The sequence below is a fragment of the Ruegeria sp. BHSA191 genome (genome assembly GCF_059613325.1).
In genome coordinates this window covers 165143-221448 of the sequence record NZ_JBXWSH010000002.1, presented here as the reverse complement: position 1 = coordinate 221448, position 56306 = coordinate 165143, and the positions used below count along the sequence as shown (strand labels likewise).

The following is a 56306-nucleotide window of genomic DNA, read 5'->3' as shown; positions in this document are numbered from 1 at the left end:
GGTTTCATGTCCAACACCCCGACAGAGGCGCGGCGCAGCGTCATCTATCTGCTGGATCAGATCCTGGGCGAGGGGCGCTTGCTGTCCGAATGCCTGGCGGCCGGGGCGCTGGATCGCCTTGCTCCCGAAGACCGCGCGCGGGCGCAGCGGCTGACGCTGGAGACCTTGCGCGGACTTGAACGCGCCGACCGCCTGCTGGAGGGGCATCTGCGGCGCACACCGGCTTTGACCGTCCAAAACGCGCTGCGTCTGGGAACGGTCGAACTGTGCCAAGGCGAGGCCGCGCATGGCGTTGTGAACGCGATGGTCGAGATCATCGGCCGCTCGCGCAAGCACGGGCGGCTCAAGGGGCTGGTCAACGCGGTTCTGCGCAAGATCGCGGCCGAAGGCCCCGAGGCCTGGCCGAAGATGCGGGTGCCGCGCCTGCCGGACTGGCTGCGCGAACCGCTGATCGCGGCGTGGGGTGCGGATGCGGTCAAGGGCATGGAGCAGGCCCATTTCGCCGGCGCGCCGCTGGATCTTTCGCCAAAACCCGGTGCAACGATCCCCATGGGCATCGAACTTCCGACCGGCTCGGTTCGGGTTGCTGACGCGGGTCAGGTCTCGGCCCTGCCGGGTTATGCGAGCGGAGACTGGTGGGTGCAGGATGCCGCCGCTGCCCTGCCGGCGCGGATTCTGGCCCCCCGGCCCGGCGAGCGGGTTCTGGACATGTGCGCCGCGCCCGGCGGCAAGACGCTGCAACTGGCGGCGGCGGGGGCAGAGATCACCGCGCTGGACATTTCCGAGGCCCGGCTGTCGCGGGTGCGGGAAAATCTCGAACGGACCGGGCTGTCGGCCCGGGTGGTCGCCGGCGACGCGCTGGACCATCAGGGCCAGTACGATGCGATCCTGCTGGACGCGCCCTGTTCGGCGACCGGCACCATCCGGCGTCACCCGGATCTGCCCTTTGCCAAGGACGGCTCCGAATTCGGCGGCCTGATCGCATTGCAGGCCCGGATGCTGGCCCATGCCTGGACCCTGCTGAAACCCGGCGGGCGGCTGGTTTATTGCACCTGCTCGCTGCTGCCCGACGAAGGCGAAGTGCAGATCGAAGAGGCTCTGCCGCAATATCCCGACATGCAGGTGGACCGCGCCGCGCTGCAGGTGCCCGGCGTTCAGCCCGACTGGCTGACCGATGAAGGCGGGTTGCGCCTGCGTCCCGATTATTGGCCCGATCTGGGCGGCATGGATGGGTTCTACATCGCCTGCCTGAACAAATCGGCCTGACCGGTCGCTTTTCGATGACTTGACGAACCGGCCCGGCTATCGTTGGTTCAAACGCCAGCAGAGCGGCAGGGGCAGAGCAACACACGTCATGTCGAATTCGGACACCATGGCCAACCGATGGGTGCGGTTTCAGAACCGTCTGTATGCGCGTCTCAGCCAGCGCCGCAAGCCCGTCAGCGGCTTTGCCGGTCAGCCCGAGCCGCGCACCGTCGGTTCATTTGCGCGCGGGCGGCAGCTGGTGGCCGGAAATCTCTTGTTTGCCGGTTTTCTGGTCGAGGCCCGCGATACCGGCCTGTGGGAGGTTCAAGCCCCCAACGCTGCGTTCGAGGATGAACGGCATGGATTTGCCTGGCTGGACGATCTGGCAGCAGTGGGTGATGCCGCGGCGCGGGAAAAGGCGCAACGCTGGGTCTGGGGTTGGATCGAGACCCACGGCAAGGGGCAGGGTCCGGGTTGGGCCCCGGACCTGACCGGACGCCGCCTGATCCGCTGGATCAATCACGCGCTGTTTCTGCTGCGCGGTATGGACGAGGCCCACAGCCGCCTGTTTTTCCGGTCTCTGTCACAGCAGACATGGCTCCTGTCCAAACGCTGGCACGCGGCGACACCGGGATTGCCGCGCTTCGAGGCTTTGGCAGGCTTGGTTCAGGCAGGATTGGCGCTGGAGGGGATGGAAGACATCTCGGACCCGGCCGTTCGGGCCCTGGCGCGGGAATGCGAGGCCCAGATCGACGCCCAAGGCGGCATTCCCACGCGGAATCCGGAGGAATTGCTTGAGGTTTTTACCCTGCTGGCCTGGACATCCGCTGCGCTCAGCGAAGTCGGGCGCGGCACGCCCGCCGCTCAGACGGCAGCAATCAAACGGATTGCTCCGACCCTGCGCAGCCTGCGTCATGCCGACGGCGGGCTGGCCCGGTTTCACGGCGGTGGCCGCGGCGTAGAAGGCCGGTTGGAACAGGCCCTTGCCCAAAGCGGGGTCAAACCCAAACCCGTCAAAGGTCTGACCATGGGCTATGCCCGTCTGGCCGCCGCCCGCACCACGGTGATCATCGACGCAGCACCCCCGGCCAAAGGGGCGGCCTCGTACATGGCGCACGCCTCGACACTGGCTTTCGAACTGACCTCGGGGAGGCGGCCATTGATCGTCAATTGCGGTTCGGGCGAAAGCTTCGGGTTGGAGTGGCGTCGGGCAGGGCGCGCCACGCCTTCGCATTCGACCCTTTGCCTGGATGGATACTCCAGCGCCCGGTTGGCTGCTCCGGCCAAGGGAACCGCGAACGAAGCAATGGTGGACGCCCCGAGCGAGGTGCCGGTGGAGTTCGAAGATTCGTTCGAAGGCGCGCGCGTGATGGCGGGCCATGATGGGTACGCCAAGGTGTTCGGGCTTACCCATGCCCGTACGATCGAGCTGCGCTTTGACGGGCGGGAGGTAACCGGTGAAGACATCCTTCTGACGGCCACCGACAAGGCAAAACGCCAATTTGATCGGGCGGTTGACGCATCCAAGCTGTCAGGGATCGGTTTTGATATCCGGTTTCACCTGCATCCGGACGTGGACGCCGCGTTGGATCTGGGGGGGTCTGCGGTTTCGATGGCGCTCAAAAGCGGCGAGATCTGGGTTTTTCGCCATGGCGGCGCCGGAAAATTGTCTCTTGAGCCAAGCGTTTATCTGGAAAAAGGCCGTCTGAAGCCCCGCGCGACAAAACAGATCGTTCTATCCGGCCGCGCAATCGAGTATGCGACGCGCATCCGGTGGACGCTGAGCAAGGCGCAGGATACAGCCTATGCCGTGCGCGACGTGCACCGGGACGAGCCCGATTTCGACTGAGCCAAAAGGACCTTTGGACCCATGACCGACCTTCACCCCGTGCGCCGCGCGTTGCTTTCCGTTTCCGACAAGACCGGATTGATCGAACTGGGCAAGGCCCTGGCCGACCGCGGGGTCGAGCTGCTGTCGACCGGCGGCACCGCCAAGGCGCTGCGCGATGCGGGGCTTGCGGTCAAGGATGTCAGCGACGTTACAGGTTTCCCCGAGATGATGGATGGCCGGGTCAAGACGCTGCACCCTATGGTGCATGGTGGCCTGATGGCGCTGCGCGACAATGACGCCCATGTGGCGGCGATGCAGGAGCATGGCATCGGCCCGATCGACCTACTGGTGGTCAACCTCTACCCGTTCGAGGAAACGGTGGCCAAGGGCGCGGGCTATGACGAATGCATCGAAAACATCGACATCGGCGGCCCGGCGATGATCCGCGCCGCGGCCAAGAACCACGCGTTCGTCAACGTGGTGGTCGATGTCGAAGACTACTCGGCCCTGCTGGATCAGCTTGAGGAAAACTACGGCAAGACGTCGCTGGGCTTCCGCCAGTGGCTGGCGCAGAAGGCCTATGCCCGCACCGGAGCCTATGACGCGGCCGTGTCCAGCTGGCTGGCCGACGCACTGCAGATCGACACCCCCAAGCGCCGCGTGTTCGCCGGTGAGCTGAAACAGCCCCTGCGCTATGGCGAGAACAGCCACCAGCAGGCGGCGTTCTATGTCGATGGCTCGGGGCGTTCCGGCGTCGCCACCGCCGTGCAGCATCAGGGCAAAGAGCTGAGCTACAACAACATCAACGATACCGACGCCGCCTTTGAATTGGTGGCCGAGTTCGACCCGCGCGACAGTGCCGCATGCGCCATCATCAAGCACGCGAACCCCTGCGGCGTGGCCAAGGGCGCGACGTTGCTCGAGGCATACAAGGCCGCTTTCGACTGCGACCGGACCTCGGCCTTTGGCGGGATCGTGGCGCTGAACCGGCCGCTGGACGCGGAAACCGCGCGCGAAATCACCGGCATCTTCACCGAGGTCGTGATCGCCCCCGGCGCCACCGACGAGGCCAAAGCGATCTTTGCCGCCAAGAAGAACCTGCGCCTGCTGACCACCGAGGCGCTGCCCGACCCACGCGCGGGCGGGCTGGCCTTCCGCCAGGTGGCCGGCGGGCTGCTGGTGCAGGACAAGGACAACGGCCATGTCGAGATGGATGACCTGAAGGTCGTAACCAAGCTGGCCCCCACGCCCGAGCAGATGCGCGATCTGCTGTTTGCCTGGAAAGTGGCTAAGCACGTCAAGTCGAACGCCATCGTCTACGTCAAGAACGAGGCCACGGTGGGCGTCGGCGCCGGTCAGATGAGCCGGGTGGATTCGGCGCTGATCGCTGCCAAGAAGGCCGAGCGCATGGCCGAAACCCTGGGCCTGCCCGAACCGCTGACCATCGGCTCGGCCGTAGCCTCGGACGCGTTCTTCCCCTTCCCCGACGGGCTGATGGAGGCTGCTGCCGCAGGCGCAACCTGCGTGATCCAGCCGGGCGGGTCGATGCGCGATGACGAGGTGATCGCCGCCGCCGACGAGGCGGGTCTAGCCATGGTGTTCACCGGCATGCGGCACTTCCGTCACTGATGCGGGTCCGGGTTCTGCTCTGGGCGGGGCTGGCCGCATTTGCGATCGACCAGCTCAGCAAATATCTGGTCGTCCACGTGTTGCGCGTGGCCGACCGGCCCGGCGGTATCGACGTGCTGCCGCCGCTGCTGACCTTTCGGTACGGCGAGAATCGCGGCATCAATTTCGGCCTGTTTCAAGGCAATTCCGAAGCCGCGCGCTGGGCGTTGGTGGCCGTGTCGCTGGCCGTCTGCGCGGGCGTGGCGATCTGGCTGTGGCGTAGCGCGCAGCCCGTCCGCATGGTGATCTGCGGCGGTTTGCTGATCGGCGGAGCGCTGGGCAACGTGGTCGACCGGGTGCTGTATGGGTATGTTCTGGATTTCCTGAACATGTCCTGCTGCGGCATCAACAACCCCTATGTGTTCAACCTGGCCGACGTGTTCATCTTTGCCGGCGCGCTGGGGCTGATACTGCTGGATGGCAAAAAGCCCTCGTGACGCGCCGGATGTTATGCGATAAAAGCGCGTGAAACAGGCTGGAGACCAAGATGCGGATGCCGCGCGCAACCATTGCCCTGACACTCGCCGCCCTTGCCGCGGGATGTTCCGATATCGGCCTGCGCCATCTCGAAGCGCCCGGCTCGGGGCCTGACGAGTTTTCGGTGATGCCGGTCAAGCCGCTGACCCAGCCCAAGGATTATGCCTTTCTGCCCGCCCCCACACCGGGCGGCGAGAACCTGACCGATCCCAACCCCAAAGGTGACGCGGTGGCCGCGCTGGGCGGCAATGCGGCGGCGCTGAAGCCCGCGGGCGGCATCCCGTCGTCGGATGCGGCGCTGGTCGCGGCTTCCAGCCGCTATGGCGTGGCGCCCGACACCCGGCAGGCGCTGGCTGCCGAGGACGAGGCCTTCCGTACGCGCCAGGCGCGCTGGACCCGTCTGCGCCTGTTCAAGGTTGACCGCTACTCGCAGGTCTACAAGCGCGAGTCGATCGACGCCGGGCAGCAGGCCGAAGCTTTCCGTCGACAGGGATATGAAACCCCGTCCTTCCCGCCGGATGAATAATCCTTAACTTTCCGTCATCGCTCTTGATCCCGCCCGGCACCACCGTAGTTTGAAAACCAACGACACAGACGGAGGATGCCCCATGGTTCGGGTCCTGGCGTTTTGCGCCGCACTGACAGCCGCAGCCCCGGTTCTGGCCGGAACCGGGCACGAGGCCGTGACCACCTTTACCCTGGACAACGGTATGGACGTGGTGGTGATCGAGGATCACCGCGCTCCGGTCGTGCAGCACATGGTCTGGTACCGGGCCGGATCGGCGGACGAGCCGGTGGGATCATCCGGTGTGGCGCATTTCCTGGAACATCTTCTGTTCAAGGGCACCGACAGCATGGCCCCCGGCGAGCTGTCGGCCACCGTCGCGGCCAATGGCGGCAATGACAATGCATTCACCTCGTATGACTATACGGCCTATTTCCAGCGCGTGGCCGCCGATCGGCTGGGCCTGATGATGAAGATGGAGGCCGACCGGATGCGCAACCTGAGGCTCTCGCAGGAGGACATCGCAACCGAACGCGACGTGATCCTGGAAGAGCGCAACCAGCGCACCGAGAACAACCCCCGTGCCCTGTTCGGTGAACAGATGAGCGCGGCGCAGTACCTCAACCACCGCTACGGCGTTCCGGTGATCGGCTGGAAGCACGAGATGGAAGAACTGGACATGGAGGACGCGCTGTCCTTCTACCAGACTTATTACGCGCCCAACAACGCGATCCTGGTGGTGACCGGCGATGTGGACCCGGCCGAGGTCAGGACCCTTGCCGAGACTTATTACGGCGTGATCCCGGCCAACCCCGACCTGCCCGAGCGGGTCCGCTCGCAGGAGCCGCCTCAGACCGCCGCCCGGCGCCTCACCTTCAAGGATGCGCGGGTGTCGCAGCCTTATGTCCAACGCAGCTACCTTGCACCCGAACGCGACGCTGGCGCGCAGGAGAAGGCCGCGGCGCTGTACTTGCTGGCCGAGCTGCTGGGCGGTAGCACCACATCCTACCTGAACGAAAAGCTGCAGCTCGAGCAGCAATTGGCGGTCTATGCCGGGGCGTTCTATCGCGGGGTGTCGCTGGATGACACGACCTTTGACCTGATCGTCGTGCCTGCGCAGGGTGTGACGCTGCAACAGGCCGAAGAGGCGATGGATCAGGCGGTGGCCGATTTCATCGCCGAGGGCGTCAAGCAAGAGGATCTGGACCGGATCAAGCTGCAACTGCGTGCCGCGCAGATCTATGCCCGCGACAATGTCGACGGAATCGGCAACCGCTATGGCCGGGCGCTGACCAGCGGTCTGACAGTCGAGGACGTGCAGGCCTGGCCCGACATCCTGCAAGCCGTCACCGGCGACGACATCATCGCTGCCGCGCGCGAGGTTCTGCGCCCCGAGGCTTCGGTCACCGGATGGCTGATGCGTGATGACGAGGTAACCCAATGATCCGTTTCCTTGCCCCCCTGATTGCCCTGCTGTTCGCGCTGCCCGCCTGGGCCGAAATCAAGATTCAAGAGGTCACCTCGCCTGGTGGCATCCGGGCCTGGCTGGTCGAGGATCACTCGATCCCGTTCACCGCGCTGGAACTGCGGTTCCGCGGGGGCACCTCGCTGGACGATCCCGAAAAGCGCGGCGCGGTCTACCTGATGAGCGGCCTGCTGGAGGAAGGCGCGGGAGACATGGATGCGCGCAGCTACGCGCGGGCGCTGGAGTCGCTGGCGGCGTCCTTCGGCTATGACGCGTCGGATGACAGCGTGGCGATCTCGGCCCAGTTCCTGACCGAAAATCGCGATCAGGCGGTGGACTTGCTGCGCACCACGATCCAGCAGCCGCGGTTCGATCAGGATGCGATCGACCGGGTGCGGGCGCAGGTGCTGTCGGGGTTGCGGTCCGACCAGACTGACCCGAACACCATCGCGGGGCAGACCTTTGCCCGGATGGCCTATGGCGATCACCCTTACGGCTCGGACGGGAAGGGCACGATCGAAAGCGTTTCGGCCCTGACCCGCGATGACATCGTGGCGGCCCACAAGGGCGTCTTTGCCAAGGACCGGCTGTATGTGGGCGCCGTGGGCGACATCACCCCCGACGAACTGGGCGCGCTGCTGGACCATCTGCTGGCCGATCTGCCCGAGACGGGCAAGCCGATCCCCGGAAAGGCGCAGGTGAACATCCCCGGCGGCGTCACGGTGGTCGAATTCGACACGCCGCAATCGGTGGCGCTGTTCGGCCAGAAGGGCATCGACCGCGACGACCCGGATTTCTTCGCGGCCTACATCCTGAACCACATCCTCGGCGGCGGCGGTTTCGAAAGCCGTCTGATGCAGGAAGTGCGCGAGAAGCGCGGCCTGACCTATGGCGTTGGGACCTATCTGGTGCCCAAGGATCTGGCCTCGGTCTATCTGGGGTCGGTGTCCTCGGCCAATGATCGGATCGCGCAGGCGATCACGGTGATCCGTGACGAATGGCGCCGCGCCGCGACCGAAGGCGTGACGCAGAAAGAGCTGGATGACGCCAAGACCTATCTGACCGGTGCCTATCCCCTGCGCTTCGACGGCAATGCCCGGATCGCGGGGATCATGGTGGGGATGCAGATGGAAGGCCTGCCGATCGACTACATCGCCACCCGCAACGACAAGGTGAACGCGGTGACGCTGGACGAGGTGAACCGCGTCGCGGCCGAGCTGCTGGACCCCGACGGGCTGCATTTCGTGGTGGTGGGCAAACCCGAGGGGCTCGAGACAACGAACTGAGGCGCGGGGCTGAGCGGTGCTCAGCCCTTGTTGCCGGCCATGTCGCGCAGCATCTGCCCCATCATCTGGCCGAACCGGCCCGAGCCGCGCTGATACAGCGCCCCGTCCACGGCCAGAACCGTCCCGCTGATATAGCTGGCCATGTCCGAGGCCAGAAACAGGCAGGCATTGGCCACGTCCTGCGGCGTGCCCCAGCGGCCCAGCGGCACGTCCTGAAGCAACTGCTTGCCCGCGTCGGGTGTGGGGGCGAGACGCTTGGCGCCCTCGGTGCCCTCGATGAAACCCGGCACCACCGAGTTCACCCGGATGCCTTCCACGCCCCATTCCATCGACAGGGTGCGGGTGATCTGATCGACCCCCGCCTTGGCCGCGCAGACATGGGCCTGGCCCTCGTAGGGCAGGTAGGATTGCGGGGCCGAGATGTTGATGATGTTGCCGCCGGGCCGTTTCAGATAGGGATAGGCCCCCTTCATCACATGCACGGTGCCCATCAGGTCGATCTCGACCACGGTGCGGAAGGCGTTGACCGACATTTCCGCCATCAGCGCGGGAAAGTTGCCCGCCGCCCCCGAAACCAGCACGTCGAAATCACCGAGCGCCGCGTGGAACTGTTTCAGCCCCTCGGCGACCGCTTCGGCATCACGCACGTCGAAGGCCGCGCCGATGGCCTCGGCCGCGCCCGCCGTCTTCAGCGCGGCGATGGTGTCGTCCACCTTCTCCTGCGAGCGGCTGGCCACGGCCAGTTTCGCGCCCGAGGCCGCGAAGGCCTCGGCGATGCCCCGGTTGATACCGCTGGTGCCACCGATGACGATGACCGTCTTTCCTGCGAAGTCCATGCAGAGCCTCCCCCTGATGCGGGAGCCCTACTCGCCGTAGGGCACCCAGATGTTCTTGATCTCGGTCGCAGCCTGCAGGAAGCGGCGGGTGTGGTCCACGCTCCAGTCAAATGCCGTCGCGTTATTCACCCAAGTCCGCTTGAGGTTCCCGGCCGAGGCTTTCTCGATCTGTGCCGACAGGTTCGACGACGAGAAGGACCAGACCGCATCCACGTTCAGATGCGAGGCCAGCGGTTTGGCCAGTTCCTCGTGGCTGCCGGTCAGGATGTTCACCACGCCGGCGGGCACGTCCGAGGTGTCCAGCACCTGATAGAAATCGGTGGCCGCCAGCGGATAGGGCTCGGACGCCACCAGAACCACCCGGTTGCCCATCGCGATCGCCGGGGCCATGGCCGAGACCAGACCCAGCAGCGGCGCCTCGTCAGCGCAAAGCGCGCCGATCACGCCAACCGGTTCCTTCATCGCAATCGCCACGCCGCGGATCGGAACGCCATGCACCTGGCCGTCATATTTGTCGGCCCAGGCGGCGGCGGTGAACAGGCGCTGGATTGCGGCGTCGACCTCTTTCGCACCGTCCTTGCGGCCGGTCATCGCGTCGATGCGATGCGCGAACTCCTCGGCGCGGGCCGAGAGGTTCTCGCCGATGTAATACAGGATCTGTGCCCGTAGATGGCCGGTGGTTTTCGACCAGCCCGCCGCCCCCGCCGCGGCCTCGACCGCGTTGCGCACGTCTTTGCGGTTGGCCAGACCCACATGGCCCAGTAGGCCCGCCTTGCCCCAGATCGCGCGGGAATAGCCGCCATCGGGCCGCGCCTGCTTGCCGCCGACATACAGTTTGGCGGTGCGGTCGATCGGATCGACCGGGCCACCTTCGCCCACGATAGGTTCGATCTTGGCCAGCGGCTTGGTTTTGCCCTTGGGCTTGGTATAGGCGGCCAGCCCTTCCCAACCACCTTCACGGCCAAAGCCACTTTCGCGCACGCCGCCAAAGCCCGCGGCCGCGTCGAACAGGTTGGTGGCATTGACCCAGACCACGCCCGCGACCAGCTTGGGCGCGATGTCCAGCGCAAGGTTGACGTTCTCGGTCCAGACCGTCGCGGCCAGCCCGTAACGGGTGTTGTTGGCCAGTTCGACCGCCTCGGCCGGGGTGCGGAAGGTTGACGAGACCAGAACCGGGCCGAATATCTCCTCTTGCATCAGCGGGTCCGAGGTCTCGAGTCCGGTGATCAGCGTCGGCGGGTAGTAGCAGCCATTCGACGGCAACTCGCAGGCGGGTTGGTAAACCTGGCCCACCGCGTTGCCCTCGACCATCGACTTGATAGTCTGCAGCTGCACCGGGTCCACCACCGCGCCCACGTCGATGCATTTGTCCAGCGGGTTGCCGATGCGCAGCTTGTCCATGCGGGCGCGCAGCTTGGTGTAGAAGCGGTCGGCAATGCCCTCCTGCACCAGCAGGCGCGAGCCCGCGCAACAGACCTGGCCCTGGTTGAACCAGATCGCATCGACCAGACCTTCGATGGCTGAATCGATGTCGGCATCGTCAAAGACGATATAGGGCGACTTGCCGCCCAGCTCGAGCGTCAGGGACTTGCCCGACCCGGCGGTGGCTTCGCGGATGCGGCGGCCCACTTCGGTCGAGCCGGTAAAGGCGATCTTGTCCACGTCCGAGGCCACGATCATCTCGCCCACCGTGCCGTCGCCGGTGACGATGTTGACCACGCCCTTGGGCAGACCGGCCTGCATGCAGATATCAGCAAACAGCAGCGCCGTCAGCGAGGTGTATTCGGCCGGCTTCAGAACAACCGTGTTGCCCATGGCCAGCGCCGGGGCCACCTTCCACGCCAGCATCAGCAGCGGGAAGTTCCACGGAATGATCTGGCCGCAGACCCCCAGCGCCTGCGCGTCGGGCAGCTCGGCTTCCATCAACTGGGCCATGCCTGCGTGATAGTAGAAATGCCGCTGTACCAGCGGAATGTCGATGTCGCGCGATTCCCGGATCGGCTTGCCATTGTCCAGCGTCTCGAGCACTGCGAACAGGCGGGCGTGTTTCTGGATCAGCCGCGCGATGGCATAGAGGTAGCGGGCGCGGGCCGGGCCGCCCAGCTTTTCCCATTTGGGTTGCGCCTTTCGCGCGGCGGCCACGGCGGCGTCCACATCGGCCTGGGTGGCTTGGGTTAGGGTCGCCAGAACCTCGCCCGCGGCCGGGTTGCGGCTTTCAAACCCTTGGCCCGGCTTAGTGAAGGCGCCGTCGATGAAATGGCCGAACTTGTCGCCCTGATCGACCAGCCATGCCAGGGCCTCGGCGGCACTTTCCGGGGCGGGTCCGTATTCCATGGTCTCGAAAATCTCTTTGACTGTCATTGTTCCTGTCCTCAGCCCATCGGGTGCCGGTAGCCGGCCGAGTATGCCCCGGTGACGAAATGTTCCAACTGCCGCTCGATATCGCCCAGCAGGGACGAGGCGCCAAAGCGGAACAGGTCGGGTTGCAGCCAGCGGTCGCCCAGCTCGTCCTTGATCAGCGACAGGTAGACCAGCGCGTCCTTGGCCTTGGAAATCCCGCCCGCGGGCTTGTAGCCCACGCGATGGCCGGTGCGGTCATAGTAATCACGGATGGCGCGGATCATGACCAGCGACACGGGCAGGGTGGCGTTGACGCTCTCCTTGCCGGTCGAGGTCTTGATGAAATCGGCCCCCGCCATCATGCAGACCAGCGAGGCGCGCGCCACGTTGCGCAGGCTGCCCAGCTCGCCGGTGGCGAGGATCGCTTTGACATGCGCCTCGCCGCAGGCGTCGCGAAACGCCTTCATCTCGTCATATAGCGCCTGCCAGTCGCCCTGCAGCACATGGCGGCGCGAGATCACGATGTCGATCTCCTCGGCCCCGGCCTTCACGCTTTCCTCGATCTCGGCCACGCGCAGGTGAAAGGGCGACAGACCCGCCGGAAAGCCGGTGGACACGGCCGCGACCGGAATGCCGGTGCCTGTCAGCGCATCCACCGCCGTTTCAATCATGTCGTGATAGACACAGACCGCGCCAGTGGTGATCGGCGGCATGTCCAGCGCCCTTAGCAGGGCGGGTGACACGGGCTGGCGGGCCTTGGCGCACAGGCGGCGCACGCGGCCCTCGGTGTCATCGCCCGAAAGGGTGGTCAGGTCGATCATGGTGATCGCCTTCAGCAGCCAGGCGGCTTGGTATTCTTTCTTGACCGACCGCCGCCCAGGCAGGGTCGCGGCGCGGCGCTCGATGGCCGAGGTGTTGGCCTGCACGGCGCGGACCCAGTCCAGGTCCAGTTCCATGCCGGGGTTTCGGGGCTCGGTCACTTGCGGCAGATGCGCGGTGCGCACGGGGCTTTCTGAGCTCTGCGTATCCATTGTCACGTCCTTTGGGAGGTTTGCGCCAAAATCGCACGGCAGGCCGGCGAAGGAAAGGTGTCGCGTGCTGCGGGGATCAGGTTTTTGACCAAATGGACAAAATAGGCGTTTTCTTGCGAGTAATTCGCAATTGCATTGACTTAGTTGCGAATGGTTCTCATATTTGGGGTCAACATGAACCCAACCCGAGGTCAAAAATGATTCGCCGTCAGTTTCTTGCCGCGCTTGCCGTTGCTGCCACGCTTCCGGTTGCCGGATGGGCCGGGGCCCCGCTGAAGGTGGTGGCCACGACCGGCATGATCGCCGATGCGGTGCGTCAGATCGGGGGCGACCAGGTCGAGGTGAAATCGTTGATGGGCCCCGGCGTGGACCCCCATGCCTATCGTCAGACCCGCAGCGACATCGTCGCCATGACCCGCGCCGACCTGGTTCTGTGGCACGGCCTGTATCTCGAGGCGCAGATGGAAGATTTCTTTCACGATCTCGGCCGCAAGCGCCCGGTGGTGGCCGTGGCCGAGGGGGTCGACAAGTCGAAACTGCGCGCTCATGACGATTATGCCGACAAGTACGACCCGCATCTGTGGATGAGCCCGGTCCTGTGGCGCGACGTCGTGATCGAGGTGCAGCAGGCCCTGACCGAGGCGCGCCCCGAGGCTGCCGACCTGTTCGCCGCGAACACCCAGGCGTTTCTGGACCGGATCAACCGCCTGCATGCCTATGGCCAACAGGTTCTGGCGCAGATCCCCGCGGACAAGCGGGTGCTGGTCACCGCCCATGACGCCTTTGGCTATTTCGGCGCGGAATACGGGTTCGAGGTGACCGGCATTCAGGGCATTTCCACCCAGTCCGAGGCCGGGCTCAACCGGATCGGAGAACTGGTCGACATGCTGGTCGAACGGCAGGTGTCGGCGGTGTTCGTCGAAAGCTCGGTGTCCGACCGGTCGGTTCGGGCGCTGATCGAGGGGGCGGCGGCCAAGGGGCACACCGTTGCCGTGGGCGGCGAGCTGTTCTCGGACGCGGTGGGCGCGCCGGGCACCTACGAGGGCACCTATGTCGGCATGCTCGATCACAACTTCACCGTCATCGCCCGCGGGCTGGGCGCCGATGTGCCCGCGCGCGGCATGGACGGCAAGCTGGCGGCGGGGTCCTGACTTGGTTGAGCTTGCCGCGAAACAGGGCACCCGCCCGACCGATCCGTCGGTTCAGGCCAGCCCGCTGGCCATTCGCGGGCTGACCGTGTCCTACAACCAGAAACCGGCCGTGTTTTCCGTGGACATCACCGTTCAACCGGGGTCGATGACCGCGATCATCGGCCCGAACGGCGCGGGCAAGTCCACCCTGCTGAAGGCCGCGCTGGGCATCGTCCGGCCGGTATCCGGGCAGGTCACCGTCTTTGGCAGGCCGCTTGAGAAACAGCGCGCCCGCATCGCCTATGTGCCGCAGCGCGCCAGCGTCGATTGGGATTTCCCCACCCGCGTGATCGACGTGGTCCTGATGGGCATGTCGCGCGAGCTGGGCCTGCTGGGCCGGGTGCGCATGCGGCACATGGCCCGCGCGATGGACTGTCTGCATCGGGTCGGGATGCATGAATTCGCCGACCGGCAAATCGGCCAGTTGTCGGGCGGTCAGCAGCAGCGTGTCTTTCTGGCGCGCGCGCTGGCGCAGAAGGCCGACCTGTACCTGCTGGACGAACCCTTTGCCGGCGTCGATGCTGCCACCGAAAAGGCCATCATCAGCGTTCTGAAGGGGTTGAAACAGGCCGGCAAGACGGTTGTCGCCGTGCATCATGATCTGGCCACCGTCACCGATTATTTCGACCATGTGTTCTTGATCAACACGCGCAAGATCGCCGAAGGCCCCGTGGCCGAGGCCTTTACCGCCGAGACCCTGCAGGCGACCTATGGCGGGCGTTTGGCCACGGCGCAGATCGACCAGATCGCCGGGGCGCTGGGCTAGGCCATGCTGTGGGACGCGCTGACCCTGCAACTGGGGTACAACGCCACTTTGGTCGCCATCGGGGCGACGCTTCTGGGGTTTGCCGCCGGGGTGACCGGTACCTTCCTGTTTCTGCGCAAACGGGCGCTGGTCAGCGATGCGATCAGCCATGCGACCTTGCCGGGCGTCTGCATCGCCTTCATGGTCATGGTGGCGCTGGGCGGCGAGGGGCGCAACCTGCCCGGCCTGCTGGCGGGCTCGGCGCTGTCGGCCTGGGTGGGGCTGTTGTGCATCAACGGCCTGACCCGGCGCACCCGGTTGGCCGAGGATGCGGCGATCGGGGCCGTTCTGTCGGTGTTCTTCGGGTTCGGCGTAGTGCTGCTGACGGTGATCCAGACGATGGGCGTTGGCCGTCAGGCGGGGCTTGAGGGGTTCCTGCTGGGCTCGACCGCGGGGATGCTGTTTGCCGACGCGCTGATCATCGCGGTGGGCGGGGCGGCGACCGTGCTGCTGGTCATGATCCTGCGTCGCCCGATGCTGATGGTGGCCTTCGACGCCGAATACGCAGCAGCCGCGGGGGTGCCGGTGCATCGCGTTGACCTGGCGATGATGGGCCTGGTGATGGCGGTCACGGTGATCGGCTTGAAGATCGTCGGCCTGATCCTGGTCGTGGCCCTTCTGATCATCCCGCCGGTTACGGCGCGGTTCTGGTCGGACCGGGCGGATCGGGTGGTGCTGCTGTCGGGGCTCGCCGGGGGGCTGGCGGGGTATCTGGGCGCGGCCGTATCCGCCTCGGCCCCGAACCTTCCGACCGGCCCGATCATCGTGCTGATCAGCTTTGCGCTTTTTGCGCTATCGCTGTTGCTGGCGCCGGTGCGCGGCGTCTTGGCCGCGGTGGTGCGTCACCGGCGGTTTCAGCGCCGCGTTCATATCCGGCAGGGCCTTTTGGCTTTGGCGCAGGGGCAGGAAGTCTATGAACCCTATACCCGGCGTCTGTTGCGCCGGTCCGGGCTGATGCGGGCCGACGGCGTGGCCACCGATGCGGGTCGGGCGCGGGCGGCCAAGGCGTTGCGCGACGAAAGGCGCTGGGGCCTCGTGCGCGCGGATCAGACGCACGAAGCCGCAGCGGCGCAATATGACGGCCTGCGCGAAATCGAAACCGTCCTGACCCGCGATCAGATCGACGAGATCGACCGCCGAATCGGCCCCCCGCATGAGGTGCGCACATGAGCGGTGAAGAATTCGTTTCACTGTCCTTGACGCCACTGCTGATCGGCATCTGCGCGGCGGTGGCCTGTGCGCTGCCGGGCAATTTCCTGCTGCTGCGCCGGCAGGCCCTGATCGGCGATGCGATCAGCCATGTGGTGCTGCCGGGCATCGTGGTGGCGTTTCTGCTGACCGGGGTGATCTCGACCTGGCCGATGATGCTGGGCGCGGCAGGCGCGGCCGCAGTGGCGGTGATCCTGATCGAGGCCATCCGGCGGCTGGGCCGAATCGAGCCGGGCGCGGCGATGGGCGTGGTGTTCACCACCATGTTCGCCGCCGGGGTGTTGCTGCTGGAACAGACCGACACCTCGAGCGTGCATCTGGACGTGGAACACGCGCTGTATGGCAACCTCGAAAGCCTGATCTGGCTGGACGCGACGGGCTGGGCCTCGGTTCTGGATCCGGTGGCGCTGGCCGGATTGCCGCCGGAACTGCCGCGGATCGCGGTCACGCTGCTGGCCGTCAGCCTGTTCATCCGACTGTTCTGGCGGCCGCTCAAGATTTCGACCTTCGACGAAGGGTTCGCCCGCACGATCGGCATCCGCACCGGCGCGCTCGGCCTTGCGTTGGTGCTGGTCGCGGCGATCTCAGCGGTGGCTGCGTTCGACGCGGTGGGCTCGATCATCGTGATCGCGATGTTCATCTGCCCGCCTGCCGCTGCCCGGATGATGACCAACCGGCTCGAGGCCCAGATCGGCTGGAGTGTCCTGTTCGCGGTGCTGTCGGCCGTGATCGGCTATGTTCTGGCGGGCTATGGGCCGCTGTGGCTGGGCTGGGCCGATGCGGTCAGTGCCGCCGGCATGATCGCCACGGTCTCGGGCGTCATCCTGGCCCTGGCCGCTGCTTTCGGGCCATGCCGCGGGCGGGCGGGGGTGCCGGGCACCAGTTGATTCCGCAGGTTTTCGCCGCCGGGACCCGCACTGCTTCGGCCAAACTTCGCCGAGACCGGGCGGGGCGGAAATCAGGACGCGCTTTGAGCGGCACATCGTGCTACATCCCCAGCCATTGCAAAATGCACGACCACCACTCACCTCGGGTCGTTCGGGCAGTCGCGATGATACAGGCAACCTGTCGAGCTTGCCGGTTTCGATGGCCCGGACGATCCGACCCCCTCTCCTGAACCTGTCCAAACCTGTGGCAGAATCGCGTGCGATTGTGCTAGGTCTAGCGGTATGGCGCAGGCAAACCCCAATATCAGCGAAAATCGCCCCGTGATCCGGCAACTCGACGAAGCCGCGATCAACCGTATTGCCGCCGGTGAAGTGGTCGAACGCCCGGCCTCGGCCGTCAAGGAACTGGTGGAAAACGCGATCGACGCAGGGGCCACCCGGATCGCCATCGACATCGCCGATGGCGGCAAAACCTTGATTCGCGTCACCGACGACGGGTGCGGCATCGCGCCCGAGGATCTGCCGCTGGCCCTGTCGCGCCACGCGACCTCCAAGATCGACGGGTCGGACCTGCTCAACATCCACACCTTCGGGTTCCGGGGCGAGGCGCTGCCCTCGCTGGGTGCGGTGGGGCGTCTGACCATCACCAGCCGCGCGCCGGGGGTCGAGGCGGCCCAGATCCGTGTGGCCGGCGGCAGGATGGAAGGCGTCAAGCCCGCCGCCCTGCGCGCGGGCACCGTGGTCGAACTGCGCGACCTGTTCTATGCCACGCCCGCGCGGCTGAAATTCATGCGCACCGACCGGGCCGAAGCGCAGGCGATCTCGGACACGGTCAAGCGGCTGGCCATGGCGGAACCCTCCATCACCTTCACCCTGCGCGATGTCTCGGGCGGGGGCGAGGGGCGCGTGGTGTTTCGCGCCGACCGCGAGAACGGAGACCTGTTCGACGCGCTGCACGCCCGTCTGGCCCGCATTCTGGGGCGCGAGTTTGCCGAGAATGCCTTGCAGATAGACGCTACCCGCGAGGGGATCCGGCTGTACGGATATGCCGCGCTGCCCACCTATTCGCGCGGGGCCGCAGTGGCGCAGTTCCTGTTCGTCAACGGCCGACCGGTGCGCGACAAGATGCTGACCGGGGCGTTGCGGGCGGCCTATTTCGATTTCCTCAGCCGCGACCGGCACCCGGCGGCGGCGCTGTTCATCGATTGCGAGCCCACGCTGGTTGACGTGAACGTGCACCCCGCGAAATCCGAGGTGCGCTTCCGCGATCCCGGCGTGGCGCGCGGGTTGATCGTCTCGAGCCTGCGGCACGCGCTGGCCGAGGCGGGGCACCGCGCCTCGACCACCGTGGCCAATGCGACGCTTGGCGCGATGCGGCCGGAACCGGCCCTGACGGCGCCCGCGCGGGTCTATCAGATGGACCGGCCGTCGCCTGCGGCGCGGTCGGTGGCCTATCAGGCGCAAGCGCCCGGATTTGCCGATCTGGCCAATGCCTACAGCGGCAGCGTGGTCGAGCCCGTGGCCGAACCCGCCTCTGCACAGCCCGACCAGACGCCACCCGAACATCTGCCCCTGGGGGCCGCGCGCGGGCAGGTGCATGAAAACTACATCATCGCCCAGACCGCCGACGGTATGGTGATCGTGGACCAACACGCCGCGCATGAACGGCTGGTCTATGAGAAACTGAAGAAACAGATGGCTGAGAACGGCGTGGCCGCGCAGGCGCTGCTGATCCCCGAGATCGTCGAACTTTCCGAGGGCGACTGCGCCCGCCTGCTCGCGGTGGCCGATGACCTGTCGCGCCTGGGCCTGACCATCGAACCCTTCGGCGGCGGCGCGGTGGCGGTGCGCGAGACCCCGGCCATTCTGGGCGAGGTCAACGCGCGGGCGATGATCCTGGATATTCTGGACGAGTTGGCCGATCAGGGCGAAAGCCAGACGGTGCAGGCGCGGATCGAGGCGATCCTCAGCCGCGTGGCCTGCCATGGCTCGGTCCGTTCGGGCCGCCGGATGCGCGCCGAAGAGATGAACGCCCTGTTGCGCGAGATGGAGGCCACGCCCCATTCCGGCCAGTGCAACCACGGGCGGCCGACTTACGTGGAACTGAAGCTGGGCGATATCGAACGGTTGTTCGGCCGCAGTTGATCCGGCCGCCGGTCGGCGATAGAAAAGAAGAAACAAAACAAGAACACGCAGGTTGAGATGATCGAGATTGCAGGCACCCGATATTCGCTGGAAGACCCCATGGTGATGGCCGCCCTGATCGGGGCGGGGGTGGTTCTGCTGATCCTCGTCCTGCTGTTCCTGGCCCTGCGCGCGGCCAACCGCTCGGCCCGGATGGCCGAGCCGCTGGCGCAGCAGCTGGCCTATCTGGGCCAGCATGTGCAGCAGTTGGGGCAGGGGCAGGAACAGCTGCGCGGCGGGTTGCAGCATGTCTCGGACACGCAGGCCAATGCGCAGGTGCAGGTGATCCAGACGGTCGAGGCACGCCTGTCGGCAGTGCAGCAGCACATGAACGACCGGCTGGCCGACAACGCCATGAAATCCGCCCGCGCGCTGGCCGAAATGCAGGAGCGGATGAAGGAAACCCTGCACGGCACCTCGAAACAGACCGCGACCTCGCTGACCCAGCTGCAAGAGCGTCTGGCCGCCATCGACAAGGCGCAGGACAATATCACCAAGCTGTCGGGCGACGTGCTGTCGCTGCAGGACATCCTGTCGAACAAGCAGACCCGCGGCGCCTTCGGCGAGATCCAGTTGAACGACATCGTGTCCAAGGCGCTGCCCTCGGACAGCTATGTGCTGCAGGCGACCCTGTCGAACGGCAAACGCGCCGACTGTCTGATCCGCCTGCCCAACCCGCCGGGACCCATCGTGATCGACAGCAAGTTCCCGCTGGAAGCCTATGAGGCGCTGGTGGGCGCGGGCAGTGACATGGAGTTGAAGGCGGCGGTGCAGATGTTCCGTAGCACGGTGCGCAAGCACATCACAGACATCTCGACCAAGTACATTCTGGACGGTGAAACCGCCGACGGGGCGCTGATGTTCCTGCCCTCCGAGGCGGTCTATGCCGAACTGCACGCCAAGTTCCCCGAACTGGTGCAGGAGAGTTTCTCGAAACGGGTCTGGATCGTCTCGCCCACCACCTGCATGGCCACGCTGAACACAATGCGTGCCATCCTCAAGGACGCGCGGATGCGCGAACAGGCGGGCGCGATCCGCAAGGAACTGGGTATGCTGCACAAGGATGTCGAGCGTCTGGGCGACCGGGTGGCCAATCTCGACCGGCATTTCGGTCAGGCGGCCAAGGATATCTCGGAAATCAAGATCAGTGCCGAAAAAGCCGGTCGCCGGGCGCAGCGGCTGGACAATTTCGATTTCGAGGAACTGGCCCCCGAGGACCGCGCCAACGTGGTGCCGCTGGGCAAGTCCGAGGGCTGAGGCCTACTGGATTGACAGGTCTAGATTGTAGCCCACGGTCTTGCCGGTGTCCCGGTCATTGCCCATCAGGTAGACGCGGATGGTATAGTCTCCGTCCTCGGGCAGGTTGATCCGGGCGGTATTGCCGTTGACCGAGCCATTGTAGATCGCGACCCCGTCGCTGCCCGGCGGCAGGATGTTGAAATAGATCACGCCGTTGCCGTTGGTGTCGCTGACCTGAAGCTCGGCAAACAGTTCCTGCCCGCCCTTCGCACCCAGTACGTAGTCGAAATATTCATCACCCGTGATGGTGCCGCTGACCATGGAGCCGAAATTTCCGGGCTGGAATTTCACCTCGGCTTTCCTTTGGGCCAAGGCGGGCAAGGCCACAACGGCAATGAACAGGGCTGCCAGAGCTTGTTTCAACATTCTGCATATCCTCCCGGTGATTCCCGGCTCCAAGCCTAGCACAACCGAGGGACCGTTCAGATTCGCAGGAAGGGCTGCACCAAACGTGGGATCAGGCTATTGAACTTCAGCGGAGCGTCGGTCACGGCCAGGCAGATGCAATCCTCGGACATGTCGGCCACGGGCGTGTGTTCCAAGTCCTCGTCTGCGATCTCGACGTCACCGCGGGCGAAATGGTCCACCTCGTCGGAAAATGCGCCTTGCAAAACCATGGTCAGCTCCATGCCTTTGTGGCCGTGATCGGGTACCGCAGCACCGGCCGGGATGAACAGCAAGCGTGCGGATGCTTCGTTGCTGGTCGGAAGTATGGCCTGCTTGACGCCCATGCCGATCGGTTTCCAGCGGATGCTGTGCACATCGCCGCCAACGTAATCCTGCAAGGGGGCGGGCAGAACACTGCAGGCCGCGCGCTTGGGTTTCGACGCGGGCGCGCTCTGCGCGATAAGCGCCATGGTTGCCGCCAGAGAATCCTGGCTCATCGCCACCGTGTCGTCCTGATCTTCCAGCAGATGCCCGCCGACGGCCTCGTAGCTTTCGGCGCGCGCGCGGCAGTGGTCGCACAACGAGATGTGCGTGGCGACCATCAGGTCAAATGCCTCGGGCAAGGCGCCCGCGGCATAGGCCATCAGCAGATCGTCTGTCAGGTGGTGTTTGATCGCGTTGCTCATCTTTGTCATCTCAGTTCATCGCGTGGCGCAGGCGATCCAGCGCCAGTCGTATTCTCGATTTGATCGTACCCAGAGGCAAACCCGTCTGCGCGGCAATCTCGCGGTGGCTCAGGTCGCCGAAATAGGCTTTCACGATCAGTTCCCTTTGTGCCTCGGGCAGCTCGCGCAGGGCCGTGCGCAACTGCGCCGTTTCCTGCTGCAACGCAACCACATCAGCCTGTTCGGGCTCCGCCTCGGGGCCCCACGTCAGTTCTTCCGGTTCGGGACGCCGCTGCTTGCGCAGGGCGTCGATGCGTTTGTTCCGCGCAATCGTGAAGACCCATGTGGATACCGTCGCCCGCGTCGGGTCGAACAGATGGGCCTTGTGCCACAGCGTCGCCATGACCTCTTGCGCGCACTCCTCGGCCAAACCGGCGTCGGACCCCGAACGGATCAGAAACGCCTTGACCCGAGGGGCAAAGTGCTGGAACAGCTCGGCAAAGGCCGTCTGATCCTGCGCCTCGCGGATACGCTTCACGTGGTCGATCCACGGGCACCGCGCTGCGCCATTCGTTTGTGTTGCGTTCACCGAACTTCCCTTGGTTCGTTTGCTACCGCTGCTGGCGCGCCGCGCCGCGGTTTCTGCCGCGGCACTGTCCAAATCAACGGTGTCGATCTCGGTAAACATAACCGCATTACGACGCTTGGCCCAAGCTGGATCACAGGAAACGAGATTTTTGATCCGAAAACGGATAATTTTCGTACACAAAATGAAAGCCGCACGAAAAACCGTGCGACCTCAAGCAGTTGAAGACGGCACCAGTTCATGACTTCGATCGAATTCGTCCCCGCCCACACCTATCACGGCAGGAAAGGTGCGATCGAGAACGCCTTTCGCTATTCAGTCGACTATATTCTGCTCGATCCCGAAGTCCGGCCGCGGACGCCGCTTCTTTTCTCGGTGGACCGCGCCAACATCACCAATTGGCGCATCCGCGACCACGGTGGCCTGCCAGGGCGGGGCAGTGGGGCCGTCTGGCTACGCGCGCGCCTTAAGGAAATGGACATTCCGCAGCCCGCCCGGATCGCCCTGCTGACGCAACCCAGAGTCTTCGGCCATGTGTTCAACCCGGTCAGTTTCTGGTTCTGCCTCGATGATGCGGACCAACCCTATGCAGTCGTGGCCGAGGTCACGAATACCCACGGCACGCGCCACAGCTATGTCTGCCACAAGCCCGGATTTGCACCGATCGGGCCATCGGATCGCATCCGTGCAGAGAAGCTCATGCATGTGTCCCCGTTCCAGAAGATCGAGGGGACATATACCTTCCGTTTCGATTTCCGGCCCGACCGGGTTGGCGTTTGGATCGACTATGGGCGCGACGGGGGCGGACTGATCGCCACGCTTACCGGCCCGCGCCGGGCGCTCACCAACCGAGCGATCCTGTGGTCGTTGCTGCGGCGGCCATTCGGGGCCCGGCGTGCGGTCTTTCTGATCCACTGGCAGGCGCTCAGGCTGTGGGTCAGGAAAGCGCCCTTCCTGCCGTTCCGCACCGCGCCGGTGCCGGCCGACCCCGTGTCGCGGTCGCACGAGTGACCGGCGCAATTTGCGCAAGATCAAGGACGACGCCCGGTGCGGATGGTTCAGATGGGGGGCAAACGCGGACAGAGGAGTTGACACCGATGCTGGAAATCTCGCCCAGAAAAGTGGCTCAGGTTGCCCTGATGGGGCGCGAACTGCACCGGGCCGAAGGCGAACTGCGCGCCTTCATCGACCGGATGAGCGAGGACGAGCAGGCCGAGCTGGTCGCGATCATGTGGATCGGTCGCGAAAGCTTTTTCCCCGAGGACCTGGCCGAGGCGATCGCAACCGCGCGGGCCGAGGCCTCGACCCCCTGCGCCGACTATCTGATCGGTACGCCGCATATGTCTGACCACCTGGAAAATGGATTGGACGCACTTGGAATCTCGGCCGAGGATGTGGAAAACGATCTGATGTGAACCGCTGTCGCCACGGACACGCGCATTTGGTATGGTGAGCTAGGTCCCTGGTTTTTGATGAGGCGGCGTGGTGGAGAGGCGGCACATTTCGAGTCAAGCGACTCTGTTGCAAGTTCTGGCATTGCTGTGCGCCTTATTCGTTCTGAACAGCCCGGCGCGGGCTTGCACGGTATGCGTGACGCTGCCCGAGCATTCGCTGGCCGACCGTTTGATGATGGCGCAATTCGTGGTTCTGGCCGCACCGACAACAGACAACCCGTTCCGATACGTGCCCGTCGAGGTGTTGAAGGGCAACAGTAGAGACTTGGCGGTTTTGCCCGAAATCCCAATTTTGGTCGATAGCGTGACGCGGGCGGCGGTGCGAGCGGATCCGGATCGTTCGGTATTGATGATGTACGGCCCCGACAGTCGTGACCGGGCCGGGCGCGCTTTGGTGCATGGCTGGACCAAAGGCTTCTTGATGACGCCCGCGCGGAAAGACTTTGTGGCGTTGGTACTTGCACAGGGGCCGGGCTGGAGCATTGGTGGATCCGCCTCGGCTGAGCGGGTCGCATTTTTTGCAGGTTTTCTTCAGGATGATGATCGCCTGTTGCGCAATACCGCCCTGATTGAATTGCACCGCGCACCTTACGATATCGTGCGCGGGCATCGCGACAGCGCTTCTACCCGGCAGCTGTTGCATGACCTGCGCAATCTGAACCGAATTGCCTATGCACCTGCCTCCATTCGTATGCTGGGTTTGCAATCCGACGACGCGGCCTTGGCTGCTGTAAAGTCCGTCTATCCGGGCGCGTTGGAAACCGGTGGTCTCAACCTGCGGGATTGGGCGCTTGCGGCAATCGAGGTGGATGGCGCAGTCGCGCTTGTCGCGATCGCACAGTCGCTTCGTTCTCCTGCAGCGGCCAGTGAAGACGCACGAGCATTGGTTCGCGCCCTCGTCGATGCTGGCAACGCGTTGCCAGCACATCGCGCGGCCATCGTAGCAATCTTTGCCGAAGTTTTGGAAACAGACACCGAAAACGCGGCGCGTATTGCATTTGCTGTCCGCGATTGGGGCGACGAGACGCTGGTGCCTCGATTGCGCAAGCTGCTGTTTGATCCGGAAACCGATCCCGCCACGGCTTTTGCCCTGCGCGCGACTTTGCCAGCAGGCCAATGACACGCTTCACCTTTCGTTTCGCCAAAGGATTAACTCGGCTTAATGGGTCGGTCCGGAACCGTTAACGTAGGCCTCCTTTATCTAGTGTCAGTGCTGCATCGCAGCTCAGTTTTCGGGAGGACACGACAATGGCAACCGCACGAACAGAAAAGCTTCAATCCAGCCTGATTAGGGGCATATTCGCCAAATACACGGATGCCAGAGTTGAACAATCCCGCCGCCGTATCCTGGCAAAAACCGTGCGCGATCTCGAGCGGCTCAGCCATGATCGGCTGAAGGACATCGGTGTCGATAGAACCGAGATCAATCGCCGCGCATACCAGAGCGTTTATCGCAACGCACCATATCGGCAGTCGCGTTGACTGATGCCCAGCCCATGCAACCATCCGGGGAGGAAGGGAAAATGTTTGACCGCGTCATACCGACCAGCCGACATGAGCCGACCGCCAGCGCTTTGTTATTGTTTGACAGAGCCATGCGCATTCACGCGATCAAGGGCGATATCGTAAGTGCCGCTCAGCATTTGAGTACGTTGAGCGATCATCATCTGTCCGAGTTGGGGATCAACCGCAGCGATCTTGAGGAAACGATCGAGCGCTACATCTGACGCCCGAAGCGACGATCGGACAGTCTTGTCCAGCCGGAAAAAAGCCATTCCGGTGCGTCCGGAATGGCTTTTTGGTTGGTTCAGGCCAGGTGATCGACCACCTGCAGGTGCTGCGCCAGCCTGTCGATCTCGGCCATCCAGGCCTGGACCAGTTTCGGGTCGCTGGGGGCGGCGTGGACTCCAGCGGGGATGGCGCGGTTCAGCACCGCCTCGACCGCAAGCGAGACCGGGATTGAGACGAGGCGGGCCATGGCGCTGCCGCGCGCGTCGCCCCAGGCGTCCATCACGTAGGTCTTGTGCCAGACCGGCCTGCCGTCCTTCTCGGCCTTCAGGCCGACGCAGAGCACAACGCGGTCGGGCTCGCCCTCTTCATAGGCGTTCTTGGCCCAGAACTGGTCGGACATTTCCTTGAGCCGCGCTTCGCCCTCGGGGCCTTCCAGCGTTTCGATTTCGCGGAACACGTCCGACCACGCATCCGACCAGCCGTTCAGCCGAAGGGTGCCGCGGACGAATTCCTTTACCGGCCAGTGCTCCTCGAAATGGTACTGCTGCATGAAGGGGATCGAGTCGCGGTTCGGATAGACCTCGAAACTTTCGGGCGTAGGCAACGGCGCGACATAGGTGCTGATCGCGTCCCAGGGCCGGGCCACGTCCAGCGGAGCATAGTCGCGGATCGACCGCGAGGGCGAGCGCAGCGCCTTGAGCACGCCCAAGGGCGACCAGCTGAACTTGTAGCGGAACGGGTTGGGGTTCTTGGGGATGCCGCCGCAATAGGAAATGAAGCTCAGGTGATTTTCCGGGTCGAAGGCGTCGGAGGCGCGGTAATCGTAGACCAGCGCATGGGCCATCAGGTGGTCGATGCCCGGATCCAGCCCGACCTCATTGACCAGCGCGACGCCGGCCTCGCGAGCCTTGTCGTCCAGCGCGCGCATTTCGGGCGCGATGTAGGAGGACGAGACAAAATGCGCGCCCTTCTCGATCGCCAGTTCTGCCAGCGGCACGTGCCAGTCGCCCGGCAGCATCGAGACGATCACGTCACCCTTTTCCAGCACCGCGCCCAAGGCGTCGATGTCGAAAGCCCGGATGTCGTCGGTCAGGTCGCCGACCTCGGCGCGGGCCTTTTCGACGGTCCGGTTCCAGACGGTCACTTTGTGGCCGGCCTCGATCAGGCGTCGCAGGCCGGGAATGGCCGACAGGCCGGTGCCGCACCAATGAATCGTCATGGCTCAGATTCCCTTCATGTGAGTTTCGAATGTCGCCTTGGCCCGGCCCCAGACCCCGCTGTCGATGTCGGTCAGCGCAAGCAGCGAGGGCAGAAGCTGCGCGGCGTAGTCCTGCGAGCTTTCGACCGGCAGCATCGAGGGCAGGTTGTCGATGGCCATCACGTCCAGCACAGGGTCGGTGGCCACGCGCAGGGCGGGTTCTTCCCAAGTGGTGGCGCGGTCATAGACCGGGACCGGGTTGTAGTCGCTGTCGGGGTCGCAGGCCACGTCGCCGATGGCGGTCAGCTGGCGCGGGGCATTCAGCGCCTCGCGCGGGACGAAGACCGGGGTTCCGGGCCGCGCGAAGATGCAGTTGAGGAAGATGTCGTGTTCGAGGATTTCGGGGAACGGCCCGCCATGGGCGGTTTCCGCCATGTCCCATTTCGTCACCTCTACCCCCATTGCCTCGCACAGGTCGGACGCGCCGGTGCCGACCCTTCCCAGCGCGCCGATCACGATGGCGCGGGGGCGGGGCGCGCCGGTGGCGTCCAGCTCGGCCAGCAGCTCGGCGTTCAGCGCGTCCTTGCCGGAATAGACACCGACGAGGCCGCAGATCTCGCCGCGCTGCTGCGCCGCCCAGGTCTTAAGCGTCACCGCCGCGCCGGCATACCCGGCCCAATAGCCGAAGGCCGCGACGCGCCGCCCGGTCTCGTCCACGAGGTATTCCAGGTCATACAGCGTACCGCCGCCGGCCTTGAATCGCTCCAACAGCTTTCGGCCCGAATGCTGGCCCTTGAAGGCATGACCGAACATGATGTGGCGATGCGGCAGGGGCGTGCCGTCCTCGGGCAATTCCTTGAGGCCGAAGATGATCGCATCCAGCGGCGCCTCCGGCCAGGAGTTTTCCGGCGCAATCTCGCAGCCCGCCGCGCGGTAGCCGTCGATCGGGATGGCGCGGACATGGCTTTCCTCGACCGTCACGCGGATGCCGGCGTCGATCAGTTGCGCCGCACCCTCGGGCGTCAGCCCCACCCGTTCCTCGTTCGGGCGTTGTTCGGCCCGGACCCAGAGATGTGTCATCTGTTCTTCCTGTTATCCCAGCATCCCGGCGGCTCGAACCGCCCTGACGGATGCGCGCGCCTCCATAGCGTCACGAAACGCGACAATCTTGGGAAAGGCCGAAACATCGACCCCATCCCCCTCGAGCCAGCTGCACACCACGTAAAGATACGGGTCGGCAAGGCTGAACCTTTCGCCCAGCACGAACGGGCCGCGCAGGCCGTTCGTCTCGACATACTTGCAGGATGCGGTCATGGTCTGGGCCACCTTGGCCGCCATGTCCTTCCAGCTGGAATTCCTGTCGGCCCAGCGGTGTCCACGCATCTTGTGCGCATGGTTCACATGCATGGTCGAGGCCAGGTAATACATCACCTCACGCATCCGCGCCGCCTGCAGCGGGTCGTCGGGGACAAGCCCGGCCTCAGGGGCCTTGGCGGCGATGAATTCCAGCAGGGCGCCGGTTTCGGTCAGGATCCCGCCATCGACCACCAGCGCGGGCACGCGCCCCTTGGGGTTGATCTGCCTGTAGGCCGGCGTCGTCTGCTCGCCCGAGGCGAAGTCCACTCGGACCGGCTGATAGTCCAGCGCTGCCTCTTCCAAGGTGATGGCGGTCGCAACCGATATGGTGTTGGGCGCATAGTACAGCTGCATCGGCGGCTCCGTCGGGTTGGGCGGTTACAGATGCGTCTGGGCGAACTGCCGGTCGGGCGCTTCCAGATGCGGGACCGCGTTGAACAGAACGGGGCTCAGATCGGCCCCGATCGGGTGCAGACGATGCAACGACGTGTTCATGATGGCAAGGGCCACCCGCGCCATCGCCGGAATGTCCAGCCCCATCGCCTGCCGCACCACCATCGAGATCAACCCGCCCGAGGTCACCACGATGGCCGGCCCGTCCCCGGCGTGAATCTCTCGCAGGGCGTTCGAGACGCGGGTTTCGAACTGTTCGAAGGTTTCCGGCGCATCTTTGATATCGCCCCGCGCCCAGGCCTCGAAGGTCTGCGGCAGGTGCCGGACAAAGCCCTCGCGGTCGGTCGGGATCGCTACGCCGTGCTGTTCCTCGAACAGTTTGGCTAGGGTGAAATACTCGATTTCGTTCAGGCGCGGGTCACGGACCGGATCCGGCAAGCCCATGCTGGCCGCCGTTTCCAGGTGGCGGGTCAAGGTGCCGCAGAACACGCGCGGGTAATGCGCCCGCGTGTCTTGCAGATAGGCACCCAGCCACCGTGCCTGCTGATGGCCCAGCGGGCTGAGCTTGTCGTAGTTGACCTCATCGCGCGCGGCGGTGTTGGCCTGTCCGTGGCGAACCAATGTGATGTATGACATGTGCGTCCCTCTTGCTGCGAAGTCTTAGGGCAGGTTTCCGCAAGGGGCCAGAGGCGTTCGACCGGCAGGGCCGTAAATCTCGCGATCACGACACAGGCGGCCCGGATCAATTCGCGTGTTGCTTAACGGAAAAAAGTTTCCTATAGGAACATTGGCTGCCGTATGCGGCCGTATACCTCTTGTCTTGCATCGCGATTTGGGCCGCAATGACCGCCACCCGATTGACGCCACCGCTGATCCGGTCTCACCCGCAGGAATGGGGGTCATGCGTCGCGGTTATTGGGCTAGGATGGGGTCGAGTCGAGACCGCCTTCCCTTCCGGTGTGACACAGCCCCTGCGGTCTTATCCAAGGAAAGGTCATTGAAATGACAGACACGCTCCGCCGCACGCCGCTGCACGCTCTTCATGTCGAACTGGGTGGCAAGCTGGTTGACTTTGCAGGCTGGGAGATGCCCGTTCAGTATCCTTTGGGGATCATGGGCGAGCACAAGCAATGCCGCGAGAAGGCGGCGCTGTTTGACGTGAGCCACATGGGCCAGGTGATCCTGCGGGGTGAGAATGTGGGCGAGAAGCTCGAGGCATTGTGCCCGCAGGCTTTTGCGACACTGCCCGAGGGCAAGGCGCGCTATGGGTTCTTCACCAACGAAGACGGCGGGATCATGGACGACCTGATCGTGTCGAACGCGGGCGATCATTTCTTCGTGGTGGTGAACGCGGCGCTGCGCGATCAGGACATTCCGCACATGCGCGCGCATCTGGACGGGGTCGAGGTGACCGAGATCTTCGACCGCGCGCTGGTGGCTGTTCAAGGCCCCAGGGCCGAAGACGTGGTGGGTGCGCTGTTCCCGGCCGCCCGCGATCTGAAGTTCATGGAAACCACCGTGGCCCCGATCAACGGCGTCGAATGCCGGATCTCGCGGCTGGGCTACACGGGCGAGGACGGCTACGAGATCTCGATCCCCGAGGACAAGGCGATCGAGATCACCCGCGCCCTGCTGGCGCATGAGGATTGCGAGCCGGCGGGCCTGGGCGCGCGCGACAGCCTGCGGCTGGAGGCGGGGCTGTGCCTTTACGGCAGTGACATCGACCAGAGCACCTCGCCGATCGAGGCCAACCTGGCCTGGGCGATCCAGAAGCGGCGCAAGGAAGAGGGCGGCTTTCCCGGCGCGGCACGCATCCAGAAAGAGCTGGCCGCCGGCCCCACGCGCAAGCTGGTTGGGATCAAGCCCGACGGCCGCGCCCCGGCGCGACAGGGGGTCGAGGTGCAGGATCTTCAGGGCAACACGATCGGTCAGATCACCTCGGGCGGGTTCGGCCCGACCGTCGGCGGTCCGGTTGCGATGGGCTATGTCGCCGCTGGCCACACCGAGCCGGGCGAACAGGTGAGCCTGATCATCCGGGGCAAGGCGCAGCCGGCGCGGATCGTGGCGCTGCCCTTCGTCAAACAGAATTACAAGCGTTGAAGTCAGGAGAGAGACATCATGGCAACCTATTATTCCGAAGAACATGAATGGCTGACGGTCGAGGGCGATACGGCCACGCTGGGCATCACCAAGCACGCGGCCGAGCAGCTGGGCGAGGTGGTCTTCGTCGAGCAGCAGGAGGTGGGTGAAGAGTTCGAGAAGGACGGCGAGATCGGGGTGATCGAATCCGTCAAGGCGGCCTCCGAGATCTATGCCCCGGTCGATGGCGAGATCCTCGAGGTGAACGAAGCGCTGGCCGACAACCCGGGCGCGCTGAACGAGGATCCCGAGGGCGAAGCGTGGATCTACAAGATCAAGATCACCGATGCCGCGCAGCTGGAAGATCTGATGGACGAGGCCGCCTACAAGACGTTCATCGGGTAAACCCGACCGGAGTCCCGGCATGGGGCTCCATCGTTTTTCATATACCGCCGAATTTGGGCTCCGCCCTTCATCTGGCAAGCAATATCCCCGCCGGAGGCTCCCGCAGTCTCCGCCGGGCCTGACCTATCCATGGGAGCGCTGCAATGGCCTTCAAACTGACCGACTACGAAGCCTATGACTTTGCCAACCGCCGCCATATCGGTCCCAGCCCGACCGAGATGCGCGACATGCTCAAGGTAATCGGCTTCAAGACGCTGGACGATCTGATCGACGCCACCGTCCCCCCGGCGATCCGGCAGAAAGACCCGCTGGACTGGGGTCCGGCGATGACGGAACGCGACGCGCTCTATCACATGAAAAAAGTGGCGGGTAAGAACAAGGTTCTGACCTCGCTGATCGGTCAGGGCTATTACGGCACCACCACGCCTGCGCCGATCCTGCGCAACATCCTGGAAAACCCGGCCTGGTACACCGCTTATACGCCCTATCAGCCCGAGATCAGCCAGGGCCGGCTCGAGGCGCTGTTGAACTTCCAGACCATGGTCAGCGACCTGACCGGGCTGGACGTGGCCAACGCCTCGCTGTTGGACGAGGCGACCGCAGCGGCCGAGGCGATGGCGATGGCCAAGCGCGGGGGCCGGTCCAAGGCCAACAACGCGGCCTTCTTCGTTGACCGTAACTGCCACCCGCAGACCATCGCGGTGATCAAGACCCGGGCCGAGCCCCTGGGCATCGACGTCAAGGTAGCCGATCCCGACGAACTGGATCCCGGCGCGGTCTTTGGCGCGATCTTCCAGTATCCGGGCACCTATGGCCACGTGCGCGACTTCACCAAGGAGATTGCGGCGCTGCATGAACACAACGCGATCGCCATCGTCGCCGCCGACATCCTGTCGCTGGCGCTGCTGAAATCCCCGGGTGAAATGGGCGCCGATATCGCCGTGGGCTCGACCCAGCGCTTCGGCGTGCCGATGGGCTATGGCGGCCCGCACGCCGCCTACATGGCCACCACCGACAAACTCAAGCGGGCGATGCCGGGTCGGATCATCGGCGTCAGCATCGATAGCCGCGGCAACAAGGCCTATCGCCTGGCGCTGCAGACCCGCGAACAGCACATCCGCCGCGAGAAGGCCAATTCGAACGTCTGCACCGCGCAGGCGCTGCTGGCGGTGATCGCCTCGATGTATGCCGTGTACCACGGCCCCGACGGGATCAAGGCGATCGCGCAGTCGGTGCACCGCAAGACCTCGCGCCTCGCGGCCGGGCTGGAAGAGCACGGCTTCAAGGTCGAACCCGAGGTGTTCTTCGACACCATTACCGTCGAGGTCGGCCCGCTGCAGAAGACCGTCATGGAGGCGGCCGTGGCGCGCGGCGTCAACCTCCGCAAAGTGGGCGAGACCCGCGTCGGCATCAGCCTCGACGAACAGACCCGGTCCGAGACGATCGAGGCCGTCTGGGGTGCCTTCGGCATCGACAAGAAGGACGACAGCTCGAACAAGCAGTACCGCCTGCCGGACTATGCGCTGCGCGAGACGCCCTACCTGACCCACCCGATCTTTCACAAGAACCGGGCCGAGGCCGAGATGACCCGCTACATGCGCCGTCTGGCCGACCGCGACCTGGCGCTGGACCGGGCGATGATCCCGCTGGGCAGCTGCACCATGAAGCTGAACGCGACGATCGAGATGATCCCGGTCACTTGGCCCGAGTTCGCCAATATGCACCCGTTCGTTCCGGAAGATCAGGCGCAGGGCTATCACGAGATGATCGCCGATCTGAACGACAAGCTGTGCCAGATCACCGGCTATGACGCGATCAGCCAGCAGCCCAACTCGGGCGCGCAGGGCGAATATGCGGGCCTGCTGACGATCCGCAACTATCACATCGCCAACGGGCAGGGGCACCGCAATGTCTGCCTGATCCCGACCTCGGCGCATGGCACCAACCCGGCCTCGGCACAGATGGTCGGCTGGCAGGTGGTGCCGGTGAAGGCGGACGCGAAGGGCAACATCGACCTGACCGACTTCCGCGAGAAGGCCGAGAAGCACTCGGAAAACCTGGCCGGCTGCATGATCACCTATCCCTCGACCCACGGCGTGTTCGAGGAAACCGTTCAGGAAGTCTGCCAGATCACCCATGACCACGGCGGGCAGGTCTATATCGACGGGGCCAACATGAACGCCATGGTGGGCCTGTCGCGACCCGGGGACATCGGCGGCGACGTCAGTCACCTGAACCTGCACAAGACCTTCTGCATCCCGCATGGCGGCGGCGGCCCCGGCATGGGCCCGATCGGGGTCAAGGCGCATCTGGAGCCCTACCTGCCGGGCCACCCGGAATACGGCACCGCCGTGGGGCCGGTCTCGGCGGCGCCCTTCGGGTCTCCGTCAATCCTGCCGGTCAGCTGGGCCTATGTGCTGCTGATGGGCGGCGCGGGTCTGACCCAGGCGACCAAGGTTGCGATCCTGAACGCCAACTACATCGCCGCGCGTCTGCAGGAGGCCTATCCGATCCTTTACACCTCCGAGTCCGGCCGGGTGGCGCATGAATGCATCCTCGACACCCGCCCGCTGGCCGAGGCCGGCAACATCACTGTCGATGACGTGGCCAAGCGCCTGATCGACAGCGGCTTCCACGCGCCGACCATGTCCTGGCCGGTGGCCGGCACGCTGATGGTCGAACCGACGGAATCGGAACCCAAGGACGAGCTGGACCGCTTCTGCGACGCCATGCTGTCGATCCGCGCCGAGGCGCAGGACGTGATCGACGGCAAGATCGACCCCGAGAACAACCCGCTGAAGAACGCCCCCCACACGGTGCGCGACCTAGTGGGCGAGTGGGACCGACCCTACACCCGCGAACAGGCCTGCTTCCCGCCGGGATCGATGGGCGTCGACAAATACTGGTCGCCTGTCAACCGTGTCGACAACGCGTACGGGGACCGGAACCTTGTCTGCACATGCCCGCCCATGGAAGCGTACGAGGAAGCCGCCGAATAAAAAAACCTGAAACCCCCGCCCGATCCGGCGGGGGTTTTTCCTAGGGCTTGAAGTCCGCGGGCACGCCAAAGGGCGGCGCGTCCACGCTCATCCCGGTCAGGGCGTGCAGGAACACCACCAGTTGCGCGATCTCATCGTCGCTCAGAGCAACTGGCGTGATGTCGACCTTGGCGCGTTGGCGCGCCATCTCGAACCGGTCCTGCCAGACGATGAAATCGGTCTGTTCCAGCCACGGCGCCTTGGGCAGCGCGGCCTGATCGGTTGTCCAGCGCGACAGGCTGGTTGCCGGGTTCAGGTGATGGCGGATGATCCCTTCGAGGTCGGGAAAGGCGCCGTTGTGGCCATAGGGTGCGGTCAGCGCCACGTTGCGCAGCATGGGCGTGCGGAACCGATAGGCGTCCTCCAGCCGGTCGCTTTCGCCCATGCGGCCCACGTCGCGGGCATAGGCGTCCCATTGCCGGGTGCGGCCCGGGCCGAATGGCGGCAGGGCCAGCGCGTGGAATTTCTGATCCGACAGCAGCGGCCCCGAATGGCAGGTGGCGCACCGCGCCTTGCCGTAGAACAGCCGCATCCCGGCCTTCTGATCGGGGGTCAGGGCGGTCTCGTCTCCGGCCAGGTACTGGTCGAACGGGCTGTCGGTGCTGCGCCATTCGATGGCCATGAAAGCGGCCAGAGCGTTGGCGACATGGGTGATGGTTATGTCCTCGGTGCTGTCCACGTCGTCAAAGGCGGCCACCATCGCCGGGCCGTATTTGGGGTCGGTCCGCACCCGCTTGGCCAGAATCGGCCAGCCCTTGTCGATCCGGTCATGCACGGCGCCGGTGACCTCGTTCTCGGCCACGTTCCCGGCCATTTCGAACTGAGCGGTCAGCGGAAACAGCGCCTGCGCGGCCAGCAGCGAGTTCAGCCCTTCGGGCAGCCATTCCTGCGCGGGCGAGTTGAACCCGTTGCCATAGACGTCCGACAGGCTGAGCCGCCCGTCATGGAACATCGTGTGGATGTCGCGCGCGCCCAAGTTCCATAGGCCCGGCGCGTTGCGCGGGATGCGTTTGCGGATGCGGTCCGCCCCGGTGCCGGGTGTGCGGTCGGGGCCAAGACCCTCGCCGCCCTCGCCGATGCCAAGCGACAGGCCATCGGAGGTGCCGAAATCGGGGTGGTGGCAATGGGCGCAGCTGATGTTGCGGTTGCCCGACAGGATCGGGTCATAAAATAGCTGGTGACCGATCGCGGCCTGTTCCCTATCAAAGAACAGAAAGTCGTCATCGGTCAGTGGCGCGGGCAGGTCCTGCGCCCAGGCCGCCCCGCACAACAGGAGACCCACCGCACCATGCGCCAGCTTGTGCTTGCCCTTTGTCTTGCCGCCACGCCCGTTTGGGCCGAACTGGAACAGGCCCGCGACCTGATGGAGGCGGGCAAGTTTGCCGCCGCGCGCGAACAGCTTCTGCCGGCGGCCCGGTCGGGCAACGCCGAGGCCGAGGAGCTGATCGGCGTGATGTACGGCCTTGGCCTTGGGGTTAAGCAGGACTACGAGCGCGCGTTCGAATGGTATCTGCGTGCCTCGATGAAGGGGCATCCGGGCGCGCAATCGGGTGTCGGATGGTATTACGAGCTGGGCCTGGGCCTGCCTGCGCCCGATCTGGTGCGGGCCTACATGTGGTATACGCTCAGCGCCATCGGCGGCGACCCCGATGCGGCGATCAGCCTGGAAGAGGTGGTCAAAAAGATGACGCCCGAACAGATCGAAAAGGCCCATGTGCTGGTCAATGACTACAAGGGGTGGATGTACCCCTTTCGGTAAGGGCGGGCCGGGATGATGCGACACCCCGGCCCGAACCGCATCAGTTCAGGTCGGCGGCGCGTTCCGCGTTGATCTCGGCCTCGGCCTCGGTCACGGCAGCGGTCAGCGCGGCATAGATCTCGTCCCCGCGCGCGACGTTCTGCTGGAACCAGTCATAGACCGGGGTCGCGGCCTGCTTGAACGCCTCTTTTTCTTCGGGGGTCGGCACGTACAGGTCGCCGCCACCGGCCACGAAATCCTCGTAGGCCTGGATCGACTTGCGCTTGGGCGAGGCAAAGGTGGCCTGCTGCAGCGCATAGAACCCATCGACGACGACACGGCGCAGGTCTTCGGGCATTTCCTGGAACTTGGCGTTGTTCATCCACCACAGCGCGCCCATATAGGCGTGCCCGTCCAGCGTGACATATTGCAGGCCGGCATCGGGGAATTTCATGCCCATGATGTCGGTGATGCCGTTCTTCGAGCCGTCAACCACACCGGTCTGGAAGCTGGTGAACAGTTCCGGCCACGGGATAGGGGTGGGCGAGGCGCCCAGGGCCTTGACCAGTTCCTGCGGCAGGTCTGCGACCACGGTGCGGATCTTCAGCCCGTCCATGTCGGACGGCTGGGTCACGCGGCGCTTGGTGTTGGCGAAGTTGCGCCAGCCGCCGGTGTTGCCGATGGTCATCAGGCGGATCGCGCCGCCCGAATCTTCCAGCGCCATTTCGCGCATCTTGCGGGTGAAATCACCCGACAGTACCCGCTCGGCGATGCGGTCGTCGGCCATCAGATAGGGCAGGTCCAGAACCTGCACGTAAGGGAAGATGCCCGAGGCCCCGCCCGAGGTCGAGATGTAGATGTCGATGGTGCCGTCGGCCACGCCCTGCAGGCATTCGGCGCCGTTCGAGCACAGCTGCGTGCCGATGAACAGTTCGACCTCGATCGCGCCGTTCGAGGCGTTCTCGACGAAGTTCTTGAACACGACCAGGCCGTCATAGTCCTCGTCGTTTTCGTTCGAGTTGGCAGTAGCGCGCAGCGTGTAGTCGGCCGCCGAGGCCGCCAGCGCCGAGGCCGCCACCAGCGACGTGGCCAGTGCTGCGGTTTTGAAGAATGTTCTGAGCATGCGTTTCCTCCCTGTGGTACTCAGTCTAGTTTGCAAATCCCGTCAAACGCGGGATCGTCATGGATATTGCGGGGACATAGGTGATCAGGAAGATCACTGCGATTTCGACGGCCAGGAACGGCAGGATCGCCTTGGCGATGGTTTCCACCCGTTCGCGTGACACGGCGGCGGCCACGAACAGCACCAGCCCCATGGGCGGCGTGGCCAGGCCAACGGTCAGGTTGACGCTCATGATGATGGCGAAATGGATCGGGTCGACGCCCAGGCTGGTGAAGATCGGGCCCAGGATCGGACCCAGGATGATGATCGCCGGGCCTGCATCTAGGAACATGCCCACGACGAACAGCAGCAGGTTGATCAGGAACAGCAGGATCAGCGGGTTTTCCGACAGTCCGAGGATCAGCGCGGCCAGTTGCTCGGGCGCGTGGCTGAGGCTGACCACGGTCTTGAACGCCATCGCCGCCCCCACCAACAGCAGCACCACGGCCGAGGTCATGCCCGCATTGCTGAGGACTTCGGGCACCTCTTTCAAGGTCAGCGTGCGCAGCACGAAAAACCCGATGATGAAGGCATAACCCACGGCAACGGCGGCGGCCTCGGTCGGGGTGAAGATGCCGCCCAGGATGCCGCCCAGGATGATCACCGGCGTCATCAGCGGGAAAAACGCCTTGAGGCTGGCCTGACCGCGTTCGGGCCAGGTGTATTTGCGGCTGGCCACCGGGAAATCATAGCGGTTGGCCATGACCTTGATCATCAGCATCAGGCCGATGCCCACCATGACGCCCGGCACGATGCCGGCCAGAAACAGGGCCGCGACGCTTTCGCCCATGACATAGGCATAGATGATCATGATCCCCGAGGGCGGGATGATCGGTCCGATGACCGAACTGGCTGCGGTGATCGCTGCGGCAAACTTGCGGGTATAGCCCTGCTTCTCCATCGCCGGGATCAGCATCGATCCTAGCGCCGAGGTATCGGCCACCGCAGAGCCCGACAGCCCCGCGAACAGGATCGAGCTGAGCACATTCACATGCGCCAGCCCGCCGCGCAAGTGCCCCATCAGGGCCTGGCTGAACTCGACCAGACGGATGGTGATGCCGCCGCGGTTCATCAGCTCTCCGGCCAGCATGAAGAAGGGGATGGCCATCAACGGAAAGCTGTCCATCCCGTTGTAGACGTTGCGATACAGCAGTGTGATGTCGTTGGTCTGGCCGTTCAGCCACAGCAGCAGGCCGGGCGCGGCCAGCAGCGCGAAAAAGACCGGCAGGCCGATCAGCAGAAACACCAGAAAGACGGGCAGGAACCAGACCAGCATCTATTCGGCCCCCACGGCGGCTTCGGGGATCTCGGGCAGCAGGTCACCGCCGCCAAGCATGGTGATGATCGAGCGCAGGATCAGTTCGATGTTGACCGACAGCAGCAGGATCACACCCACCAGAAGGGATGCCATCATCCAGCTGCGCGGGATCCGGTACCATTCGTCAAAGCCCAACGAGGTGGGCAGGTACAGCGCGGCGGTGGCGAAACGCCCGCCAAAGCCCGTGACCTCGGACCAGCCGATGCGCACGGCGACCACCAGAACCGTCAGGCTGAGCAGCAGCAGAAACAGGTTCAGCAACTGGCCGGGTACGCGCGGCAGAAAGCGGACCAGCATGTCGATGGCCACGAACCCGCCGCGCCGGAAGGCGGTGGGTGCCATCAGGCCGGTCATCCACAACATGCAGAACCGCGCCGCCTCGTCAGGCCAGGGCAGGGCGTTGCCCAGAACGTATCGGAAGAACACCTGGATCAGGATCGCGATCACCATGAGGGCGATCGCAACGACGCCAACCGCGCGGCCCAGACGCAGCGCGGTTTCGTTCACGAATGCAATCGGCGCAAGCACCGATGTCAATCCGCCCATGCGGATCCTCCCTGTTCAGGCCGCGGGTTTGGCCCGCGACCGTGTCCCGCGCTTATTGGTGCGCGAATTGGCCGAGCTTGCCGGCGTAAAAGGTCAGCGCGTCTCCGTCCGCCATGCTGGCCCGCAAGACCTTGCCCACCACGATAACGTGATCGCCCGCATCGTGATACGCATGTTGTTCACATTCGAACCGCGCCAGGCATCCGCGCAGCAGCGGCGTACCGTTTTCGCAGCGGTCGTGGTCGATGTCGCGCAGGGCAAAGGCGTCTTTCGAGCAGCCAAAGCACAGCTCGGCCTGGTCGGCCGACAGCACGTGAATGCTGAAATGCCGGGCCGCGCGGAAATAGGGGAACCGGCGCGAATTCCGGTCTCCGGCCCACATCACCAAAGGCGGGTCCAGCGACAGCGAGGAAAAGCTGTTGGCCGTGATGCAGACCGGCCCGTCGGGGCTGTCGCAGGTCACGACGGTGACGCCGGTGGCGAACCGGCCGAAAGCGTCCCGCAGGGTGCGGGTGTCGTCCTTGTGCGGAATGAAGGTGCGCGCCATGTCGTTCGAAAATGCGTTCATCATGGTACCTCATGCCCCAGCGCCGCCTCGTAGAGGCGGAACCAGGTTTCACGATCCAGATTGACTTTCAGGGCGTCCGAGATGCGCTTGATGCGGTCCAGGCTGTTGGTGCCCAGAACCGGCAGGATGCCGGCCGGATGGGCCAGCAGGAAGGCCACGGCCACCGCGGCACGGTCGACGCCGAACTGCGCGCCGATCTCATCCGCGACAACGCCAACCGGAGGATTGCCCGCCATCAGCGCTCCGCCGCCCAGCGGCGACCACGCCATCACCGGGTGGCCGTGCTGCTGGTGAAACGCCAGATCGCCATTGGTGAACGGGGCGATCGCGCCCAGAGAAATCTCGATCTGGTTGGTCGCCAGCGGGGTCTTCATGGCCGATTGCAGCAGCTGCCAGTCCCAGGGGCGGAAATTCGACACGCCCACCGCGCGGACCTTGCCGCTAGCCACGACCTCATCCAGCGCAGCGCCGGTTTCATGGTGGTCCATGAACGGGTCGGGGCGGTGGATCAGCAGCAGGTCGATATGGTCGATCGCCATTTCCCGCAGCGAGGTGTCGACCGATTTCAGGATGTGCGCGCGCGAGGTGTCATAGTATTTCACCTTGGCATCCGCATAGCGCCCGCAGGGGGCGACGATGTCGCATTTGGTGACGATCTCCATCCGATCCCGCAGGCCGGGATTGGCGCGCAGGGCGCTGCCCAGAATCGCCTCGGCGCCATAGTCGCCATAGATGTCGGCCTGATCGAAACTGGTGATGCCCTGATCCAGACAGGCGTGGATCTTGGCCGCCACATGCGCGGCCGAGGTATCGCTGTCATCGCCCAGCCGCCACATGCCATAGACGAGGCGGCTCAGCTCCAGGGTGTCAGAAAGCTTGATACGTTGCATCAACGACGAACTCCGTTGCCCAGCGGCGTCGCCGGGGTGTCAGCAGGGACCCTTCCATAGGCTTCGGGAAGGGAGCAGGTTTTCAGATGTGGCATCACACGGGTGCCGAAATGGCGGGCCTCGTCCATATGCGGATAGCCCGAGAAGATGAAGGCGCGGATGCCCATCTTCTGATACTCTTCGATCTTCGACAGCACCTGGTCTGTCGACCCCACCAGCGCCGCGCCGCAGCCTGACCGCGCCCGGCCGACGCCCGTCCACAGGCCCGGCTCGACATAGCCGTATTTGTCCGCCAGCTCGCGGTTCCTGGCCTGATGCGAAACACCTAATGAGGTGGCGTCCAGCGCCCGTTCGCGGATTGCGCGGCCGTATTCGTCATCCAGTTTCGACACGATATAATCGGCATATTCCTTGGCCTCGGCCTCGGTGTCGCGCACGATCATGTGTACCCGCAGGCCATAGTCCAGCGTGCGGCCATATTCGTCGGCCACCGCGTGTACGGCCTTCATCCGCTCGGCCAACTGGTCCTTGGTTTCGGGCCACATCAGATAGACGTCGCAATGCTGGCCGCACAGCTTCAGCGCATCGGGCGAATAGCCCCCGAAATACAGCAGCGGCCCGCCGATCTGATAGGGTTTGGCCGGATCGGTCGTCAGGCCCGAGAAATTGTAGACCTGACCCTGATAATTGATCTCATCCTGCGTCCAGGCCTGTTTCAAAATCTCGACCACCTCGCGCGAGCGCTGGTAGCGATAGCTGCTCTCGGCCTTTTCGCCCGGAAAATCCGACGAGATGATGTTGACCGTCAGCCGCCCCTTCAGCATGTGATCCAGCGTCGCGATCGTGCGTGCCAGCATGATCGGCTGCATCTCGCCGCAGCGCACGGCGGCCAAAAGGTTGATCTTTTCTGTGATCGGGGCGCAGCCGGCCACGAAACTCAGCGTGTCCTGCCCCACCTGATACGAGGACGGGCACAGGATGTTGCGGAAGCCCTGCGCCTCGGCCTCTTTCACGATGCCCGAGCAATGTTCCCAGCTGGAGCGCAGATCGCCGTCGGGCACACCGAGAAACTGATAATCGTCCGAGCACAGCGCCGCGAACCACGAAACCTCGGCCGCATCCAGATCGGGGGATGTGATGGGGACGATCGTCATCTGATTCTCTCTCCTGCCGGGCTCAACTTTTCTCTTGCGTAGCAACCACATTGATGTAGATCAATAGTGTATCAATTTTTTCTGCGACCAAGTGAAGCGCCCGCGTGCCCCCATCCACCAGAAACCCCAACGCCCTGCCGATCTATGTGCAGATCGCCGAGCTGCTGATCCGCGACATCGCCGCCGGCCGGCTGATCGACGGCGAGCGTCTGCCGCCCGAGCGGGACATGGCGGCGCAGCTGAACGTCTCGGTCGGAACGCTGCGAAAATCGCTCGCCGAGCTGGAAAAAAAGGGGATGCTCGAGCGGATCCAGGGCTCGGGCAACTATGTGCGCGAGACCGGGGCCCAGAACAGCGTCTATGCCATGTTCCGGCTGGAACTGCCCGAGGGCGGCGGCCTGCCGCGCGCCGACATCCTGTCGGTCGATCACCTGGACAAGCCCGCCGACCTGCCCGATTTCGGCACCTCGCGGCGCGGGTCGCGCGTGCGGCGGATGCGCTATCTGAATGACACAATCATCGCGGTCGAGGAGATCTGGCTGGACGAATCAGCCGGTCTGATCGACCGGCGGCTGCTGTCGGACTCGCTCTATCGCTATTACCAGCAGCAGCTTGGGTTCTGGATCACCCGCGCCGAGGATCGGGTTTCGGTCGGGCGGCTGCCCGACTGGACCCCTGCGAACTTCACCCGGCCGGCGGGCGAGACCGTCGGTTACATCGAGCGGTTCAGCTGGTCGGAACGGCCTGAACCCGTCGAGTTTTCGAAAACCTGGTTCGACCCGGACCGGGCAACTTACGTCCAACGACTGAAATGACGAGGAAACGCGCATGACCCGGACCATCAATTACGGGCTGATCGGATGTGGCATGATGGGGCAGGAACACCTGCACAACATCGCCCTGCTGGAGGGCGCGCAAGTGGCCGCCATTTTCGAGCCCGACCCCGATATGGCGCGCGCCGCGCAGGCGATTGCGCCGGGGGCCCGGATGATGGCTTCGGTGCAGGACCTGCTGGCGGTCGCGGCGCTGGACTGCCTCGTCATCGCCAGCCCCAACCATCTGCATGTGGATCAGATCGCCCAGATCGCCGAAACGCGTCCCTTGCCGCTGTTGGTGGAGAAGCCGCTGTTCACCAACCCCGATGATGCGGCCCGTCTGGCCGAGATCGAGCGCAGCTATCCCTGTCCGATCTGGGTGGCGATGGAGTACCGCTATATGCCGCCCATCGCCGCCCTGATCGCCGAGGCGCAGGACACCAGCGGCGGGGTCAAGATGCTGAGCATCCGCGAACACCGCTTTCCGTTCCTGGAAAAGGTCGGCAACTGGAACCGGTTCAACCGCAACACGGGCGGCACCTTCGTCGAGAAATGCTGTCATTTCTTCGACCTGATGCGCCTGATCCTGCAATCCGACCCAGTGCGCATCAGCGCCAGCGGCGGTCAGGCCGTGAACCATCTGGACGAAACCTATGACGGCGAAACGCCTGACATCCTCGACCACGGCTATGTCATCGTCGATTTCGCCTCGGGTGCGCGGGCGATGCTGGAACTTTGCATGTTCGCCGAGGGCGCGCGGTATCAGGAGGAAATCTCGGTCGTCGGCCCCAAGGCCAAGATCGAGGCGCTGGTCCCCGGGCCGGGCCGGTTCTGGCCCGAACATCTGGGCGAGCCGCCGGTGCCGCAGCTCATCGTCAGCCCGCGCGACCCCAAAGGTCCGATCGCCCGCGACATTCCCGTCGATCCGCGCCTGCTGGCGGCGGGCGACCACAACGGCTCGACCTTCTATCAGCACCAGGGCTTTCTGGCGCTGGTGCGCGGTGAGCGCGACGCCCCGGATGTCAGCCTGACCGACGGCATGTGGGCCGTGCGCATGGGGCTGGCGGCACAGCAATCTCTGGCCACGGGTGAAACCATCTGGCTGGATCGCTGAGGTCTTTCTGCGGGTGCAAAATGCGCCGATCGGAAACCTGTGTTCCGATTTGGCGTCACAGTCCATGTCGTTTTTGATATTCAAAGCGTCTTTTCCGCTTGCCCGTCCATCTGCGGCCCCCTAGGTCTGGCCGCGGGACACCCCTCCCCAACGAGGGGCGTATATCTGGAAGGGTAACACCAATGACCATCGAACGACCGGCAGCGCGGCCGGCCAATCCGCGTTTTTCCTCGGGCCCCTGCGCCAAACCCCCCACATTCGAGCTGAACAAGCTGGCCGGTGCCGCGCTAGGCCGGTCGCACCGCGCCGCCATCGGCAAGGACAAGCTGAAAGCGGCGATCGAAGGCACGCGCGAAGTGCTGGGCATTCCGGCCGACTATCGTATCGGCATCGTTCCGGCCTCGGATACGGGTGCGGTGGAAATGGCGCTTTGGTCGCTGCTGGGCGAACGCAAGGTCGAGATGCTGGCCTGGGAAAGCTTTGGCGCGGGTTGGGTCACCGACGTGGTCAAACAGCTGAAGATCGACGCCGAGGTGAAAACCGCCGATTACGGGCAGATCGTCGATCTGGCGACCATCGATTTCAACAATGACGTGGTCTTTACCTGGAACGGGACCACCTCGGGCGTGCGGGTTCCGAATGGCGACTGGATCGCCGATGACCGCGCCGGCCTGACCATCTGCGACGCCACCAGCGCCGCATTTGCGATGGACCTGCCTTGGGACAAGCTGGATGTCACCACCTTCAGCTGGCAGAAAGTTCTGGGCGGCGAGGCCGCGCATGGCATGCTGATCCTCAGCCCCCGCGCGGTCGAGCGGCTGGAAAGCTATACCCCCGCGTGGCCGCTGCCGAAGATCTTCCGCCTGACCAAGGGCGGCAAGCTAATCGAGGGCATCTTTACCGGCGCAACCATCAACACGCCGTCGATGCTTGCGGTCGAGGATTACCTTTTCGCGCTGGATTGGGCCCGCTCGGTCGGCGGGCTGCAGGGCCTGATCGCCCGCGCCGATGCCAATGCGCAGGCGATTTTCGAATTCTGCGACCAGAACGACTGGATCGACAACCTGGCCGAGGACCCGGCTACCCGGTCGAACACCAGCGTCTGCCTGAAATTCACCGATCCGCGCATTCGCGACGGCGCCAGCTTTGCCAAGGCGGTCGCCAAGCGGCTGGAGGCCGAGAACGTGGCGCTGGACATCGGCGCGTATCGCGATGCGCCGGCCGGGCTGCGCATCTGGTGCGGCGGCACGGTCGAGACGTCCGACATCCAGGCGATGCTACCCTGGCTGAAATGGGCGTTCGAGGCCGAGATCGCAGCCCAGGCCGAAGCCGCCTGACCCCTTTCCCTTACAAGATCCGGGCCGTGTCCGGCCCGGAGTTATCATTCCATTCAAGGACCAAGCACATGGCCCCCAAAGTACTCGTATCCGACAAGCTCAGCGAAACCGCGGTTCAGATCTTCCGTGACCGCGGCATCGACGTGGATTTCATGCCCGACGTGGGCAAGGACAAGGAAAAGCTGGCCGAGATCATCGGCAACTATGACGGCCTGGCCATCCGCTCGGCCACCAAGGTCACCGAGAAGATCCTGGAAAAGGCCGACAAGCTGAAGGTGATCGGCCGCGCCGGCATCGGCACCGACAATATCGACAAGGAAGCCGCCTCGAAAAAGGGCGTGATCGTGATGAACACGCCGTTCGGCAACATGATCACCACCGCCGAGCACGCCATCGCGATGATGTTCGCCGTGGCGCGTCAAATCCCCGAGGCCAATGCCAGCACCCATGCGGGCAAGTGGGAAAAGTCCAAATTCATGGGGGTCGAGCTGACCAACAAGACGCTGGGCGTGATCGGTGCCGGCAATATCGGCGGCATCGTCTGTGACCGGGCGCATGGCCTGAAGATGAAGGTCATCGCCTATGACCCCTATCTGGGCCAGGAGAAGGCCGACAAGATGGGCGTGGAAAAGGTCGAGCTGGACGAGCTGCTGGCGCGGGCCGATTTCATCACCCTGCACGTGCCGCTGACCGACCAGACCCGCAACATCCTCAGCCGCGAGAATCTGGCCAAGACCAAGAAGGGCGTGCGCATCATCAACTGCGCCCGCGGCGGTCTGGTCGACGAAGAGGCGCTGGCCGAACTGATCAAATCCGGCCATGTCGCGGGAGCAGCCTTCGACGTGTTCAGCGAAGAGCCGGCCAAGGAAAACCCGCTGTTCGACCTGCCCAACGTGGTCTGCACCCCGCATCTGGGCGCGGCGACTACCGAAGCGCAGGAAAACGTGGCGCTGCAGGTGGCCGAGCAGATCTCGAACTATCTGCTGACCGGCGCGGTCGAGAATGCGCTGAACATGCCCAGCGTCACCGCCGAAGAGGCCAAGGTCATGGGGCCTTGGATCAAGCTGGCCGGCCATCTGGGCAGCTTCATCGGCCAGATGACCGACGAGCCGATCAAGGCAATCAACATCCTGTATGACGGCGTGGCGGCGCAGATGAACCTGGCGGCGCTGAACTGCGCGGTGGTAGCGGGGATCATGAAGCGCTCGAACCCCGAGGTGAACATGGTCTCGGCCCCGGTCGTGGCCAAAGAGCGTGGGATCAAGATCTCGACCACCAATCAGGACAAGTCGGGCGCCTTCGAGGGCTATATCAAGGTGACCGTGGTGACCGACAAGCGCGAACGCTCGATCGGGGGTACCGTGTTCAGCGACGGCAAGCCGCGCTTCATCCAGATCAAGGGCATCAACATCGATGCCGAGGTCGGCGCGCACATGCTCTACACCACCAACGAGGACGTGCCGGGCATCATCGGCACCCTGGGGAAGACCATGGGCGAGCATGGCGTGAACATCGCCAACTTTACCTTGGGCCGCGCCCAGGCGGGTGGCGAGGCGATCGCGCTGCTGTATGTTGACGAGCCGGTTCCGGCTGAAGCCCGCGCCAAGCTGGCTGAAACCGGGCTGTTCACCCAGATCAAGCCGCTGGAGTTCGACGTGATCTGATCCGGCAAGACCCGGATGAAAGCGATTGACGCCTGCACCCGCCCGGTGCAGGCGTTGTCGTTGCAAAGGCCCGCAAATCCAACCCGGCCCGGAACGGAGACATCGGCATGACCGCGCCCTGTCCCTGATCGAGCAGGATGGCGGACGCGATGCGCGGATCGTGTTTCTGGGCGACTACGTCGATCGGGGCCCCGACAGCAGGGGTCTGCTGGACCGGCTGATTGCCGGGCGCGACGCGGGGCGAAACTGGGTCTTGCTGCTGGGCAACCATGACCGGATGTTCGCGTGGTTCCTGCAGGATGAGCTGTGCCATGATCCGCATCTTCTGGTCGGCTACCACTTGCTGCACGCGCGGCTGGGCGGAACCGAAACCCTGCGCAGCTATGGTGTCGAATTCGAAGATCGCATCCGGCTGCAGAATGTGCATCGCGCGGCTCACGCGGCGGTGCCGGCTGCGCACAAGGCATTTCTGCGCGACCTAGTGCGGAAGCACCAGACCCCCGAGCTTGCTTTTGTTCATGCCGGCATCCGGCCGGGCGTGCCGCTGAGCGCGCAGGCCGAGGATGATCTGGTTTGGCTCCGTCAGAGCTTTCACGCCCGTCAGACCCCGCACCCCAAGCTGATCGTGCATGGCCACACGGTGGTGGACCACCCCACACATTACAGGAACCGCATCAACCTGGACATCGGCGCGGGCTATGGCCGCCAAACCGGGGGTCGCCGTGTTCGGGGGGCGCGACTGCTGGCTGCTGACCGAAGCCGGGCGCGTGCCGCTGCGCCCCTGATCAGCCGCCCGCGAACATGTCCTTGTAGGTCTCGCGCAGAACGTTTTTCTGCACCTTGCCCATCGTATTGCGGGGCAATTCGTCCAGCAGGATCAGCTTGCGGGGATGTTTGAAACGGGCAAGGCTTTGGCTCACCGCATCCATGATCGCACCCAGATCCGGTGCCGCGCCGGCCTCGGGCACCAGTATGCCCAGAACGGTTTCCCCGAAATCCGGGTGCGGCACGCCGATCACTGCGCTTTCCAGCACGCCGGGCTGTTCATCCAGAACCAGCTCGATTTCCTTGGGATAGATGTTGTAGCCGCCCGAGATGATCAGGTCTTTGCCGCGCCCGACGATATGCACATACCCGTCAGCGTCGATGCGGCCCAGATCACCGGTGATGAAGAACCCGTCCTCACGCAGCTCGGCAGCGGTTTTCTCGGGCATCTGCCAATAGCCCTTGAACACGTTCGGGCCGCGCACCTCGATCATGCCGATCTCGCCCTGCGGCAGCGGATCGCCCGTTTCGGGGTCGGTGATCTTCAACTCGACCCCCGGCAGCGGAAAGCCCACCGTCCCGGCGCGGCGCTCGCCGTCATAGGGGTTCGAGGTGTTCATGTTGGTCTCGGTCATGCCATAGCGTTCCAGGATCCGGTGGCCGGTGCGTTGCTCGAACCGCGTGTGGGTTTCGGCCAGCAACGGCGCCGAGCCGGAAATGAACAGCCGCATGTGTTGGGCCAGATCCCCGGTGAATCGGTCGTCGTTCAGGAGGCGAGTATAGAAGGTCGGCACCCCCATCATCGAGGTGGCCTTGGGCATCAGGCGCAGGATGTCGTCCAGATCGAAGCCCGGCAGAAAGATCATCGACCCGCCGGCCGACAGCATGACATTGGTGGCCACGAACAGGCCATGGGTGTGAAAGATCGGCAGCGCGTGCAGCAACACGTCATCCGCGGTGAAGCGCCACTCCTGCACCAGCGTTTCGGCGTTCGAAAGCAGGTTCGCCTGCGTCAGCATGGCGCCCTTGGACCGCCCGGTAGTGCCCGAGGTATAGAGAAACGCGGCCAGATCGTCCGAAGTGCGGCGCACCGGTTCAAACGCCGGCAGCATCCCCAGCGCGCGCCGCATCAGGCTGCCCGAGCCGTCGGCGTTCAGCGTTTCGACCCGCGCGCCATGGCTGTGGGCAATGGGCTCCAGTTCGGACAGCGTACCCGCATCGCAGACCACCAGCGCAGCGCCGCTGTTATCGATGAAATAGCTCAGCTCGGCGCCGGTATAGGCGGTGTTCAGCGGCAGAAAGATCAGCCCGGCTTGAACGCAGGCCGCATACAGCGCCAGCGCCTCGGGCGATTTGTGGACCTGAACCGCCACCCGGTCGCCCGGTTCCAGCCCCAGCCCCGTCAGCGCATTGGCCACCCGCGCCGCCATGTCCAGAAACGCGGCATGGGTCAGCGTACGGCCGTCCGGAAGATGCAGAAACGGCGTGTCTTTGCCCGCATGGATGCCGAACAGACGATCATAAAGCGGGTTGGCCATTTCGGGTCCTCCTGATTGCGGTGCTGCCGATCCGGACCCTGTATCGGATTGCGCCGCTGGTAAAGACCCTGTTGTGGGCCTTTTTGCATCAGAGCCGGGTGGTCATGCGATAGCCAGCGGCAAAATACATCTTGGCCAGCGTCACAGGTGCGCCCTGCAGCCATGTGATGCGTTCGGCGGTAAAGACCGGCTCGCCTTCGGTCACGTCCAGAAAACCGGCCAGCGTGGCGTCGGCCCGGCTGGCCAGAAAGGACAGTTCGACATTGGTGAAGGGGACCGTCTGCACCAGCCATTCATTCGGGCCGATGGCGGAGAAATCGGCCTGTTCGACCTGCGGCACGCTGTCGATGACGATCCAGCGGTCCTCGAACTGAAAGGGGGTGTTGCCGGAATAGTGCATGCAGCGCACATGCACCACGCGCTGCCCCGGTGTAAGCGCCAGCCGCGCCCCCAGCCATTCTGGCGCGGTCTCAGTCAGCGCTGAGACCAGTGCATACCGATAGGTGCCGCCCATGGCCTCGACCTCGTCGCGTACCAGCGGGATGGTAAAGCGGGCCTGCCGCTGCGGGGCGCTGGACACGCGGGTGCCCGCCTTGCGGCGGCGTTCCAGGAAACCCTCCTCGGCCAGTTCGCGCAGCGCGCGGTTCACCGTGGTGCGGGTGCAGGAAAACTCGACCGCCAGTTCCTCTTCGTTGGGCAGCAGTGTGTCGGGCCGCCATTCGCCGGAACGGATGCGGCCTAGCACGGTCTGTTTGATGTCCTTGTAGCTGGTGGTCTCGGGGCTTTGGGTCATAGGGCGCTCGGCTTGGTGTTGGAGTTGATTAGACTCGGGACAGCAGATCGGCAATGGCCCGGCGATAGGCGGGGATGATCGTGTCGCGCGCGACGTGGCGCCCGGCGCGGACCGTGTGGCGGCCGGCCGACCACAGATCGGTTACCAGCCCGTCGGGGGCCGCGAAACACAGCCCGTCCAGCAGTTGGTCGTCTCGCAGTGCGCACAGGGTCGGGTGCGCGCGGTCGATGGCCACCAGATCGGCCAGCTTGCCTGGGGCGATTTCGCCGGCGTCGCGCCCAAGCGCCTGCGCGCCGCCTTGGGCCGCACCTGTATACAGGGCGTGCCCGACCGAGCCTTCGCCCCGCACCAGAACCGCCCGGGCGCGGTCGCGCAGACGTTGCGAATATTCGAGGGTCCGCAGTTCCTCGGGCAGCGAAATCCGAATGTTAGAGTCTGATCCAACCCCGAACCTCCCGTTCTCACCAACAAAGGTCGGACCTTCGAAAATACCGTCGCCCAGATTGGCCTCGGTGATCGGGCACAGCCCCGCCACGGCGCCCGACCGTGCCAGCGCCCGGGTTTCGCCGGGAGCCATATGTGTGGCGTGGACGAGGCACCAGCGGTCATCGACCGGCAGGGTGTTCAGCAACCACTCCACCGGACGGCTGCCCAAAGCGGCCTGCACGTCCTGAACCTCTTTCACCTGCTCGGCGATGTGGATGTGAACAGGGCCGTCCGGGACGTTGTCGATCAGGGCGAAAAGGTCGCCGGCGCGGGTGGCCCGCAGCGAATGCGGGGCGATGCCGACAACGGTGTCGGCCGGGGCCTGTCGGGCCCGGTCCCGGGTCGCGTCGAGCAGGTCCAGATAGCGGTCCAGATCGTTGCCGAACCGCATTTGCCCGCCGGTCAAAGCCTCTTGCCGGACTCCGCCAAAGGTATAGAGCACCGGCAGATGGGTCAGCCCGATCCCCGTCTGCTGCGCGGCGGCAAAGATGCGCTGACTCAGTTCGGACAGATCGGCATAGGGCGCGCCGCCGGGTTGGTGATGGACATAGTGGAACTCGCCGACCGCAGCATATCCGGCCTCCTGCATCTCAAGGAAGGTCAGGGCGGCGATGGCCTCGATATGCCTAGGCGTCAGGTTCTCCAGAAACCGGTACATCATCTGCCGCCAGCTCCAGAAGCTTTCCCGGCCAGCGGTCCGGGTCTCGGTCATCCCGGCCATGGCGCGTTGAAAGCTGTGGCTGTGCAGGTTCGACAGGGCCGGCAGCAAGAGATCGACGCATGTATCACCGGGCGCGGGCGGGACGTTGGCCTGCAGCCCGGCAATCCGCCCTTCGGTGATTTCCACCCGCAGGTTCGGAACCCAATTATAGCCTAACAAAGCGGTTTTTGCGTGTATCATCATACTGCGTTCAATTTGTGTAGACTTTAGATTTTTACCCATATACGAAAAATCCAACTGCAACGGGAGTCCAAAAGAATCGCCATGGCCGAAAAAACTGTCCTCCGCTGTCAGCACGTTGCGACCATGGCCGAAGGCGCGTCGCCCTATGGCCTGATCGAGGATGCCGTCATCGTGCTGAACGGCGACCGGATAGACTGGGTGGGATCTTGGCAGGACCCCTTGGCGCGACAGGCCGGCCCGGTCATTGATTACCGGGATCGCCTGATCACGCCGGGCCTGATCGACCCGCACACCCATGTCGTGTTTGGCGGCAATCGCGCCGCCGAGTTCGAGATGCGTCTGAACGGTGCCTCTTACGCCGATATCGCCCGGGCCGGTGGCGGTATCCTGTCCACGGTGGCGGCCACTCGCGCGGCCAGCCAGCAGGAGTTGCTGGACACCGCCTTGCCCCGCGTCGATGCCATGATCGCCGAAGGGGTGACCTGCATCGAGATCAAGTCGGGTTATGGTCTGGAGCCAGAAGCGGAGCTGCGCATGTTGTGCGTGGCCCGTCAGATCCCGCAGCTGCGCCCGGTTCGGGTAATGACCAGCTTTCTGGGCGCGCATGCGATCCCGCCCGAATTCAACGGGCGCGCGGACGCCTATATCGACACGGTCTGCATCCCGACCCTGCGCGCGGCCCATGCCGAGGGGCTGATCGACGCGGTCGACGGGTTCTGCGAGGGAATCGCCTTCGATACGGCTCAGATCGCGCGGGTGTTCGACGCCGCGCGTGAGCTGGGGCTGCCGGTCAAGCTGCATGCCGAACAATTGTCGAATCTGGGCGGGGCCCTGCTGGCGGCGTCCTACGGCGCCCTGTCGGCCGATCATCTCGAATATGTGGACGCCGCAGGGGTGGACGCCATGGCCGAGGCCGGAACGACTGCGGTTCTGCTGCCCGGCGCGTTCTACACGCTGCGGGAAACGCAGGCCCCGCCGATCGACCTGTTCCGCAAGGCCGGGGTGCCGATGGCCCTGGCCACCGATTGCAATCCGGGGTCCTCGCCGCTGACGTCGCTGCTGCTGTCGATGAACATGGGCTGCACCCTGTTTGGCATGACCCCGGCCGAGGCGCTGGCCGGGGTCACCCGCAATGCCGCCCGCGCGCTTGGGCTGGCCGATGCCGGTACGATTGCGCCTGGCCAGCGGGCGGATCTGGCTGTGTGGGACGTCTCTCACCCGGCCGAGCTGGCCTATCGGATCGGGTTCAACCCGCTGCACGCACGCATTTTCGGAGGGGAGGCATGAGCGCTCTGACCTTGGTTCCGGGGCAGGTCTCGCTGGCCCAACTGGCGGACATCTACTGGAACGAAACGCCGGTGGTTCTGGATCATTGCTGTCGCCCGGCTGTCGAGGCCGCCGCCGCTCGCATCGCCGAGGCCGCCGCCGGTGACCAGCCCGTCTATGGCGTGAATACCGGTTTCGGCAAGCTGGCCAGCCTAAAGATCGCGGCCAAGGACACCTCGGCGCTGCAGCGCAACCTGATCCTCAGCCATTGCTGCGGGGTTGGCCCGGCGGTGCCGCGGCGGTTGGCGCGCCTGATGATGGCGCTCAAGCTGTTGTCCTTCGGGCGCGGCGCATCCGGCGTGCGGTGGGCGCTGGTGGACCTGCTGCAACAGATGCTCGCCCGTGGCGTGACCCCGGTGATCCCGGCGCAGGGCTCGGTGGGGGCCTCGGGTGATCTGGCGCCGCTGGCCCACATGACGGCGGTGGTCATCGGCGAAGGCGAAGCCGAGCTGGACGGTACGGTCATGCCGGGCGCCCAAGCCTTGAAAAAGACCGGGTTAGAGCCCGTTCAGCTGGGGCCGAAGGAGGGCTTGGCCTTCATCAACGGCACCCAGTTTTCGACAGCCTACGCCTTGGCGGGCCTGTTCGAAGGCTGGCGCGCGGCGCAAAACGCGCTGGTCGTTTCGGCCGTTTCGACCGATGCCATCATGGGGTCCACTGCGCCGCTTCAACCCGAGATTCACGCTCTGCGCGGTCATCGCGGCCAGATAGAGGCCGCCAGCGCCATGCGCGCCGTGTTGCAGGGCTCGGAAATCCGTGAAAGCCATCGCGAGGGTGACAATCGCGTGCAGGACCCGTATTGCATCCGCTGTCAGCCGCAGGTCACCGGTGCCGCGATCGACGTGATCCGGCAGGCTGCCGCGACCTTGCAGACCGAGGCCAACGCGGCCACCGACAACCCGCTGGTGCTGTCCGATCCCGACATGATCGTCTCGGGCGGCAATTTTCACGCTGAACCGGTGGGGTTTGCCGCCGACATGATCGCACTGGCCTTGTCCGAGATCGGTGCCATCGCGCAGCGCCGGATCGCCTTGATGGTGGATCCGACGCTCAGCTTCGACCTGCCGCCATTCCTGACCCCCAACCCGGGTCTGAATTCGGGCTTCATGATCGCCGAGGTCACGACCGCCGCGCTGATGAGCGAAAACAAGCATCTGGCCAACCCGTGCGTCACCGACAGCACGCCCACCTCGGCCAACCAGGAAGATCACGTCTCGATGGCCGCCCACGGTGCGCGGCGTTTGACGCGTATGGTGGAAAACCTCAACCACATTCTGGGGATCGAGCTGCTCTGCGCCGCTCAGGGCGTCGAGTTCCGCGCCCCGCTAGTCACCAGCGCGCCCTTGCAGCGGGTGATTGCGCGGCTGCGCGCCGACATCCCGCCTTTGGCCGAGGACCGGTACCTGGCCCCGGAACTGGAACAGGCCAAGGATCTTGTGGCCAGCGGCGCGATCCTGGAGGCGCTGGGCGTACCGCTCCCGGAGGTGACGGCATGATCGTGGTCGAGGTGCAGCAAGGGCAGAGCCCGATCGTGCTGGGCCAACCGCATGGCGGAACCTTCGTGCCCGAGGAGATCCATGCGCGCCTGAACCAGACCGGCCGGGCGTTGGCCGACACGGATTGGCACATAAACAGGCTCTATCAAGGGCTCTTGAGCGATGCGACGGTGGTTCAGTCCCGCGTGCACCGCTATGTGATCGACGCCAATCGCGATCCGGCGGGCGTGTCGCTCTATCCGGGGCAGAGCACGACGACCCTGGTGCCGCTGACCGATTTCGACGGGCAACCCATATGGCTGGAAGGACAGGAACCGTCGGAAGATGAAATCGAGGAGAGGCGCGAAAAGTTCCACGCCCCCTACCACGCCGTGTTGCAGGAAGAATTGGAGCGGGTGCGGGCCAGGCATGGCGTGGTGATCCTGTTCGACTGCCACTCGATCCGGTCCCTGATCCCCTTCCTGTTCGACGGAGAGTTGCCGGTGTTCAACACGGGCACCAATGACGGCACCACCTGCGCACCCGAGGTCGCGCAGGCGGTGGATGCCGTGGCTCAGGCGTCGGGCTGTACCGCGGTGCTGAACGGCCGATTCAAGGGCGGTTGGACCACCCGGCACTATGGCCGCCCGGACAAGGGCATACATGCGATCCAGATGGAGATCGCCCAACGCGCCTATATGGACGAGACCCCGCCCTGGACCTGGCGCGCGGACCGGGCTGAACGCCTGCGCCCGCACCTGCAAGAGATGCTTGACCGCCTGCGTGCCTTGGCCTTGTCGGGCGCGCTGGCCGAAAAAGGAGCCCCGAAATGAGTGACCCGCGCAAGAACACCCGTGACGTCTTTCCACCGACCGGGCCGGACCTGAATGCCAAAAGCTGGCTGACCGAGGCCCCGTTGAGGATGCTGATGAACAACCTGCACCCCGACGTGGCCGAAAACCCGCACGAATTGGTGGTCTATGGCGGCATCGGCCGTGCGGCGCGGACCTGGAAGGATTTCGACACTATCGTGGCCAGTTTGAAGGATCTCGAGGCCGACGAGACCCTGATCGTGCAGTCCGGCAAGCCGGTGGCGATCATCCGAACGCACAAGGACGCGCCGCGGGTTCTGATCGCCAATTCCAACCTCGTGCCGCATTGGGCGACCTGGGACCACTTTAACGATTTGGATCGGAAGGGCCTGATGATGTACGGCCAGATGACGGCCGGGTCGTGGATCTATATCGGCACGCAGGGCATCGTTCAGGGCACCTATGAAACCTTCGCCGAGGCCGGGCGCCAGCACTACGGCGGTGACCTGACCGGTCGATGGATCCTGACCGGTGGGCTGGGCGGCATGGGCGGAGCACAGCCCCTGGCGGCAGTCTTCGCCGGGGCCTGCTGTCTGGCGGTGGAATGCAGCCCCGACAGCATCGATTTCCGCCTGCGCACCAAATACCTGGATGAGAAGGCCGAAACGCTGGACGAGGCGCTCGCCATGATCGACCGCTGGACCAAGGCGGGCGAGGCGAAATCCGTGGGTCTGCTGGGCAATGCGGCCGAGATCTTCCCTGAGATTTACCGCCGCATGGCCGCGGGCGGGATGCGCCCCGACATCGTGACCGACCAGACCAGCGCCCACGACCCGATCAACGGGTATCTGCCGCTGGGCTGGACTCTGGCGCAGTGGCGCGAAAAGCGGGAAACAGACCCTAAAGCGGTGGAAAAGGCCGCGCGCGCCTCGATGAAGCAGCATGTCGCGGCGATGGTCGATTTCTGGAACGCGGGCGTGCCGACGCTGGACTACGGCAACAACATCCGGCAGGTGGCGCAGGACGAGGGGCTGGAGAACGCCTTTGCCTTTCCCGGTTTCGTCCCGGCCTATATCCGCCCGCTGTTTTGCCGTGGCATCGGCCCGTTCCGCTGGTGCGCTCTATCGGGCGACCCCGAGGATATTTACAAGACCGATGCCAAGATGAAGGAGCTGTTCCCCGAGAACGAGCATCTGCATCGTTGGCTGGACATGGCCCGTGACCGGATCGCGTTTCAGGGTCTGCCCGCGCGGATCTGCTGGATCGGGCTGGGCGACCGGCACCGGGCCGGGCTGGCCTTCAACGAGATGGTCGCGAATGGAGAGCTGAGCGCACCGGTCGTCATCGGCCGAGATCACCTGGACAGCGGCTCGGTCGCCAGCCCAAACCGCGAGACCGAGGCGATGCTGGATGGGTCCGACGCCGTGTCGGACTGGCCGCTGCTGAACGCATTGATCAACACCGCCAGCGGCGCGACCTGGGTGTCGCTGCATCACGGCGGCGGGGTTGGCATGGGCTTCAGCCAGCACGCGGGCGTGGTGATCTGCGCCGACGGCACCGAGGACGCCGCGCGGCGGCTGGAGCGGGTGTTGTGGAACGACCCGGCCTCGGGCGTGTGGCGCCATGCGGATGCGGGTTATGACATCGCCAAGGACTGCGCCCGCGAACACGGGCTGCGCCTGCCGGGCATTCTGGGGTAGCGGCGCGGAATTGGCCTCTGGCGGAAATGCTGCGCCTGCGATATGCGCAGGGCAGGCTGCCGGAGGATCAAGATGTACGTTGCCACCCTGTTGACCAACCCCAAGACGCCGTCGCTGGACGGGGCGCTGATCGACGCGTTGCGCAATGCCTGGGGTGGGGGCGACATCCAGTGGCTGAGCCCCGACGAGGCGGCCGAATTTACTCTGCCGGCGGTTCCGGAAAACCGCTGGGATGTCTGGGCCGACCTGCAGAAACTGGGCGTCGATCTGGCGGTGCAGCCGGCCCAGGGCCGTCGCAAAAAGATGCTGCTGGCCGACATGGACAGCACGATGATCCAGCAGGAATGCATCGACGAACTGGCTGACGAGGCCGGGGTGGGCGAGCGGGTCAAGGACATCACTGCCCGCGCCATGAATGGCGAACTGGATTTCGAAGGCGCGCTGACCGAGCGGGTGGGCCTGCTGAAGGGGCTGGACGTGTCAGTGATCGACCGGGTGCTGAACCAGCGCATCACCCTGATGCCGGGCGGCCGAGAACTGGTTGCTACGATGCGGGCCAATGGTGGCTATGCCGCGCTGGTCTCGGGCGGGTTCACCGCGTTCACGGCCCGCGTGGCCGAGTTGCTGGGCTTTGACGAGAACCGCGCCAAC

52 protein-coding genes (1 of these 52 cut by a window edge) are annotated in these 56306 nt (G+C 64.8%); 32 read left to right on the top strand and 20 right to left on the bottom strand.

What is annotated here, in order from left to right; genetic code table 11:
- The first annotated feature begins 6 nt into the window (after positions 1 to 6).
- The 7 genes from AC2FNS_RS02980 to AC2FNS_RS02950 all read left to right on the top strand — a co-directional run bounded on the left by AC2FNS_RS02980 (position 7) and on the right by AC2FNS_RS02950 (position 8477).
- Entirely contained in the window at positions 7 to 1266 is a 1260-nt protein-coding gene (locus tag AC2FNS_RS02980; RefSeq protein ID WP_496710829.1) for an RsmB/NOP family class I SAM-dependent RNA methyltransferase, read from the top strand.
- Between the two features lie 88 nt (positions 1267 to 1354).
- Positions 1355 to 3094, top strand: a complete 1740-nt coding sequence (locus AC2FNS_RS02975; protein ID WP_496710828.1) for a heparinase II/III family protein — start codon at positions 1355 to 1357, stop codon at positions 3092 to 3094.
- A 21-nt stretch (positions 3095 to 3115) separates the two neighbouring features.
- On the top strand, positions 3116 to 4705 hold the full coding sequence (gene purH, locus AC2FNS_RS02970; protein WP_496797642.1) for a bifunctional phosphoribosylaminoimidazolecarboxamide formyltransferase/IMP cyclohydrolase: 1590 nt from the start codon (positions 3116 to 3118) through the stop codon (positions 4703 to 4705).
- Positions 4705 to 5181 carry a signal peptidase II gene (gene lspA / locus AC2FNS_RS02965; RefSeq protein WP_490360251.1) on the top strand — a complete coding sequence of 159 codons (477 nt, stop codon included), beginning with the start codon at positions 4705 to 4707 and terminating at the stop codon, positions 5179 to 5181. The genes purH and lspA overlap by 1 nt, the downstream gene beginning before the upstream one ends.
- Before the next feature lie 50 nt (positions 5182 to 5231).
- Positions 5232 to 5747 (top strand): DUF3035 domain-containing protein, encoded by a 516-nt coding sequence (locus AC2FNS_RS02960; protein WP_496797641.1) that lies wholly within the window; start codon positions 5232 to 5234, stop codon positions 5745 to 5747.
- An 82-nt stretch (positions 5748 to 5829) separates the two neighbouring features.
- On the top strand, positions 5830 to 7170 hold the full coding sequence (locus AC2FNS_RS02955) for a M16 family metallopeptidase (protein WP_496797640.1): 1341 nt from the start codon (positions 5830 to 5832) through the stop codon (positions 7168 to 7170).
- Positions 7167 to 8477, top strand: a complete 1311-nt coding sequence (locus tag AC2FNS_RS02950) for a M16 family metallopeptidase (RefSeq protein ID WP_496680597.1) — start codon at positions 7167 to 7169, stop codon at positions 8475 to 8477. The genes AC2FNS_RS02955 and AC2FNS_RS02950 overlap by 4 nt, the downstream gene beginning before the upstream one ends.
- Before the next feature lie 20 nt (positions 8478 to 8497).
- On the opposite strand, the gene AC2FNS_RS02945 is transcribed toward AC2FNS_RS02950, so the two are convergent.
- Genes AC2FNS_RS02945 through deoC form a run of 3 tightly spaced genes read right to left on the bottom strand, consistent with a single transcriptional unit; the run spans position 8498 to position 12684 of the window.
- Positions 8498 to 9313, bottom strand: coding sequence for an SDR family oxidoreductase (locus AC2FNS_RS02945; protein WP_496710825.1), 816 nt, complete (start codon positions 9311 to 9313; stop codon positions 8498 to 8500).
- Positions 9314 to 9340: 27 nt separating this feature from the next.
- Positions 9341 to 11674, bottom strand: coding sequence for an aldehyde dehydrogenase family protein (locus AC2FNS_RS02940; protein ID WP_496710824.1), 2334 nt, complete (start codon positions 11672 to 11674; stop codon positions 9341 to 9343).
- An 11-nt stretch (positions 11675 to 11685) separates the two neighbouring features.
- Positions 11686 to 12684 carry a deoxyribose-phosphate aldolase gene (gene deoC, locus AC2FNS_RS02935; RefSeq protein ID WP_496710823.1) on the bottom strand — a complete coding sequence of 333 codons (999 nt, stop codon included), beginning with the start codon at positions 12682 to 12684 and terminating at the stop codon, positions 11686 to 11688.
- A 197-nt stretch (positions 12685 to 12881) separates the two neighbouring features.
- Between deoC and AC2FNS_RS02930 the strand changes: the two genes are divergently transcribed.
- The 6 genes from AC2FNS_RS02930 to AC2FNS_RS02905 all read left to right on the top strand — a co-directional run bounded on the left by AC2FNS_RS02930 (position 12882) and on the right by AC2FNS_RS02905 (position 20216).
- Positions 12882 to 13835 carry a metal ABC transporter solute-binding protein, Zn/Mn family gene (locus AC2FNS_RS02930; protein WP_496710822.1) on the top strand — a complete coding sequence of 318 codons (954 nt, stop codon included), beginning with the start codon at positions 12882 to 12884 and terminating at the stop codon, positions 13833 to 13835.
- 1 nt (position 13836) lies between these two features.
- On the top strand, positions 13837 to 14640 hold the full coding sequence (locus AC2FNS_RS02925) for a metal ABC transporter ATP-binding protein (RefSeq protein ID WP_496710821.1): 804 nt from the start codon (positions 13837 to 13839) through the stop codon (positions 14638 to 14640).
- A gap of 3 nt (positions 14641 to 14643) precedes the next feature.
- Positions 14644 to 15849 (top strand): metal ABC transporter permease, encoded by a 1206-nt coding sequence (locus AC2FNS_RS02920; RefSeq protein WP_496689416.1) that lies wholly within the window; start codon positions 14644 to 14646, stop codon positions 15847 to 15849.
- On the top strand, positions 15846 to 16775 hold the full coding sequence (locus AC2FNS_RS02915) for a metal ABC transporter permease (RefSeq protein ID WP_496680614.1): 930 nt from the start codon (positions 15846 to 15848) through the stop codon (positions 16773 to 16775). The genes AC2FNS_RS02920 and AC2FNS_RS02915 overlap by 4 nt, the downstream gene beginning before the upstream one ends.
- Positions 16776 to 17057: 282 nt before the next feature.
- Entirely contained in the window at positions 17058 to 18920 is a 1863-nt protein-coding gene (mutL, locus tag AC2FNS_RS02910; RefSeq protein ID WP_496710820.1) for a DNA mismatch repair endonuclease MutL, read from the top strand.
- A 57-nt stretch (positions 18921 to 18977) separates the two neighbouring features.
- Positions 18978 to 20216, top strand: coding sequence for a DNA recombination protein RmuC (locus AC2FNS_RS02905; RefSeq protein WP_496680618.1), 1239 nt, complete (start codon positions 18978 to 18980; stop codon positions 20214 to 20216).
- Between the two features lie 3 nt (positions 20217 to 20219).
- Here the strand turns inward: AC2FNS_RS02905 and AC2FNS_RS02900 are convergent, their stop codons facing one another.
- Genes AC2FNS_RS02900 through AC2FNS_RS02890 form a run of 3 tightly spaced genes read right to left on the bottom strand, consistent with a single transcriptional unit; the run spans position 20220 to position 21998 of the window.
- On the bottom strand, positions 20220 to 20624 hold the full coding sequence (locus tag AC2FNS_RS02900) for a hypothetical protein (RefSeq protein ID WP_496710819.1): 405 nt from the start codon (positions 20622 to 20624) through the stop codon (positions 20220 to 20222).
- Positions 20625 to 20680: 56 nt separating this feature from the next.
- A complete protein-coding gene (locus AC2FNS_RS02895) occupies positions 20681 to 21331 on the bottom strand; it encodes a ChrR family anti-sigma-E factor (protein ID WP_496710818.1) in 651 nt (216 codons plus the stop codon).
- 10 nt (positions 21332 to 21341) lie between these two features.
- Positions 21342 to 21998: a sigma-70 family RNA polymerase sigma factor gene (locus AC2FNS_RS02890; protein ID WP_496680623.1), complete on the bottom strand. Its 657-nt coding sequence runs from the start codon at positions 21996 to 21998 to the stop codon at positions 21342 to 21344.
- Positions 21999 to 22136: 138 nt separating this feature from the next.
- Between AC2FNS_RS02890 and AC2FNS_RS02885 the strand changes: the two genes are divergently transcribed.
- The 5 genes from AC2FNS_RS02885 (at position 22137) to AC2FNS_RS02865 (ending at position 25077) form a co-directional block, all read left to right on the top strand.
- Positions 22137 to 22907: a DUF1365 domain-containing protein gene (locus AC2FNS_RS02885; protein WP_496710817.1), complete on the top strand. Its 771-nt coding sequence runs from the start codon at positions 22137 to 22139 to the stop codon at positions 22905 to 22907.
- An 86-nt stretch (positions 22908 to 22993) separates the two neighbouring features.
- On the top strand, positions 22994 to 23311 hold the full coding sequence (locus tag AC2FNS_RS02880) for a DUF3775 domain-containing protein (protein WP_496680628.1): 318 nt from the start codon (positions 22994 to 22996) through the stop codon (positions 23309 to 23311).
- A gap of 175 nt (positions 23312 to 23486) precedes the next feature.
- Positions 23487 to 24470: a hypothetical protein gene (locus AC2FNS_RS02875; RefSeq protein ID WP_496803769.1), complete on the top strand. Its 984-nt coding sequence runs from the start codon at positions 23487 to 23489 to the stop codon at positions 24468 to 24470.
- A 128-nt stretch (positions 24471 to 24598) separates the two neighbouring features.
- Entirely contained in the window at positions 24599 to 24832 is a 234-nt protein-coding gene (locus tag AC2FNS_RS02870) for a hypothetical protein (RefSeq protein WP_496710815.1), read from the top strand.
- 41 nt (positions 24833 to 24873) lie between these two features.
- The gene (locus AC2FNS_RS02865) at positions 24874 to 25077 is read left to right on the top strand and encodes a hypothetical protein (protein WP_496710814.1); all 204 of its coding nucleotides are present in this window, start codon (positions 24874 to 24876) and stop codon (positions 25075 to 25077) included.
- Positions 25078 to 25157: 80 nt separating this feature from the next.
- On the opposite strand, the gene AC2FNS_RS02860 is transcribed toward AC2FNS_RS02865, so the two are convergent.
- Genes AC2FNS_RS02860 through AC2FNS_RS02845 form a run of 4 tightly spaced genes read right to left on the bottom strand, consistent with a single transcriptional unit; the run spans position 25158 to position 28664 of the window.
- Positions 25158 to 26300: a saccharopine dehydrogenase family protein gene (locus AC2FNS_RS02860; protein ID WP_496710813.1), complete on the bottom strand. Its 1143-nt coding sequence runs from the start codon at positions 26298 to 26300 to the stop codon at positions 25158 to 25160.
- 3 nt (positions 26301 to 26303) lie between these two features.
- Complete coding sequence (locus AC2FNS_RS02855; RefSeq protein WP_496710812.1) at positions 26304 to 27359, bottom strand: saccharopine dehydrogenase; 1056 nt, start codon at positions 27357 to 27359, stop codon at positions 26304 to 26306.
- Positions 27360 to 27371: 12 nt separating this feature from the next.
- On the bottom strand, positions 27372 to 27989 hold the full coding sequence (locus AC2FNS_RS02850) for a glutathione S-transferase family protein (RefSeq protein WP_496710811.1): 618 nt from the start codon (positions 27987 to 27989) through the stop codon (positions 27372 to 27374).
- A 24-nt stretch (positions 27990 to 28013) separates the two neighbouring features.
- On the bottom strand, positions 28014 to 28664 hold the full coding sequence (locus tag AC2FNS_RS02845; protein ID WP_496710810.1) for a histidine phosphatase family protein: 651 nt from the start codon (positions 28662 to 28664) through the stop codon (positions 28014 to 28016).
- A 366-nt stretch (positions 28665 to 29030) separates the two neighbouring features.
- Here AC2FNS_RS02845 and gcvT point away from each other — a divergent pair, with 366 nt between their 5' ends.
- The 3 genes from gcvT (at position 29031) to gcvP (ending at position 33511) form a co-directional block, all read left to right on the top strand.
- On the top strand, positions 29031 to 30128 hold the full coding sequence (gene gcvT, locus AC2FNS_RS02840) for a glycine cleavage system aminomethyltransferase GcvT (protein WP_496797638.1): 1098 nt from the start codon (positions 29031 to 29033) through the stop codon (positions 30126 to 30128).
- A gap of 18 nt (positions 30129 to 30146) precedes the next feature.
- The gene (gene gcvH, locus AC2FNS_RS02835) at positions 30147 to 30512 is read left to right on the top strand and encodes a glycine cleavage system protein GcvH (protein WP_496680648.1); all 366 of its coding nucleotides are present in this window, start codon (positions 30147 to 30149) and stop codon (positions 30510 to 30512) included.
- A 143-nt stretch (positions 30513 to 30655) separates the two neighbouring features.
- On the top strand, positions 30656 to 33511 hold the full coding sequence (gene gcvP / locus AC2FNS_RS02830) for an aminomethyl-transferring glycine dehydrogenase (RefSeq protein ID WP_496680650.1): 2856 nt from the start codon (positions 30656 to 30658) through the stop codon (positions 33509 to 33511).
- A gap of 40 nt (positions 33512 to 33551) precedes the next feature.
- On the opposite strand, the gene AC2FNS_RS02825 is transcribed toward gcvP, so the two are convergent.
- Positions 33552 to 34832 (bottom strand): cytochrome-c peroxidase, encoded by a 1281-nt coding sequence (locus AC2FNS_RS02825; RefSeq protein ID WP_496710807.1) that lies wholly within the window; start codon positions 34830 to 34832, stop codon positions 33552 to 33554.
- Between the two features lie 6 nt (positions 34833 to 34838).
- On the opposite strand from AC2FNS_RS02825, the gene AC2FNS_RS02820 reads away from it, so the two are divergent.
- Positions 34839 to 35309 (top strand): tetratricopeptide repeat protein, encoded by a 471-nt coding sequence (locus AC2FNS_RS02820; protein ID WP_496680654.1) that lies wholly within the window; start codon positions 34839 to 34841, stop codon positions 35307 to 35309.
- Between the two features lie 40 nt (positions 35310 to 35349).
- On the opposite strand, the gene AC2FNS_RS02815 is transcribed toward AC2FNS_RS02820, so the two are convergent.
- Genes AC2FNS_RS02815 through AC2FNS_RS02790 form a run of 6 tightly spaced genes read right to left on the bottom strand, consistent with a single transcriptional unit; the run spans position 35350 to position 40926 of the window.
- Positions 35350 to 36411, bottom strand: coding sequence for a TRAP transporter substrate-binding protein (locus AC2FNS_RS02815; protein ID WP_496710806.1), 1062 nt, complete (start codon positions 36409 to 36411; stop codon positions 35350 to 35352).
- A 25-nt stretch (positions 36412 to 36436) separates the two neighbouring features.
- A complete protein-coding gene (locus AC2FNS_RS02810; RefSeq protein ID WP_093964183.1) occupies positions 36437 to 37726 on the bottom strand; it encodes a TRAP transporter large permease in 1290 nt (429 codons plus the stop codon).
- A complete protein-coding gene (locus AC2FNS_RS02805) occupies positions 37727 to 38314 on the bottom strand; it encodes a TRAP transporter small permease (RefSeq protein ID WP_496710805.1) in 588 nt (195 codons plus the stop codon).
- A gap of 52 nt (positions 38315 to 38366) precedes the next feature.
- Positions 38367 to 38882: a flavin reductase family protein gene (locus tag AC2FNS_RS02800; protein ID WP_496688554.1), complete on the bottom strand. Its 516-nt coding sequence runs from the start codon at positions 38880 to 38882 to the stop codon at positions 38367 to 38369.
- Positions 38882 to 39772: an aldo/keto reductase gene (locus tag AC2FNS_RS02795; protein ID WP_496710804.1), complete on the bottom strand. Its 891-nt coding sequence runs from the start codon at positions 39770 to 39772 to the stop codon at positions 38882 to 38884. Before AC2FNS_RS02795 ends, AC2FNS_RS02800 begins: the two co-directional genes overlap by 1 nt.
- Positions 39772 to 40926, bottom strand: a complete 1155-nt coding sequence (locus AC2FNS_RS02790; protein ID WP_496710803.1) for an LLM class flavin-dependent oxidoreductase — start codon at positions 40924 to 40926, stop codon at positions 39772 to 39774. Before AC2FNS_RS02790 ends, AC2FNS_RS02795 begins: the two co-directional genes overlap by 1 nt.
- 104 nt (positions 40927 to 41030) lie before the next feature.
- On the opposite strand from AC2FNS_RS02790, the gene AC2FNS_RS02785 reads away from it, so the two are divergent.
- The 5 genes from AC2FNS_RS02785 (at position 41031) to AC2FNS_RS02765 (ending at position 46754) form a co-directional block, all read left to right on the top strand.
- The gene (locus AC2FNS_RS02785; RefSeq protein ID WP_496688560.1) at positions 41031 to 41741 is read left to right on the top strand and encodes a GntR family transcriptional regulator; all 711 of its coding nucleotides are present in this window, start codon (positions 41031 to 41033) and stop codon (positions 41739 to 41741) included.
- A 13-nt stretch (positions 41742 to 41754) separates the two neighbouring features.
- The gene (locus AC2FNS_RS02780; protein ID WP_496710802.1) at positions 41755 to 42855 is read left to right on the top strand and encodes a Gfo/Idh/MocA family protein; all 1101 of its coding nucleotides are present in this window, start codon (positions 41755 to 41757) and stop codon (positions 42853 to 42855) included.
- A gap of 182 nt (positions 42856 to 43037) precedes the next feature.
- The gene (locus AC2FNS_RS02775; protein WP_496688564.1) at positions 43038 to 44192 is read left to right on the top strand and encodes a phosphoserine transaminase; all 1155 of its coding nucleotides are present in this window, start codon (positions 43038 to 43040) and stop codon (positions 44190 to 44192) included.
- A gap of 68 nt (positions 44193 to 44260) precedes the next feature.
- Positions 44261 to 45856 carry a phosphoglycerate dehydrogenase gene (gene serA, locus AC2FNS_RS02770; RefSeq protein ID WP_496680671.1) on the top strand — a complete coding sequence of 532 codons (1596 nt, stop codon included), beginning with the start codon at positions 44261 to 44263 and terminating at the stop codon, positions 45854 to 45856.
- Positions 45857 to 45881: 25 nt separating this feature from the next.
- Positions 45882 to 46754, top strand: coding sequence for a metallophosphoesterase (locus AC2FNS_RS02765; RefSeq protein WP_496710801.1), 873 nt, complete (start codon positions 45882 to 45884; stop codon positions 46752 to 46754).
- On the opposite strand, the gene AC2FNS_RS02760 is transcribed toward AC2FNS_RS02765, so the two are convergent.
- From AC2FNS_RS02760 to AC2FNS_RS02750, 3 genes are all read right to left on the bottom strand, one after another.
- The gene (locus tag AC2FNS_RS02760; protein WP_496680675.1) at positions 46642 to 48159 is read right to left on the bottom strand and encodes a malonate--CoA ligase; all 1518 of its coding nucleotides are present in this window, start codon (positions 48157 to 48159) and stop codon (positions 46642 to 46644) included. The genes AC2FNS_RS02765 and AC2FNS_RS02760 overlap by 113 nt on opposite strands.
- Before the next feature lie 88 nt (positions 48160 to 48247).
- Positions 48248 to 48952: a histidine utilization transcriptional repressor HutC gene (gene hutC, locus AC2FNS_RS02755; protein WP_496688571.1), complete on the bottom strand. Its 705-nt coding sequence runs from the start codon at positions 48950 to 48952 to the stop codon at positions 48248 to 48250.
- A 28-nt stretch (positions 48953 to 48980) separates the two neighbouring features.
- Complete coding sequence (locus tag AC2FNS_RS02750) at positions 48981 to 50342, bottom strand: formimidoylglutamate deiminase (RefSeq protein WP_496710800.1); 1362 nt, start codon at positions 50340 to 50342, stop codon at positions 48981 to 48983.
- Positions 50343 to 50423: 81 nt separating this feature from the next.
- Between AC2FNS_RS02750 and hutI the strand changes: the two genes are divergently transcribed.
- The 5 genes from hutI to serB all read left to right on the top strand — a co-directional run.
- Positions 50424 to 51629 (top strand): imidazolonepropionase, encoded by a 1206-nt coding sequence (hutI, locus tag AC2FNS_RS02745; protein ID WP_496710799.1) that lies wholly within the window; start codon positions 50424 to 50426, stop codon positions 51627 to 51629.
- Positions 51626 to 53164 (top strand): histidine ammonia-lyase, encoded by a 1539-nt coding sequence (hutH, locus tag AC2FNS_RS02740; protein WP_496710798.1) that lies wholly within the window; start codon positions 51626 to 51628, stop codon positions 53162 to 53164. The genes hutI and hutH overlap by 4 nt, the downstream gene beginning before the upstream one ends.
- Positions 53161 to 53976 (top strand): N-formylglutamate deformylase, encoded by an 816-nt coding sequence (gene hutG / locus AC2FNS_RS02735; RefSeq protein ID WP_496710797.1) that lies wholly within the window; start codon positions 53161 to 53163, stop codon positions 53974 to 53976. Before hutH ends, hutG begins: the two co-directional genes overlap by 4 nt.
- Positions 53973 to 55655 (top strand): urocanate hydratase, encoded by a 1683-nt coding sequence (hutU, locus tag AC2FNS_RS02730; protein ID WP_496710796.1) that lies wholly within the window; start codon positions 53973 to 53975, stop codon positions 55653 to 55655. Before hutG ends, hutU begins: the two co-directional genes overlap by 4 nt.
- Positions 55656 to 55727: 72 nt before the next feature.
- Positions 55728 to 56306, top strand: the 5' portion of a protein-coding gene (gene serB / locus AC2FNS_RS02725; RefSeq protein ID WP_496710795.1) for a phosphoserine phosphatase SerB. Its footprint extends 300 nt past the window's final position; the window shows 579 of its 879 coding nt (coding positions 1-579); the start codon lies at positions 55728 to 55730; the stop codon falls past the right edge of the window.

Excerpts from the sequence above, each read along its gene's own strand:
- AC2FNS_RS02980 (WP_496710829.1), top strand. The coding sequence starts at position 7 with ATGTCCAACACCCCGACAGAGGCGCGGCGCAGCGTCATCTATCTGCTG.
- AC2FNS_RS02975 (WP_496710828.1), top strand. The coding sequence starts at position 1,355 with ATGTCGAATTCGGACACCATGGCCAACCGATGGGTGCGGTTTCAGAAC.
- purH (WP_496797642.1), top strand. The coding sequence starts at position 3,116 with ATGACCGACCTTCACCCCGTGCGCCGCGCGTTGCTTTCCGTTTCCGAC.
- lspA (WP_490360251.1), top strand. The coding sequence starts at position 4,705 with ATGCGGGTCCGGGTTCTGCTCTGGGCGGGGCTGGCCGCATTTGCGATC.
- AC2FNS_RS02960 (WP_496797641.1), top strand. The coding sequence starts at position 5,232 with ATGCGGATGCCGCGCGCAACCATTGCCCTGACACTCGCCGCCCTTGCC.
- AC2FNS_RS02955 (WP_496797640.1), top strand. The coding sequence starts at position 5,830 with ATGGTTCGGGTCCTGGCGTTTTGCGCCGCACTGACAGCCGCAGCCCCG.
- AC2FNS_RS02950 (WP_496680597.1), top strand. The coding sequence starts at position 7,167 with ATGATCCGTTTCCTTGCCCCCCTGATTGCCCTGCTGTTCGCGCTGCCC.
- AC2FNS_RS02945 (WP_496710825.1), bottom strand. The coding sequence starts at position 9,313 with ATGGACTTCGCAGGAAAGACGGTCATCGTCATCGGTGGCACCAGCGGT.
- AC2FNS_RS02940 (WP_496710824.1), bottom strand. The coding sequence starts at position 11,674 with ATGACAGTCAAAGAGATTTTCGAGACCATGGAATACGGACCCGCCCCG.
- deoC (WP_496710823.1), bottom strand. The coding sequence starts at position 12,684 with ATGGATACGCAGAGCTCAGAAAGCCCCGTGCGCACCGCGCATCTGCCG.
- AC2FNS_RS02930 (WP_496710822.1), top strand. The coding sequence starts at position 12,882 with ATGATTCGCCGTCAGTTTCTTGCCGCGCTTGCCGTTGCTGCCACGCTT.
- AC2FNS_RS02920 (WP_496689416.1), top strand. The coding sequence starts at position 14,644 with ATGCTGTGGGACGCGCTGACCCTGCAACTGGGGTACAACGCCACTTTG.
- AC2FNS_RS02915 (WP_496680614.1), top strand. The coding sequence starts at position 15,846 with ATGAGCGGTGAAGAATTCGTTTCACTGTCCTTGACGCCACTGCTGATC.
- mutL (WP_496710820.1), top strand. The coding sequence starts at position 17,058 with ATGGCGCAGGCAAACCCCAATATCAGCGAAAATCGCCCCGTGATCCGG.
- AC2FNS_RS02905 (WP_496680618.1), top strand. The coding sequence starts at position 18,978 with ATGATCGAGATTGCAGGCACCCGATATTCGCTGGAAGACCCCATGGTG.
- AC2FNS_RS02900 (WP_496710819.1), bottom strand. The coding sequence starts at position 20,624 with ATGTTGAAACAAGCTCTGGCAGCCCTGTTCATTGCCGTTGTGGCCTTG.
- AC2FNS_RS02895 (WP_496710818.1), bottom strand. The coding sequence starts at position 21,331 with ATGAGCAACGCGATCAAACACCACCTGACAGACGATCTGCTGATGGCC.
- AC2FNS_RS02890 (WP_496680623.1), bottom strand. The coding sequence starts at position 21,998 with ATGTTTACCGAGATCGACACCGTTGATTTGGACAGTGCCGCGGCAGAA.
- AC2FNS_RS02885 (WP_496710817.1), top strand. The coding sequence starts at position 22,137 with ATGACTTCGATCGAATTCGTCCCCGCCCACACCTATCACGGCAGGAAA.
- AC2FNS_RS02880 (WP_496680628.1), top strand. The coding sequence starts at position 22,994 with ATGCTGGAAATCTCGCCCAGAAAAGTGGCTCAGGTTGCCCTGATGGGG.
- AC2FNS_RS02870 (WP_496710815.1), top strand. The coding sequence starts at position 24,599 with ATGGCAACCGCACGAACAGAAAAGCTTCAATCCAGCCTGATTAGGGGC.
- AC2FNS_RS02865 (WP_496710814.1), top strand. The coding sequence starts at position 24,874 with ATGTTTGACCGCGTCATACCGACCAGCCGACATGAGCCGACCGCCAGC.
- AC2FNS_RS02860 (WP_496710813.1), bottom strand. The coding sequence starts at position 26,300 with ATGACGATTCATTGGTGCGGCACCGGCCTGTCGGCCATTCCCGGCCTG.
- AC2FNS_RS02855 (WP_496710812.1), bottom strand. The coding sequence starts at position 27,359 with ATGACACATCTCTGGGTCCGGGCCGAACAACGCCCGAACGAGGAACGG.
- AC2FNS_RS02850 (WP_496710811.1), bottom strand. The coding sequence starts at position 27,989 with ATGCAGCTGTACTATGCGCCCAACACCATATCGGTTGCGACCGCCATC.
- AC2FNS_RS02845 (WP_496710810.1), bottom strand. The coding sequence starts at position 28,664 with ATGTCATACATCACATTGGTTCGCCACGGACAGGCCAACACCGCCGCG.
- gcvT (WP_496797638.1), top strand. The coding sequence starts at position 29,031 with ATGACAGACACGCTCCGCCGCACGCCGCTGCACGCTCTTCATGTCGAA.
- gcvH (WP_496680648.1), top strand. The coding sequence starts at position 30,147 with ATGGCAACCTATTATTCCGAAGAACATGAATGGCTGACGGTCGAGGGC.
- gcvP (WP_496680650.1), top strand. The coding sequence starts at position 30,656 with ATGGCCTTCAAACTGACCGACTACGAAGCCTATGACTTTGCCAACCGC.
- AC2FNS_RS02820 (WP_496680654.1), top strand. The coding sequence starts at position 34,839 with ATGCGCCAGCTTGTGCTTGCCCTTTGTCTTGCCGCCACGCCCGTTTGG.
- AC2FNS_RS02815 (WP_496710806.1), bottom strand. The coding sequence starts at position 36,411 with ATGCTCAGAACATTCTTCAAAACCGCAGCACTGGCCACGTCGCTGGTG.
- AC2FNS_RS02810 (WP_093964183.1), bottom strand. The coding sequence starts at position 37,726 with ATGCTGGTCTGGTTCCTGCCCGTCTTTCTGGTGTTTCTGCTGATCGGC.
- AC2FNS_RS02805 (WP_496710805.1), bottom strand. The coding sequence starts at position 38,314 with ATGGGCGGATTGACATCGGTGCTTGCGCCGATTGCATTCGTGAACGAA.
- AC2FNS_RS02800 (WP_496688554.1), bottom strand. The coding sequence starts at position 38,882 with ATGAACGCATTTTCGAACGACATGGCGCGCACCTTCATTCCGCACAAG.
- AC2FNS_RS02795 (WP_496710804.1), bottom strand. The coding sequence starts at position 39,772 with ATGCAACGTATCAAGCTTTCTGACACCCTGGAGCTGAGCCGCCTCGTC.
- AC2FNS_RS02790 (WP_496710803.1), bottom strand. The coding sequence starts at position 40,926 with ATGACGATCGTCCCCATCACATCCCCCGATCTGGATGCGGCCGAGGTT.
- AC2FNS_RS02780 (WP_496710802.1), top strand. The coding sequence starts at position 41,755 with ATGACCCGGACCATCAATTACGGGCTGATCGGATGTGGCATGATGGGG.
- AC2FNS_RS02775 (WP_496688564.1), top strand. The coding sequence starts at position 43,038 with ATGACCATCGAACGACCGGCAGCGCGGCCGGCCAATCCGCGTTTTTCC.
- serA (WP_496680671.1), top strand. The coding sequence starts at position 44,261 with ATGGCCCCCAAAGTACTCGTATCCGACAAGCTCAGCGAAACCGCGGTT.
- AC2FNS_RS02760 (WP_496680675.1), bottom strand. The coding sequence starts at position 48,159 with ATGGCCAACCCGCTTTATGATCGTCTGTTCGGCATCCATGCGGGCAAA.
- hutC (WP_496688571.1), bottom strand. The coding sequence starts at position 48,952 with ATGACCCAAAGCCCCGAGACCACCAGCTACAAGGACATCAAACAGACC.
- AC2FNS_RS02750 (WP_496710800.1), bottom strand. The coding sequence starts at position 50,342 with ATGATGATACACGCAAAAACCGCTTTGTTAGGCTATAATTGGGTTCCG.
- hutI (WP_496710799.1), top strand. The coding sequence starts at position 50,424 with ATGGCCGAAAAAACTGTCCTCCGCTGTCAGCACGTTGCGACCATGGCC.
- hutH (WP_496710798.1), top strand. The coding sequence starts at position 51,626 with ATGAGCGCTCTGACCTTGGTTCCGGGGCAGGTCTCGCTGGCCCAACTG.
- hutG (WP_496710797.1), top strand. The coding sequence starts at position 53,161 with ATGATCGTGGTCGAGGTGCAGCAAGGGCAGAGCCCGATCGTGCTGGGC.
- hutU (WP_496710796.1), top strand. The coding sequence starts at position 53,973 with ATGAGTGACCCGCGCAAGAACACCCGTGACGTCTTTCCACCGACCGGG.